Below are 55,689 nucleotides of genomic sequence, written 5' to 3'. Positions count from 1 at the left end.
TACAGCCAGTCGTCCCCGTCGAGCAGCAGGACCACCGGCCCGCCGCCGCCCGCCGGGTGGACCCGCACGGTGCGCCGCCCGCCGAGCCGTTCACTGCTCCAGCGGAAACGGGTGCTCGGGAGGGGCAGGACGTCTTCGGCGCCGACGGCCGGCCAGTGGGGCTGGGCGGGGGCGTCCGGGGTCGCGGCGATGGAGCGGTCACCGCCCGCGCCGGCCGGGTTCAGCGGGTCGGCGTACGCCGCGTCGTCCGTGACGAACTGGTACGTCACCCGCAGCCGCGCGGGCATGGCCACCTCGGCGTACCAGCAGTCCGTGTCGCCCCACCGGCGCAGGGGCACCGGCTCCGACCAGCTCTCGAAGCCGACGCTCGCCGGCGACCCGCGCCACAGGAACAGGGTCGCCCAGCCGTCTCCGGCGGGCACCGACGCGGGTGCCCGTGCCGCCGCCCAGAACTCGTCGGAACCCGGCTCACCGGGGAGCCCGAACTCGGCGAAGGTGTTCTCCATGCGCGGTCGTACCCCGTCCCTGTCGTCAGCCAGAAACTAAGGATATGCTTACCTAAGTTTCATGATCGAGACAGGCCCCGTGGATTGTAGGTCGATGAGTACGACTCTGGAGAAACGTCCCACGTCCGAGGCCAGAGGGGTCCACCGGCGGCGGGTAGTGGGCCTGGGCGCGCTCGCGGTGGTTCTCCTGGTCGCGGGGGCGGTGTCGCTGGCCGTCGGAGCGCGCGGGCTGAGCCTCGCGGAGGTGTGGCGGGGGTTGTTCCCGGAGCCGGGCTCCGACCAGCGGCTCACCGAGATCGCGCTCATCGTGCAGACCGTACGGGTGCCCAGGACCGTGCTTGCGATCGTGGCGGGCGTCGCGCTGGGGGTCAGCGGGGCGTTGATCCAGGGGTACACGCGCAACCCGATCGCCGACACGGGCCTGCTGGGGGTGAACTCCGGCGCCTCGTTCGCCGTGGTGTCGGTGATCCTCCTGTTCGGGCTCGCCAATCCGTACCAGTACGTCTGGTTCGCCTTCCTGGGGGCGGCGGCCGCCGGCGCCGTCGTGTTCGGGCTGGCGAGCATCGGCCGGGGGGCGGGCAGCCCGCTGACGCTCGCGCTGGCCGGGCAGGGGGTCGCGGTGTTCCTGGCGGCGATGACCACGGCGGTCGCGCTGTCGGACCAGGCGTCGCTGAACGCCCTGCGGTTCTGGAACGCGGGCACCGTGGCCGGTGTCGGATTCGACGTCATCTGGCCGGTGGTCGCGTTCATCGTGGCCGGGTTGCTGCTGGCGCTCACCACGCTGCCCGCCATCAACCTGCTCAACCTGGGTGACGACGTCGCGCGCGGGCTGGGCGTGAACATCACGCGGAGCCGGACGGTCGGCATCGTCGCCATCACCCTGCTGGCGGGCGCGACGACGGCGGCGTGCGGCCCCATCGCGTTCCTCGGGCTCATGGTGGCCCACGTGGCCCGGTATCTGACCGGGCCGGACTATCGCTGGCTGGTGCCGTGCGCGGGTCTGCTCGGCGCCGTCGTCCTGCTGGTCTGCGACATCGTGGGGCGTGTGGTGACGCGGCCGGGCGAGGTGCAGGTGGGCGTCGTCGTCGCCATCGTCGGCGCCCCGTTCTTCGCGACGCTGGTCTGGCGCGGAAAGTTCAAGACGGTATGAACGAGACAGCGGTGAAGCGGCCGGTGACACCGGGCGTGCGGTTCGGCCACGCGTCGTTCGTGTGGCGGCCCTGGATGGTGCTGGTCACGCTGCTGCTGGCGGCGGCGGCCTTTCTGGTGTTCTGCCTGTCCATCGGCACCGGGGACTTCCCCATCGGCCTGTCCCAGGTGATCGCCACGCTCTTCGGCCAGGGCGAGCGGGTCGACGAGTTCGTGATCATGGATCTCCGCATGCCGCGCGCCCTGGCCGGGCTCGTCGTGGGGGTCGCGCTGGGGGTGTCCGGGGCGATCACGCAGTCGATCGCGCGCAACCCGCTGGCCAGCCCGGACGTGCTGGGGATCACCGGGGGCGCGAGCGCGGTCGCGGTGTTCCTGGTGACGGTCTCGGGCGGGGCCGCCACGGCGATCGTCAACTCCGTGGGCCTGTCCGCGGCGGCGCTCGCGGGCGGTCTCGGCACCGGGCTGCTGGTGTACTTCCTGGCGTGGCGGCGCGGGATCGACGGCCTGCGGCTCATCCTCATCGGCATCTCGGTGAGCGCCGTGATGGAGGCGATCACGATCTGGCTGCTGGTCACGGCCGACATCCGGGACGTGGCCCGGGCCCAGGCGTGGCTGGTCGGCTCGCTGGACAACCGGTCGTGGGGCGAGGTCTGGGTGGCGTTGTGGTGCGCGCTCGCCCTCCTGGCCGTGGTGTCGTGCGTCGCGTTCCAGCTCAGGCCGCTGCACTTCGGCGACGAGGTCGCGGCGGGCCTGGGGGTGCGGTACTCGCTGGTGCGGGCGGTCCTGCTGCTGTGCGCGGTGCTGCTGGCCGGCGTGGCGGTGAGCGCGGCTGGCCCGGTCCCGTTCGTCGCACTGGTGGCGCCGCAGGCGGCGATGCGCCTGTCGCGGTGTCCGACGCCGCCGCTGGTGGTCTCCGGGCTGGTGGGCGCGCTGCTGCTGCTCGGCGCGGACCTGGTGGCGCGTACGGCGCTGCCGGTCAGCCTCCCGGTCGGCCTCGTCACCGCCGCGATCGGGGGCCCTTTCCTCGTCTACCTCCTGGTGCGGGCGAACCTAAGAAAGTAAGGTTAGGCTAACCTAATCTCCGCGTGTTACGGTTCCAGTGGATCGCACGAAAGCAAGGGATTCCGAATGCTCCTCCAGCGAACAACAGGTACGAAGACCTTGCGGCGGGTCGCAGCGGTGTTGTCCGCTGCGGCATTAGGCGCGGGCCTCCTCACGGGATGCGGTTCCGGCTCGGCGGACAAGCCGAGCGGTGACACCACCGCGGCCGCCACGGGCGGCGGCGGCGCGTTCCCGGTGACCGTGGAGCACGCGTTCGGGTCCACGCAGATCACCAAGGCTCCCCAGCGGGTCGTCTCCGTCGGCTACACCGACGACCAGGCCATCCTGGCCTTCGGCATCAAGCCGGTCGGCATGGTCGACCAGTATCCGAACCCGCCGGGCAAGACCCCCGACATCAACACCCAGTGGCCCTGGGTGAAGGACAAGTGGGGCGACACCCGCCCCGAGGTCATCATGAACAACGGGGACTCCGGCCCCAACTACGAGAAGATCGCCGCCCTGCGGCCCGACCTGATCATCGCGGTCTACTCCGAGATCGACCAGGCCGCCTACGACCGGCTCTCCAAGATCGCTCCGACGGTGGGCCGCACCAAGACCGAGAAGGAGCCGTTCAGCGCGCCGTGGCAGGACAACGCGCTGCACATCGCCAAGGCGCTCGGCAAGGCCGATGAGGGCGCCGAGCTGGTGCAGGGCATCCAGGACAAGCTCGACGCCGCCCGCAAGGAGCACCCGGAGTTCGCCGACCGCACCGCCGTCGCGGTGTCCTGGTACAAGAACTCGGTCGCGCCGTTCACCACCACCGACGTGCGCGGACGCCTGGTGTCGGGCATCGGCTTCAAGGGCGCGACCGAGATCGACAAGATCGCGGGCGGCAGCTTCTACACCGTGCTCTCCCCCGAGCGCATCGACCTGATCGACGTCGACCACATCTTCGTCATCGCCGACCAGGCGGACCAGACGGCGCTGAAGAACTTCAAGCTGTTCGCCAACCTGCCCGCGGTCAAGGGCGGCAAGGTGTCGTACCTGCTGGACAGCGAGGGCCCGGCGATCGGCGCGGCCATGTCGCAGGGCACGCTGCTGTCCCTGCCGTACGCGATCGACGAGCTCGTCAAGTCGGCGGTCTAGTGATGCCGGTGAACGTGTCCTGTCCCCGGCCTGCCGGGGACCGGGTGTGAGCACCGCGGACACGCGCGTCGCCCCGGCCATCCTGCGCACGGCGACCGGGCGCGAGGCCACCCGATGGGTCGCGGCGTACTGCCGCGAGGTGCCCTGGCTGACGGGCGCCACCGTGCTCACCGCGGTGGCCGCGGCGGCACTCCAGGTGCTGCCCCTGCTGCTGCTCGGCCGGGTGGTCGACGGGGTGGTCGCGGGCGAGCCGCGCTCGATCCTGGTCACGGTCGGGGTGCTGATGGTGACCGCCGCGCTGCTCGGCTCGGCGGCCACCACGGCCTCGACGTACCTGATCGGGCGGCTGGGCGCGGACCTGCTCGCGCGGCTGCGGGAAGGCGCCGTCCGGGCGGTGCTGGGCATGCCGAGCGCGCGGATCGAGCAGGTCGGCCGGGGCGACGTGCTGTCCAGGGTCGGCGACGACGTGGCCGTGGTGTCCAAGGGCATCCGTACGGCGGTCCCCACGGTGTTCTCGTCGGGCGTGCTGGTCGTCATCGCCACGGCCGGCATGTTCGGGCTGGACTGGCGGCTCGGCCTGGCGGGCGCCGGCGCGCTGCCCGCGTACGCGCTGGCCCTGCGCTGGTATCTCCCCCGGTCCGCGCCGCTCTACCAGAAGCAGCGGGAGGCGCAGGCCGATCGCGCGCAGGCGCTGATCAGCGGCCTGAACGGGATCGGCACCGTCCGCGCGTACCGCCTGGAGGAGGCCTTCCGCGAGCAGGTCACCCGCGAGTCGTGGCGGGTGCGCGATCTCGGCGTCGAGGTGTTCCGGTTCTTCGGCCGGTTCGTCGGCAGGGAGAACCGCGCCGAGTTCATCGGGCTGGTCCTGATTCTCGTGGTGGGCTACGTCCTGCTGGAGGCCGGCGCCGTCACCTTGGGCGAGGCGTCGGTGGCGCCGCTGCTGTTCCACCGGCTGTTCAATCCGCTGGGCGCCATCCTGTTCACCTTCGACGAGGCGCAGAAGTCGGGCGCGAGCCTGACCCGGCTCGTCGGGGTGCTGGGCGAGGCCACGGAGGAGCGGCTGGTGGGCCGGGTGGCGGCGGACGCCGGGCCGTACCCCGTGGTGGTCGAGGGGCTGACCTTCAGCTATCCCGGCTCCGGGCGGCCGGTCCTGCGGGAGGTCGATCTGACGATCCCGGCGGGCGGCTCGCTGGCGCTGGTGGGGGCGACGGGCGCGGGCAAGTCGACCCTGGCGGCGCTGATCGCGGGCATCGGCACCCCGCAGGCCGGGTCGGTGCGCATCGGCTCGACCGACCTCGCCGGGCTGGACGAGGCCGGCGCGCGGGCCCTGGTGAGCATCCTGACGCAGGAGACGCACGTGTTCTCCGGTCCGCTCGCCGGCGACCTGCGGCTGGCCGCGCCGGAGGCGAGCGACGACGAGCTGATGGACGCGTTGCGCAGGGTCGGCGCCGACGCGTGGGTCGCGGCGCTGCCCGACGGGCTGGACACCGTGGTCGGCGAGGGCGGTGAGCGGCTGGACGGCACCAAGGTCGCCCAGATCGCCCTGGCCCGGCTCGTACTGGGCCGATCGCCGGTGGTGGTGCTGGACGAGTCGACCGCGGAGGCGGGCAGCCAGGGCGCCGCCGAGCTGGAGCGGGCCGTGGCCGCCGCGTGCCTGGGCCGCACCACGCTGTTCGTGGCGCACCGGCTGACCCAGGCGACGGCGGCCGACCGCATCGCCGTGCTCGACGCGGGACGCGTCGTGGAGCAGGGCACCCACGAGGAACTGGTGGCTCTGGGCGGCAGGTACGCGCGGCTGTGGCGCGCGTGGCAAGAACCTTCATCCTTCGAAAGGGACGGCTGAGTCTTCGATGACGGAACCGAGCACTCGTCTCGCACTGCTCTCTCCCGCGCGCCTGGCCGACGTGCGCCGGCGGACCGGCGACTACTCCGACCGGACCATCGCCAAGGCGTGCGCCATCGGGCTGGCCTACTGGGCGAGCGGCCAGAGCCCCGACAGCCTCGACCTCACCTCCGGCACCCTGTTCGCCGACGTCCTCGGATGGGCCGACAACGGCGGGGACGGGGTCGCCGGCTGGGAGGTCGGCGCGGACGGCCGCAGCATCACCGTCCCCGAGGGCGTCGCGCCGGCCGACGCGCAGCTCGCCCTGGACGACCTGGCCGACTTCCCGGACCGGCCCATCGGCACCATCGGCCCGTCCAGCGTGGCTGCCCGGCTCGCGGCCCTGGCCGAGTGGAACGACAACGACGTCGACCGGGTCCGCCCGACCATCGTGGAGATGTTCCGCGAGCAGGCCAGGACCAGGCCGGACGCCGTCGCCATCGTCGACGGGAACCGGTCGCTGACCTACCGCGAGGCGGCCGAGCTGTCCAACCAGCTGGCCCACCACCTGATCGACGGCGGGCTCACCGCCGAGCAGATCGTCGGCATCTCGCTGGGCCGCTCCGCCGAGATGGTGATCGGCCTGCTGGGCGTGCTCCAGGCGGGGGGCGCGTTCGTGCCGCTCGACCCGCAGTGGCCCGCCGCGCGCCGGGCGGTCGTCATCGAGGACGCCGGGGTCGTGGCGCAGCTCAACGGCTCCGGCGAGCACGCCGCGGGCGAACCGGAGGCCGTGGCCGTCGACCTCGACGACTGGCGGTTCGGCTCGTATCCGACGGAGAACACCGAGATCGCCGTCCCCGGTCCCGCCCTGGCGTACGTGATCTTCACGTCCGGTTCGACCGGCCGGCCCAAGGGCGCGATGATCCGCCACGAGGCGATCAGCGAGCGCCTGCTGTGGCAGTCCCGCGAGATCCTGGGTTTCGGCCACGACGACGCCTCGCTGTTCAAGGCGCCGCTGTCGTTCGACATCTCCATCAACGAGATCTTCCTGCCGCTGGTGTGCGGCGGCCGGCTGGTCGTCCTTCGGCCCGGCGGCGAACGCGACCCGCACCACCTGCTGAGCGTGATCGCCGAGCAGCGCGTCACCTTCACCTACCTCGTGTCGTCCATGCTGGACGTGCTGCTGGAGATCGCGGGCGACTCCGGGCGGCTGGACAGCCTGCGGCACGTGTGGTGCGGCGGCGAGGTGCTGACCCCGGAGCTGTACGAGCGGTTCCGCACCCGGCTCGACATCCCCATGTACCACGGCTACGGCCCGGCCGAGACGACGATCGGCGTCTCGCACGTCATCTACCGGGGCGCGGCCGAACGCCTGTCGACGTCGATCGGCAAGGCCAACCCCAACACCGAGCTGTACGTGCTGGACGAGGAGCTGCGCCCGGTCCCGGTCGGCGTCGGCGGCGAGCTGTACGTGGGCGGCTTCCTCCTGGGCCGCGGGTACGTCAACGCGCCCGGCCTGACGGCGTCCCGGTTCGTGGCGAACCCCTTCGCCGGCGACGGGTCCCGGCTGTACCGGACCGGCGACCTCGCGCGGTTCGCCCCGGACGGGTCGCTGGACTTCCTCGGCCGGGCCGACAACCAGATCAAGATCCGCGGCATGCGGCTGGAGATCGAGGACGTCGAGATCGGCCTCGCGGAGCACCCCAAGGTGCGCCACACCTGCGTCGTCGCGAAGAAGAACGCGGCGGGCGGCACCTACCTGGTGGGGTACGTGATCCCGGCGGCCGGGAGCGGCGACCTGCGGGCGGACGAGGTCAAGGCGTGGGCCGCCGAGCACATGGTCGAGTACATGGTGCCCGCGCACGTCGTCGTGATGAAGGAGTTCCCGCTCACCGCCAACGGCAAGCTGGACCGGGGTGCCTTGCCGGAGCCGGCGGTCGAGACCGGCGCGATCGTCGCGCCGGCCACCGAGAACGAACGCCTGGTGTGCGCGGCGGTCGCGTCGGTGTTGCGGCTGGAGGAGGTCGGTGTCGACCAGAACTTCTTCCGGCTCGGCGGCGACAGCATCCTGGCGATCTCGCTGCTGAGCGCGCTGCGCGACGCGGGCCTCCACCTCACGGCGACGCAGATCTTCGCCGCCCGCAACGTGGGAGCGCTGGCGGCGGCGGCCACCCGCGACGACGTCTCCACGGTGGATCGCGGGGACGTCGCGACCGGCCCTGTCGCGGGGGCGCCCATCGTGCAGTGGCTCGGCGAGCGCACGGACGCGATCGACGGCTTCGTGCAGTCGGTGGTGCTGAACACCCCCGCCCACCTGTCCGCCGGCGCCCTCGGCGAGCTGCTCGCGGCCCTGGTCAGGCGGCACGACATGCTGCGCGCCAAGCTGGTGCGCGGCGACCGATGGGGCTTCGACATCCCGGCGGCGGACCAGGCGGTCGCCGGGTGGCAGGAGAGCGACCGGCCGCTCGACGAGTGCGTGGAGCTCGCCACCGGCGGGCTGGACCCGGACAACGGCGTGATGCTCCGTGCCGTCTGGCGGCGCGCGGCACGGCAGCTCGTCCTGGTCGCCCATCATGTGGTGATCGACGGCGTCTCCTGGCGGATCCTGATGGAGGACCTGGCCACGGCCTGGCGGCAGCTCACGTCCGGTGCGCCGATCGAGCTGCCGCCGGTGGGCACGTCGTTCCGGCGCTGGACGCAGCTGCTGGAGCGCGCGGCGTTCGACGCGGACCGCGACTACTTCCAGCGCCCCCTGCCGGGAGCGGACGGGCCGTTGGGCAGGCGTGCGCTGTCCGCGTCCGACACCGTCGCGCGTGAGAGGACCCGGGTCGTCCCGGTCGGCCCCGAGGTCACCGCCGCGCTGCTGGGCGAGATCCCGGCGAGGTTCCACGCGGGCGTCAACGACGTGCTGCTGACCGCGCTCGCCGTCGCCCTCGCCCGGTGGCGCCGCGACCTCGGACAGGACCAGACGTTCGCGCACATCGAGCTCGAGGGCCACGGCCGCGAGGGACGTTTCGTGGCGGACGCCGCCGGCTACGAGCCGGACCTGTCGCGGACCGTGGGCTGGTTCACCACGCTGTTCCCGGTGACCGTGGACCCCGGCGCGACGGCGGACTTCACCGCCCCCGCCTACCTGTCCGCGGCGCTCAAAATGGTCAAGGAGGACCTCGCCCGGGTGCCGAGCAACGGCGTCTCCTACGGCGCCCTGCGCTACCTGACCGGCACCCGGTTCGACGCGCCCGCCCCGCAGGTGCTGTTCAACTACCTGGGCCGTTACGACGCGGGCGCCTCCGGGGACTGGCGGCTCGCGGGCGCGACGGGGCAGCTGGGCGAGAAGCGCGACCCGGGGATGCGGCTGCCGCGCGCCCTGGAGTTCAACGCGATCGCCGAGCCCGGCGCGAGCGGCGAGTACGAGCTGCTCACCACCATCTCCTGGCCGGACGGGCTGTTCGCGGAGGAGGACGTCGCGACGATCGGCGCGTACTTCCGGGCGGCCCTGACCGGGCTGGCCGCGCTCGACCAGGGCGGCCACTCCCCCAGCGACTGCGCCGGGGTGTCGCTCACGCAGGCCGACGTCGACGCCCTGGACGGCCCGGCGCTGCGGGACATCCTGCCGCTGACCCCGTTGCAAGAGGGCCTGTACTTCCACTCGGTCTTCGACGACGACTCGGCGGGCAGCTACGTCGAGCAGCAGATCATGACGCTGGACGGTGACGTGGACGCCGGCCGGCTCGCGGCGGCGGCCACCCGGCTGTTCGAGCTGTTCCCGAACCTGGCCGCGCGGTTCGTGGCCCTCGCCGACGGCCGCGTGGTCTCGGTGCTGGACAGCGGGGTGGCGGCGCCGTTCACCACGCTGGAGCGCCCCGGCATCACCGAGGCCGAGATCCGCGACTACGCCGAACGGGATCGCCGCGCCGGGTTCGACCTGGCCGCCGGCCCGCTGATGCGATTCACCCTCATCCGCACGGGTTCCGGAGGGAACGTCCTGGTGCAGACCGTGCACCACATCATCGCCGACGGCTGGTCGGTGCCGCCGATGCTGCGCGCACTGCTGGCCGAGTATCACGCGCCGTGGACGGCGTACCCGCAGGGCGGCTTCGCCGACTACGTGCGCTCGCTGGCCGCGCGCGACGACGGCGAGAGCGACCGGGTATGGCGCGATCAGCTCGCCGGCCTGCCCGGCCCCTCGCTGGTCGCCGAGGGGCACACGCCGTCCGGCCGGTTCGCCGAGACCGCCGTGGAGCCGGACGACGACGTCGAAGCGGCCGCCCGGTCGGCGGGCGTGCCGCTGAGCGTGGCGGTGCACAGCGCGTGGGCGGTGACGCTGGGCGGCATCCTGCCCGGCCAGGACGTGGTGTTCGGCTCCACGGTGTCCGGGCGCGACGCGGACTTTCCCGGCGTCAAGGACATGGTGGGCCTGCTCATCAACACGATCCCCGTACGCGTGCGATGGGACGGCGCCACCACGGCGCGCGAGCTGCTCGCCTCGGTGCGGGACCACCAGAGCGCGGTGCTGCCGCACCAGCATGTCTCCCTGACCAGGATCGGCCGCCAGGCCGGCGGCGGCCCCCTGTTCGACACCCTGGTGGTGTTCGACGTCGCGACCGACGTGGACGCGCTGCGCGGGCCCGGCGACGAGTTCGCCATCACCGGCATCGCGAACGAGGGCGCCCCGCACTACCCGTTGACGCTGGTGGTGGAGCGCGCGCCCCACGGCCGGGCGCGCTTCAACCTGATCTACGACACCGAGCTGCTGCGGGAGAAGCGCGCCCGGGCGATCCTGCGTGCCTTCACCCAGATGCTGACCGGCCTGCTCACCCGGCCGGACGACCTGGTGCCGGACGGCGCCCGGCCGGACGGACCCGGGCAGCCCGCGCGGGCCACCTCGGCGACGCTGGGCGAGCTGTTCGACGCCGCCGCGGAGCGCGACCCGGCCGCCACCGCCGTCACCCAGTGCGGCCTCGACGGCGGCGCCCGGTCGCTGACCTACGGCGAGCTGGCGCGGGCGAAGAACGAGCTGGCCTCGGCACTGCGCGCGGCCGGGGTCGGGCCGGGCAAGCGGGTCGCGGTCGCCGTGCCGCGCTCCGTCGAGCAGGTCGTCGCCCTGGTCGCGATCGTCAGCGCGGGCGGCGCGTACGTGCCGCTGGATCTGGCGTACCCGGACGAACGGCTGGAGTACATCCTCGCCGACGCCGCCCCGCAGGTCGTGCTCGTGGACCGGGACCAGCGGGACCGGTTCGCGGAGCTGGCGGCCCGCGCGGGCGTGCCGGCCCGCGTGCTCGTGCAGGGGGACGAGCTGCCGGTGGACGCCACCGCGCCCGAGGTGAGCCCGCACGACCCGGCGTACGTGATCTACACCTCCGGATCGACCGGCAAGCCCAAAGGGGTCGTCGTCCCGCACTCCAGCGTGGTGTCGCTGCTCGCGAACACCCGGCCCGGCATGGACTTCGGCCCCGGCGACGTGTGGGTGCAGTTCCACTCCTACTCCTTCGACTTCGCGGTGTGGGAGCTGTGGGGCGCGCTGGCGCACGGCGGCGAGCTGCTGGTGCCGGAGTACGGGCTGACCCGCTCCCCGGCCGACTTCCACCGGCTGGTCCGCGAGCGCGCGGTGACCGTGCTCAACCAGACCCCGTCGGCGTTCTACCAGTTCATGGAGGCCGACCGGCACGCCGGCGAGCCGGTCACGGCGCTGCGCCGGATCATCTTCGGCGGCGAGGCGCTGGACCTCGGGCGGCTGCGCGGCTGGGTCGAGCGGCACGGCACGCGCTCGCCCGAGCTGGTCAACATGTACGGCATCACCGAGACCACCGTCCACGTCACGCACCGGGTGCTGACCGACGAGGACTTCGCCGCCGGCGACGACGTCAGCCCCATCGGCGGCCCGATCCCCGGCCTGGTCACCTACCTGCTCGACGACCGGCTCCGGCCGGTGCCGCCGGGCCGGGTGGGCGCCATCTACGTCGCCGGGGACCAGGTGTCGCTCGGCTACCTGGGCAGGCCGGGGCTCACCGCGAGCCGGTTCGTGGCCAACCCGTTCGCGGGCGACGGCTCCCGCATGTACCACACGGGCGACCTCGCCCGCCGCACGCTCGACGGCGAGCTGGAGTTCGCCGGCCGCGCCGACGACCAGGTGCAGCTCAAGGGGTTCCGCATCGAGCTCGGCGAGGTGGAGTCCGCGATCAGAGAGCTCGACGGCGTGGTCGACGCGGCCGTCACCGTGGCCGGAAGCGGTGATCACCTGGTCGCGCACGTCGTGGGCCGGGTACCCGGCGACGTCACCGGCCTGCTGTCGGCGAAGCTGCCCGCGCACATGGTGCCGCGCCGGGTGCTGCGGGTCGACGCCCTGCCGCTGACGGTCAACGGCAAGCTGGACCGCAAGGCCCTGAGCGAGCATGCCGAGCAGGACGACCGCGAGCACGCCGCGCCGCAGGACACCCCGGTGCCCGCGGGCGACTCCGCGCTCGCCGCGCTGGTCGGCATCTTCGCCGACGCGCTGCCCGGCTGCGAGGTGGACGGCGACACAGACTTCTTCAGGGCCGGAGGCGACAGCATCGTCGTCATCACCGTGGTCAACCGGGCCAGGGCGCTCGGACTGACGATCACTCCACGGGAGGTGTTCCTGCTCAGGACGCCGCGCGCACTCGCCGGGCACCGGGGAACGCCTCAGGCCACGCAGGCCACGCAGGCCATGTCCGCGGGTCCCGAGGACGGCCCGGTGACGCCGACGCCGATCATCCTGCGCCAGCGGGAGCTGGGCGGCTCTCTCGCCCGCTTCGCCCAGGCCAGGACGCTGGTTGCGCCCGAGGGGGCCGGGTTGGCGGACGCCGAGCGCGCCGCGAACGCCGTCGTGGCCGCGCACCCGGCGCTCCGGCTGCGGCTGCGCGTCGAGCACGGCGTGTGGGCGCTGCGCACCGAACCCGCCCGCGAGGTCACCGTCGCCCGCACGGACGCGACCGACGCGACGGCCGTCGCGAACGAGGCCGCCGGACGGCTCGATCCCGCGTCCGGGGAGATGATCGCGTTCTCGTGGCTGGCGGCGAGCCGGACGCTGGTGGTCACCGTGCACCACCTCGCCGTCGACTCGGTGTCCTGGCTGGTCCTGCTGGACGACCTGGCCGCCGCCATGCGCGGGTCGGCCCTGACCGCGCCGACCACGTCCTACGCCGAGTACGCCGACGCGCTGGCGACGGGGTCCGCCCAGGTGATCGACGACCTCGGGCACTGGGTCACCACGCTCGAAGCGCCCCCGCTGCTGCCCGTGGCCGAAGGGCTGCGCGAGATCATGGTCGAGGTCGCGCCCGAGGCGAGCGCCCTCGTGACGCGTACCGCGCCCGCGACACTCGGCGTCGGCGTCACCGAGCTGCTGTGCGGCGCGCTGCGGACGGCGCTGACGTATGTCCAGCCGTCACCCACGGACCTCGCGATCGAGCTGGAGCGGCACGGCCGGGTCCCGGTGCTCGAACACCACGACTACACCCGCACGGTCGGCTGGTTCACCTCCATCGCGCCCGTACGGCTCACCGCGCACACCGACCCCGTCGCGGCGGCGCGCGAGGTCGCGGCACGACAGCCGGACGAGCGCGGGCACGTCGCCTACGGCCAGCTCAGGTACCTCAACCCGCAGACGGCACCGCTGTTGAACGCGCGCCCGCAGGTGCTGTTCAACTACCTCGGCCGGGGCAGCGAGTCCCAGGCGCTCCAGATCGCCGGCGGCGACCCGGGCAGCCCGTACGCGGTCGAGGTCAACGCGTGGATCGACGCGGCCACCGGAAGCCTGCGCGCGGCCTTCACCCTCGCCGACGGCGTCCCCGACGAGCTCGCCGAGCACTGGCGGTGCGCCCTGGAGCGGATCGCGGAGGCCGCGGCGACGGCCGAGTGGACGGCACCGGTCACCCCGCTCCAGAAGGGCCTGTTCTTCCAGGCCCAGCTGGCGGGGCCGGCCGGGCACTACGTCGCCCAGAACTACTTCACCTTCGACCGGCGGCTGGACACCGGTGCCCTGGCAGAGGCGATGGCGTACGTGATCGCGCGGCACCCGGTCGTGGGCGCCGGTTTCACCACCGACGCCGGCGGTGACCCCGTCCAGGTCCTCGCGGCGGGCCGGCGGGTCGACGTCCGCACGGTCGAGCTGTCGACGGATGCGGAGGTGGAGGCCCTGAGCGCCCGGGACCGCGACACGGGCTTCGACCCGGGCGAGCCGCCGCTGATCCGGCTGACCGTGGTGCGCCTGCCCGGCGACCGCGACGGGCTGCTGCTGAGCTACCACCTGCTGCTGTGGGACGGCTGGTCACGCGAGATCGTGCTACGGGACCTGTTCGACGCCTATCAGGCCGTCGTCGCGGGACAGCCGCCGGCCCCGGCCCCGGCCACGCCGAGCTTCGAGGACTACGCCCGGGCGCTCGCCGCCAGGGACCTCGCCCCGTCGGAACGCTTCTGGGCGGAGCACCTGACCGGCCTCCCGGGCCCGACGCTGCTCGCCGGACCCTCGCCGTCGCTGCCGGACGAGCTGCCGCGCGCCCTCGTGCGCACGCTGCGGGCCGAGCAGTCGGACCTGCTGCGCGAAGCGGCCAGGACCCACGGCGTCACGCTGAACTCGGTGCTGACCGGCGCGTTCGGCCTGCTGCTGGGCGCGCACACGGGCCGGAGCGAGGCGGTGTTCGGCGTGACCGTCTCCGGCCGGGAGGGCGAGGGCCTGTCCGGCATCGTCGGGGTGCTGCTCAACACCGTGCCCATGTGGACGCGGGCCCGGCCGGACGACACGGTCAGGGAGTACCTGTCCGCCGTGCAGGCGGCCAGGGTCGCGGCGATGGAGCACGAGCACCTGGGGCTCGGCGAGATCCAGCGGGCCAGCGGGCACGACACGCTGTTCGACAACCTGTTCGTGCTCCAGAACTTCCTGGACCTGGACGCGCTCGCCACCATGAACGCCCGGCACGGCATCACCGAGGTGCGCGCCGAGGACTCCACGCACTACCCGTTCACCTGGGTCGTCACGCCCGGCGACCGGCTCACGATCAAGCTGGAGCATCGCGACGGCGACGCGGAGCGCGCCCGCCGCCTCCTGGACGACTACGTGCGCGTGCTCGAGGAGCTGGCCCGCTCGACCGGGCCGGTGGGCGCGCTGCGGGGTCTCGGGCCGGAGCCCGAGCCGGCCGTACGTACGCAGGTCGGCACGGACACCGTGGTCGACCGGTTCGACCGGGCGGCGGACAGCAGCCCGCAGCGGGTCGCGCTCGTCGCCCACGGCCGGACCATGACATTCGCCCAGCTCAGGGACCGCAGCCGCGCGGTGGCGGGGGTGCTCGCCCGGCGCGGCATCGGGCCCGAGACGACCGTGGGCCTGGCGATCCCGCGCTCTCTCGACTCGATCGTGGCGCTGTTCGCCGTGCTGCGCGCCGGGGCCGCGTACGTGCCGCTGGAGCTGGACCACCCGGACGAGCGGATCGCCGCGATCGTCGCGGACGCCCGCCCGGACGTGATCCTCACCGTGAGCGCGGTCGCCCCCCGGCTGACCGGCGACCTGATCGAGCTGGACCGCCCCCTGCCCGAGGCCGAGCCGTTCACGACGTTCGCGCCGGACGACCCGGACCGCCTGCGGCACCCGGCGTACACCATCTACACCTCCGGCTCGACCGGGAAGCCCAAGGGCGTGGTGACCGAGTACGCCGGGCTCACGAACATGCTGATCAACCACCAGCGCCGGATCTTCGAACCGGTGCTGGCGCGGCACGCGCACCGGCTCTTCCGGATCGCGCACACCGTGTCGTTCGCGTTCGACATGTCGTGGGAGGAGCTCCTGTGGCTCGCCGATGGCCACGAGGTGCACATCTGCGACGAGGAGCTGCGGCGCGACGCGCCCCGGCTGGTCGAGTACTGCCTGGAGCACGGGATCGACGTCATCAACGTCACCCCCACCTACGCGCAGCAACTGGTGGCCGAGGGCCTGCTCGACGACCCCGCGCGGCGGCCCGCGCTGGTGCTGCTGGGCGGCGAGGCGGTCACCCCGGCGCTGTGGCGCCGGCTGGCCGAGACCGAGGGGACGGTCGGCTACAACCTGTACGGCCCCACCGAGTACACCATCAACACCCTCGGCGTCGGCACCTTCGAGTGCCAGGACCCGGTGGTGGGCGTGGCGATCGACAACACCGGCGTGTACGTGCTGGACCCGTGGCTGCGGCCCGTGCCGGACGGCGTGCCCGGCGAGCTGTACGTGTCGGGCATCGGCATCGCGCGCGGCTACCTCGGGCAGCCCGCCCAGACCGCGCACCGGTTCGTCGCCTGCCCGTACGGCGAACCCGGCGAGCGCATGTACCGCACCGGCGACCTCGTGGTGCGCCGGCCCGACGGGAACCTGATGTACCTGGGCCGCACCGATCAGCAGGTCAAGATCCGGGGGCACCGGGTCGAGCCGGGCGAGGTCGAGGCCGCGTTCGAGGCGCACCCGGCGGTGCGGTTCGCCGCCGCGGTCGCCCAGCCGGACCCGCAGGTCGACGGCGCGTACCGGCTGGCCGCCTACCTCGTGCTGGGCGACTCCGACCTCGCGACGGTCGCCGCGGAGGTGGGCGCCGGGCTGCCGGACTTCCTGCGCCCGACGCATTACGCCCAGGTCGACGCCATCCCGCTGACCGTGAACGGGAAGGCCGACGCCAAGGCGCTGCCGGAGGCCAGGCCGCTGGGCGCGCTGACCACGGCGGGCGAGCGCGGCCCGGAGACCGAGACCGAGACCGTGGTGTGCGAGTTCTTCGCCGAGGCGCTGGACCTGGACGACGACGAGGTGAGCGCGGTGAGCGACTTCATGTCCCTCGGCGGGCACTCCATGCTGGCGGTGCGGCTGATCGGGCTGCTCCGCCGCGAGTACGGTCCCGTGATCACCATTCGTGACCTGTTCGCCCTGCGGACCCCCGAAGCGATCGCCCGGCACCTCGATGACAACTGCTGACCGTACGGGGTCCGGCATCCTGCGGACCGCACTGCGCCGCAACGCGGGCGCCATGGCCTGGGGCACCGTCCTCATGGGCATGTACCAGGCCGGCGAGACCGCCTTCCCCATCGCGCTCGGCCTGATCGTCGAGCACACGATGCGCGAGCGCAGCCTCGGCGCGCTCGCGTTGTCGATCGCCGCGCTGGCCGTGATCATCACGACGGTGTCGCTGTCGTGGCGGTTCGGGATGCGCATCCTGCAGAAGGCGAACACGACCGAGGCGCACCGCTGGCGGGTGCGGGTCGCGGCCTGCGGGCTCCAGCCGGTGGCCAGGGACGTCGACCTCAAGTCCGGGGAGGTCCTGACCATCGCCACCGAGGACGCCGACCAGACCGCCGACATCATCGAGGTGGTGCCGCTGCTGGTCAGCTCGCTGGTCGCGGTGCTGGTCACGGCGGTCGCGCTGGGCACGGCCAACGTGTGGCTCGGCGTGCTGGTGATCGTGGGAACCGTCGCGATCCTGTCGATCCTGAGCGTGCTGTCCAGGCGGATCGGCGCCGGCACCCGCGAGCAGCAGGCCCGGGTGGCCCGGGCGGGCGCGAAGGTCGCCGACCTGATCACCGGCCTGCGCCCGCTGCACGGCTTCGGCGGCACCCACGCGGCGTTCCTGTCCTACCGGAGGGTCAGCTCGGAGGCGAGGAGCCAGGCGATCATCGTCGCCAAGGTGAACGGCGCGTACGCCGGCGCCGCGCAGACGCTCAACGCGGTCCTCGCCACCGCGGTGACCCTGACGGCGGGGTGGCTGGCGTTCGACGGCCGGATCACCATCGGGCAGCTCGTCATGGCCGTGGGGCTGGCGCAGTTCATCATGGAACCGCTCAAGCTGTTCTCGGAGATGCCGAAGTACGTGATGATCGCGCGCGCGTCGGCCGAGCGGATGGCGCTGGTGCTGGCCGCGCCCGCGGTGATGACGCCGGGGGCGCAAAGCCCGTCCGCGGGCGGAGACCTGGAGGTCGACAGCGTCCGGTACGGGTCGCTGCGCGAGCTGAAGTTCCACGTGTCCGCCGGCGAGTTCGTGGCGATCGCCGCCTACCGGCCGCGCGCGGCGGCCGATCTCGCCTCGATCCTGGCGGTGAACGTCCCGCCCGGCGCGTACGAGGGGGTGGTGCGGGTCAGCGGGCGGGAGATGGAGGACCTGTCGGTCGAGGCGGTCCGCGAGCGCATGCTGGTGAACCCGTACGACGGGGAGATCTTCGCGGGCACCCTGCGCACGAACATCGACCCGGCGGGCACCGGCCGCCTGCTCCCCGAGGCCGTCGAGGCGTCCATGCTGATCGACGTCGTCGCCCTGCACCCCGAGGGGCTCGACTACGGCGTCCGCGACCGGGGCGCCAACCTCTCCGGCGGGCAGCGCCAGCGGCTGTCCCTGGCCCGCGCCCTCGCCGCCGACGCCGACATCCTCGTCCTGCACGACCCGACGACGGCCGTCGACGCGGTCACCGAACAGCTCATCGCGCGCAACCTCGCGCAGCTGCGCCGGGGCCGGACCACCGTCGTGATCACCAGCAGCCCGGCCCTCCTGGACGCCGCCGACCGGGTCCTGGTCCTGGACGACGGCGTCATCACCGCGGAGGACACCCATCGCAACCTGCTCACCACCGACGAGAACTACCGCCTGGCCGTGGCCCGGTGAACCCAGAAGGGACGAAGCATGACCACCAACCCGTTCGACGACGCCGACGGCCGCTTCCTGGTCCTGGTGAACGCCGAGAACCAGCACTCCCTGTGGCCCTCCTTCGCCGAGGTCCCCGCCGGCTGGACCGTCGTCCTCCCCGAGAGCGGCCGCGCCGCCTGCCTGGACTACATCGAGCGGCACTGGACCGACCTGCGCCCCCGTTCGCTGGCCGAGGGGCTCAGCTGAGCACGCAGCTCACCTGGGGCGGCGTGTTGGTCGCGTTGTTCCAGGTGGCGTTGAAGCCGTACGCGGTCGACGCGCCGACCGGCAGGCTGCCGTTGTAGGAGGCGTTGCGTGCCGTGACGGTGGCGCCGTTCTGCGTGAGTACGGCGTTCCACGATTCGCGGGCCTGCTGGCCGTCGGCGAAGGTGAGGGTCGTCGTCCAGGCGGAGGCCGCGCGCGTGGCGGTGTTCTTCACCGTGACCTCGGCCTGGAAGGCGCCGCCCCACTGGGAGATCACCCGGTAGGTGGCGGTGCACCGGCCGTCACCGGACGTGGGAGTCACGGTCGGGGTCGGGGTCGGAGTCGGGGTCGGGGTCGGGGTGGGGGTGGGCGTGGTCGGCGGGATCACGCCGTCGAGCACCCGCGCGAGGGCCGGGTACCAGCGGTCGGCCATCTTCTGGAAGCCGGCGTCGTTGGGATGCACCCCGTCGCCGGTGTCCGTGGCCGGGTTGAAGCCGGTCCACTGGTCCACGACGACGATGGGCGACTGCGCGGTCGTGAGACCGGCGGCCCAGCCCGGGATCGCGTTGTCGAGCGCCGTCACACTGGCCGCGCAGGTGGGGCAGCCGGACGGATTCATGGGGATGATCTGCGCCACGATGATCTTCATGTTGGGGTTGCTCGCCCGCATCTGACCGACCAGCTTCGTGTACGCGGCCAGAACGCTGCTGGTCGGGATGAAGCCGCCCCACATGTCGTTGGTGCCCAGGTGCATGAGGACGATGTCGGGCCTGGCCGCGGCCAGCCACGGCGGCAACTGGTTCTGGTCGGCGATGCCGGTGGCGGAGTAGCCGCCGTGGCCCTCGTGGTCGCCGTCGTAGGTGTAGCCGTAGTTGCAGCCGCCGTCGGGGTCGCTGCCGACGAAGTCGATGCCGGTGTACCCGGTCGTCTGCAGGCGGTGCCAGAGCATGGCGCGCCAGCAGCCGGGTCCGGCGGTGATGGAGTCGCCAAGCGGCATGATGCGCACAGGCGCCGCCGCCGACGTGGCGGGCAGGGCGGCCCCGAGGGTGACCGCCAGCAGAACGGCGGTGAGGAGGGCGTACAGGTGGGATCGGCGAAGCATCGGGACTCCCCATGTGAAGGAGGCCGGGCCCGCCTGGCGGCAGGCCCGGCCGGGGTGCTACGAGTAGGGGTTCTGGGTGAGCAGGTGTGCCTTGAAGCCCTCGCCGTACGTGCTGGTGGGGGTGCCGTTGTAGTCGGTGATGAGGACGTTGCCCTGGCTGCAGCCCCACGGGTTCCAGGTCCAGGCCGTGTATCCGACGCCGTGCGCGTCGGCCCAGGCCATCACCTGGTCGATGTAGTCGTGGGCGCAGGAGTTCTGCCCGATCTCACCGGCGTGCACGGGCACCTGCGCGGCCACGGCGCCGACCTGGCTGTTCCAGCAGGAGACGTTGGAGCAGGTGTTGAAGTTGTAGGTGTGCCAGGCGGCCATCAGGTTTCCGGCCGGGTCGGTCGGCTTGTAGGTCAGCCACTGGCTCAGGTCGTTCGACCAGGCCAGGCCGCCGAGCATGATCACGTTGGTGGCGCCGGTGGCGCGCACGGCGTTGACCAGCGACTGCATGCCGGCCACCTGGTAGCCGATGCCGGTGCAGGTGCCGCCGTCGCGCCAGCAGGTCCAGCCGGCGGTCGCGTTCCAGTTCGCGGCGGCGTCCGGGTAGGGCTCGTTGAACAGGTCGAAGATGACCGCGTTGTTGCCCTTGAACGCGTTCGCCACGCCGGTCCAGAAGGTGGGCGCGTACTGGGCGTCGGGCATCGGCTTCTGGCAGGTCGCCGCGGTGTCGGAACAGCCGGCGCCCTGACCGGTGTACTGGCCGTAGTTCCAGTGCATCTCCACGATCGGCGTGACGCCGTTGTTCACGAGCAGGTTCACGTAGTCCTTGACGTTCTGCTGGTACGTGGCGCCGCTGGGCGAGCCGTTGGTGCCGATCCAGCACTCCTCGTTCAGCGGGATCCGGACCGCGTGGATGTTCCACGCCTTCATCGCGTCGATCGAGGCCTTGTCCACCGGGCCGCTGTCCCACATGCCCTTGCCCTGCACGCAGGCGAACTCGCCGCTGGCCCGGTTGACGCCCAGCAGCCGGTAGGTGTTGCCGTTGCTGGCGACCAGCTTGTTCCCGGAGACGCGCAGAGCCGGCGCCGGGAGATTGGTGCCGTCGTCGTCATCGGTCTCGGTGGCGTTGACCGTGACGCTGGTCAGGCCGGAGGAGGCGACGCTGATGGGCCGGGTGCCGTTCATCCTGTCGGTGTCCTGCGCGGCGCGGAGCGTCACGCTCTGCGCGGTGTTCCAGTTGGCCGTGGTGAAGGTCAGGGAGGCGCCGGCGCTCACGGTGATGTCGCTGTCGCCGGTGCCCGCGGTGCTGGTGACCGTCACGTTGCCGGACGGCTGGGACTGCAGGCGGACCGTGTAGCCGGCGGTCCCGCCCTCGGGCACGTTCAGGCTGGTCGGGGTGACCACCAGAGCCTGCTGCTGCGGGCCTCCGGTGCCGTTGCCGGCGCACGAGACGCTGGGCGGCGGGTTGTTGACGCCGCCGGTGTACGTGCCGTTGAAGCCGACGGTCCACGTCGCCCCGGTGCCCTTGGCGGCGTTGTAGGAGGTCGGGTTGACGGTGACGGCCGCACCCGCCGGGGTGGGGGTGGCCGGGGTCGGCACGCCCTCCCACATCTGAGTGATCACCTGGTTGCCGGGGAAGTCGAAGCTCAACGACCACGTGGTCAGCGGGTCACCGGTGTTGGTGACCGTGATGTTGGCGCCGAAGGCGCTGCCGTTGTCCCAGACCTTGGAGTAGGTGGCCGAGCACGAAACGGCGGCGTCAGCGGCGGTCTGCGCGGTGGCGAGACCGAATCCGGCGAGCAGCACGGCGGCCGCGGCCGCCGCGGCTCTGCGCCATGAGTTCCGGGGGATGGACATGGGGTTCTCCGTGACCTTTATGAATGGGAGCGCTCCCAAACGTTCTTCCCGACCGGTCCCCTTCGCAAGAACGCGCCCGGCCCTGGGCAGGGAGCAGCCACGCCGACCTTGAACAAGGCGGCGAACGCTGCTGAAACTTTCATCATGCGATTTCGTGGGGAGGGGCGGTGAGCGGCGAGCGCCGGCTTCGCGTGCCGGTCGGGGACGAGGCTTCCCGGTGGCGCACGGTCGGCTCCAGCCGCACGGTCCTCGCGGTGGCGCGCACGGTGACCTCGGCCGGCCGGCTGCTCGAGATCCTGCCGTTGTTCCGGTCCGATCCTCGCGTGCAGGTGCTGTTCACCGTCGCGGCCGGCTCGGCGTTCGACGACGGCCTCGGAGATTACCTGCGCAGCGTCCAGGCGCGGACCTTGCCCTGGTCGCAGGCCGTGGAGACGCCGTTCCACCTGGCTGTCTCGGCCAGCGCCAACGGCGCGTTGCATCAGCTGAAGGCCCCGCTGCTGGTAGTGCCGCACGGCGCCGGGTACAACCGGCTCCTCAGCCCGGCGGACGGCCCCGAGGGCGGGGTCTCCGGCCTGGCGCGGCGCCAGCTCGTCCACGAGGGCCGGATCGTGCCGGCGGCCATCGCCCTGTCGCATCACGAGCAGCTCGCGCGGCTGAAGCGCGACTGTCCCGAGGCGGTCCCGCGGGCCGTGGTGGTCGGCGACCCGGTGTTCGACCGGATCCGGGCCAACCTCTCCCGGCGTGACCGCTATCGGCGAGCCCTGAAAGCGGGCCCGCACCGCAGGCTCGTACTGGTCAGCTCCACGTGGGGTGCGCATTCCCTGCTCGGCGCGAACGGCGACCTGGTGGCCCGGCTGGTGGCCGAGCTGCCCGTCGACGAGTACCAGGTCGTGCTGGCCGCGCATCCCAACGCCTGGTACGGCCACGGCGGCCTGCAGGTACGCCTGTGGCTGGCCGACGCCCGTGACGGCGGGCTGCTGCTGCTCCCGCCGCAGCAGGGCTGGCAGGCCGCCCTCGTGGCCTCGGACGTCATCGTCGGCGATCACGGCTCCGTCACCTTCTACGGCGCCGCCCTGGGCCGTCCGGTGCTCCTGGCCTCCTCCGGCCGGGAGGTGGCCGAACTCGACCCGGACTCCCCCACCGCCCTGCTGTCCCGGACCCTGCCCCGGCTGAACCCGGCGGGCGCCGTGCTGCCGCAGCTCGAACAGGTCATGGCGGCCCACGGGCCGCACGACGACGTCACGGGACGCACCCTCGGCATGCCCGGTCAGGCGGACGTTCTGCTGCGGCGCCTGGCGTACCGGCTGATGGAGCTGCCCGAGCCCGCCGCGCCCGCGGCCGCCCGGCCACTCGACGAGCCGCGGCCCGAGTGCGGCGAGGTGCTCTCCTTCGAGGTGGAAGCGGTGGTCGGCCGCGACTGCGTGACCGTACGCCGATACCCCGCCGTCCTGGAGCGCCGATCCGGCGGCCAGGTGGGTGACCCGCATCTGGTCGTGGACGCCGAGGAGGTGAACCCGCGGCTGCTGGAGAACGCCGCGATCGTGGTCGGCCGGGACACGCGGCCGGGCTGGGCGGAGGAGACACTGCGACGGTACCCCGGCTGCTTCATGACGGCCGAGCTCGCCGGCGACCGGTCGATCGGCTTGACGTTGAGGGAAGGGGAACGCCTGCGGGTCAGCGCCCCCGGCGATGTCGATCCCCGATGCCTGCCGTCCGCGGTGTACGGCTGGCTCGTGCGGGGCCGGAGCCTGGAGGATCTTCGTTCCGGGATCACCGTCCGGGTGGGCGATCGGCAGGTGGTCGTCACCGGTGACGCCTGAGATCAGGGTTGGTCCACGGCGGCCAGGCGGGCACGCAACGTCTCGGCCCTGGGCAGGTTGCCCGAGGCGAGGCAGACCGTCAGGGCCCGCCGCAGGCAGTCGGCCGCCTCCTCGCGGTCACCGCCGTCCTCGGCCAGCTCCGCCAGGAGCTCCCACGCCTGGGTCTCCTTCACCGGCACCCGGCACTCGCGCGTGATCTCCGCGGCGGCCCGCGCCGACCGGATCGCGTCGGCGCGACGTCCGAGCCCGCGCTGGGCCCTGGCCAGCTCCAGGTGGATCCGCCCCTGGCTGAGCGCGTCTCCGGCGGCGGCCATGAGCGGCAGGGCGCGGCCGAGGACGGCCGCCGCCTCCCCGTGCCGGCCGGCGTCCAGATGGGCGAGGCCGAGGTGGTACAGCTGCATGCCGGCCCCGCGGCCGTTGCCCGCCCGCTCGTGAATGGCCAGGGCCGCGGCGAAGCTCTCGGCGGCGGCGTCGGGCTCCGCCTGGGCGAGGGCGGCCCGGCCCAGCGATTCCAGGATCACCGCCTCCATCCTCGGGTCGCCGGACGCGCGTGCCGCTTGCCGGGCCCGTACGAGCTGATCGTGAGCCTGGTCGAGCTCGCCGAGCATCAGCCGGGCGCGCGCCACCTGGTTGCGCATCCTCGCCTCCACGGCGGGAGCTTGCAGGCGGAGCGCGGCTTGCACCCCCAGAGCGTTGGCCTCGGCGCAGTCGGCGTGATAGCCGCGATCGTGGTGCAGCGGCCAGAGGGCTTCGGCCAGCTGCCAGACGGTCTCGTCCCACTCGCGCGCGGCGGCGGCGCGCAGCACCGCCAGCAGGCCGGCGCGTTCGGCGTCCAGCCAGTCGAGGGCTTCGCCGCGCGAGGCGAACGACCAGCCGGCGCCGGAAAGCCGCTCACCGTGGTCGGCCAGCCGCAACCTCTTGCCCATCGCGGCGTCGGCGGCGGCCGCCCCGGTCAGATACCACTCCGCCGCCCGCCGCAGCGCCGACTCCCGCGCCTCAGGCGGGTCCACGCTTCGGGCGCGACGGGCCGCGTGCAGGCGTACGAGGTCATGCATGCGGTAGCGGTCCTGCGCGAACTCCTCGACCAGATGCGCGTCGAGCAGCAGGTCCAGCGCCTGATCCGGCTCGTCGTCCAGCACGGCGGCGGCCAGCCCCGGGCTGAACGCGCTGCCGGGCAGCACGCCGAGCAGCCGGTAGAGCCGGGCGGCGCTCTCCGGCAATCCCTCGTAGACAGCCTCGAAGAACGCGTCCACGAACACCCCGCCCTCCGAAGCCGCCCGGTCGAGCCGCCGTCCGGCTTCGGCCAGGTCCCGGAGCAGCCGCTCGACCGACCACACCGGGTGCCGCAGCAGCTGCGCACCGGCCATCCGCAGGGCGATCGGCAGGCCGCCGCACAGCCGCACCAGCTCGATGGCGTGCGCCCGCTGGCCGTCGACGCGTTCCTCCCCGAGCATCCCGGTCAGCAGCCGCAGCCCCTGCTCGACGTCCAGCGGGCCCACCGTGATGGGCACCGCGCCCTCGGCGAGCAGCCCGCGCAACTGCCGATGGCTGGTCACCACCACGGCGCTGCCGGGCGAGGCCGGGCACAGCGGCGTCACCTCCGCGGCGTGCTCCGCGTCGTCCACCAGCACGAGCAGCCGCGACCCCGCCGTCATCGACCGGAACATCGCCGCCCGCTCCGGCAGCTCCTCCGGGATCCAGCTCTCGTGGACGCCGAGCGCCCGCAGGAAGGCGGCGAGCACGTCGCTCACCCCGGTCGCTCCGCCGTGCCGCAACGCCCCGAGATCCACGTAGAGCTGGCCGTCGCTGAAGCGCTCCCGCGCCTGGTGTGCCCAGCGGCGCCCGACCGCGCTCGTACCGACCCCCTTCAGGCCGCTGACGACCGCCACGGCGGGGCCGTCGGCGAGGTGCCGGTCGAGCAACGACAGCTCAAGGGTCCTGTTGACGAAACCGGGCGGCTCCGCGGGCACCTGCCGGGGGACCCGGACGGGGGCGGCGGGCACGGTGCCGATGTTGATGACGCCGACGTCCGCGGCCTGCACCACCGCGCCGGTCACCTGCCCGGAGAGCTCATTGCGGACGCTTCCGCCCCCGCCGGCGCTCACCATGCCCCATGAACGCTTTTCGCCGGTCACGATTCAGGAGTGTTCCCCCAGCCGGGACGTCGGCGAGGGAAGCCATAACCGATCGGCATGAGTGCCCGTCCCGCGCCCGCTCGCCCCGGTGCGGCCCTACGCTCGAAGGACACCTCTCACACGTGAAAGAGGAGCGATGGATCCGAGCGTCATCGCCACCTTGGCGGCGGTGGTCTCCGCCATCGCCGGCGGCGCCGCGGGCGAGGCCGGCAAGAGCGCATGGGGCTCGCTGACGGCTCTGGTGCGGCGGCGGTTCGGCACGGATGCCGCCGTCACGGCCGCCCTGGAGCAAGCCGGCACGAGGTCACCGGAGGAGACGACGCGCGTCCTGGTGGACCACGCGGACGCGGACGCCGAGTTCCAGCGGTCGCTGGCCGATTGGGCCGGCGAAACGGCCCGGCTCCTCCAGTACAAGCACGACGTGAGCAACACCATCAGCGGCAACGCGCGCGTCACCGGCACGGTCATCCAGGCCGGCGACATCTCCGGCTCCATCAACCTCGGCACGCCAGGTTCATCCGAACGCCGATGAGGAGCCGTGACTACGGTGGCGGATGCGACGGACGATGAGGCATACTGATCCGGCCTGACCATGATCATTAGCCCGGTTCAGGGCCGCCGGTGGCATTGCCTCACTTCTCATCGTGCGTAAGGAAGAAATGTCCGATCAGGAAATCAATCGGCGTACATTCTTGGCCTCGGCGGCGGCAGCCGGCGGCATGGGCCTGGGGCTTTCCTTCATGCCTTCCGGAGCCCAGGCCGAATCCTCAGCCCCCGACCGCGCCCGCCGCAGCTCGGCCACCTGGCAGAACCTCGTCGAGAAATCCTCCTTCGACAGCCAGACCGCCTTCAACGCGTCGTGGAACCAGCTGTACCCCTGGGACGGCGACGAGGACACCCACAACGGCGCCGCGCAGATGGACGCCGGCCAGGTCTCCCTCAGTCAAGGCGTGCTGACCCTGAAGGCGACCCGGCTGTCCGCCTCGCCCGGGACGAGCCCGCATGAGCCGCACGCCCCGCTGTGGTACCGCTCCGGAGCCATCCACGCCAAGCCGCAGATCATCGTCAACGACGATTACCCCGAGTACGACATCGAAGGCGAGTTCCAGACCCAGACCGGGCCGGGCATCTGGCCGGCTTTCTGGACCACCGGCATCTGGCCGGCGTGGCCGCCGGAGAGCGACATCCTGGAATACGTCGGCGTCAACGAGCAGGGCGAGGCCGTCAACTTCTTCAACACCTACTACAAGACAGCCGGCGGAGCGGCGACCTACCAGCGTTCCGAGGTCCCCGTAGCCGATCCGAACGACGGGTTTCACAAATATCGGGTCTGGATGTACAAGAGCGGCGACGACGTCAAGCTCGACTACTATTTCGACGGCGATTACGTGGACACCCACATCGGGTACGGCTGGGCCGGCGTCCCGCAGCGGCTCATCATCAACCTGCAGATGGGCTCCTGGGCCGCCAACATCGAGCAGGGCGACGACGGCTGGGCCGACCAGCGCCCCGGTCCTGACGGCGACACCTATTTCCGCGCTCGCAACGTGTGGTTCGGCCGTACGGTCGCCTGACGGAGCTCGGGGCCAAGGTGCAGCGGGCCAAGGTGCAGCGGGCCAAGAAGCCGGCTCCCACCAGGCCGCACCCGTCGGCGCCCGACACCCCGCCGGCCAGCAAGCTGCCGGCGCCGGGGGCGGGGCTGGTGGATCGCATCCGCGATGCCCTCACCGGCCGGGGGGGCGCTCCTGACGCCAGGGGCAGGCAGGGCGCTGATCGCGATGCCCCTCGGCGCCCTGCTTGATGCCGCGTCATCATCCGTGACTGTTCGTCGCCGGCTCGGGCAGTTGATGTTCGTGATGGATGAGGGTCTCGTCTTACTGGTGGCGTGGGGGCAGTATCTCGTCTTGCTGGGCACGCTCGCGTACCTGCTGTTGCGGCGGCGCGCATGAGGCGATCGTGGGCGGTCGTGCTGGTTGGCCTGCTGGTGACGGGCTGTTCCAGTCCGGCGTGGAACGACCGCGACTACGAGCTGAAGGCGGCCTCGTCGGCTGAGGCGGTCGGCTCGACGGTCGAGGTGGTGCGGCTGGCCGTCGGCGGGAACGGCAAGTTGACCCGGCCGTACCTGAAGGTGGTGCTGACGACGGCGGCCGAGCAGGTGCAGGGCGTCAACGACCAGTTCGGGGCGGTGCAGCCGCCGTCCGATCAGGCCGAGGTGCTGGGCGAGCACCTGCTGCAGGTCACCGAGCGGGCCGAGAAGGTCGTCTCGGGCCTGCTGGTGGAGGTCAGGCGCGATCGCGTCGAAGATCCGGCCCGGGCGGCGCGGGAGCTGGCGGAGCTGGGCGAGAGTCTGCGGCGTTTCCAGGACGAACACGAATGAAGCGGCTTCTGGGTATCACCCTGGGCATCCTCACCGCGATCGGCGGCTTCGTGGACATCGGCGATCTGGTCGCCAACGCCCTGGTGGGCTCGCGTTTCGGCATGTCGCTGGCGTGGGTGGTACTGCTGGGGGTGCTGGGCATCTGCGTGTTCGCCGAAATGTCGGGCCGGATCGCGGCGGTCTCGGGGCGGGCGGTGTTCGACCTGGTACGTGAGCGGCTCGGCCCGAAGGCGGGGCTGGCGAACCTGGGCGCGTCGTTCTTCATCCTGGCGATGACGGTGGCGGCCGAGATCGGCGGCGCGGCGCTGGCCCTGGAGCTGGCCACCGGCGTCAACTACCTGCTGTGGGTGCCGGTCGTGGCGTTCGCGGCGTGGCTGGTGATGTGGCGGGTGAAATTCGAGACGCTGGAGCGTGTCTTCGGGCTGGCCGGGCTCGCGCTGGTGATCTTCGTCGTCGCGCTGTGGCAGCTCGGGCCCGACTGGGGGGAGCTGTGGCGGCAGGCCAGTCAGCCCGCTCCGCCGCCGGACGAGGGGCTGCCCACCTACTTCTATTACGCGATCGCGCTGCTGGGCGGGGCGATGACACCGTACGAGGTGTTCTTCTTCTCCTCCGGCGGGGTGGAGGAGAAGTGGACCCGCCGCGACCTGTCGATCTCCCGGGCCAACGTGCTGATCGGCTTCCCGCTCGGCGGGCTGCTGTCGCTGGCCATCGCGGCGTGCGCGGCCACGGTGTTCCTGCCGGTCCACGTGCAGGTGGACTCCCTGGACCAGATGGTGCTGCCGGTCGCGCTCGGGGCCGGCCAGATCGGACTGGCGCTGGTGATCCTCGGCGTGTTCGCGGCCACGTTCGGCGCGACGCTGGAGGTGGCGCTGTCGTCCGGCTACTGCCTGAGCCAGTACTTCGGCTGGCAGTGGGGCAAGCGGGTGCGCCCGCGCGAGGCGGCCCGCTTCCACTCCACGGTGCTCATCGTGATGATCGTGTCGACCGCGCTGATCCTGACGACGATCGACCCGATCATGGTGACCGAGTACTCGCTGGTGTTCTCGGCGGCGGCGCTGCCTCTGACGTATCTGCCGGTGCTGATGATCGCCAACGATCGGGACTACATGGGGGACAAGGTGAACGGCGTCTTCTCCAACACCCTGGGCACGGTCTTCATGATCCTCCTCGTCGCGGTGTCGGTCGCCGCCATCCCCCTCTTGCTGGCCACGAAGGCGGGCCAATGACGAGCGCACGCGTCCTGCACGCCCAGTTGCACCTGCTCGACCGGCAGGTCGTGCACGACCGGGACGGCCGCCTGGTGTGCAAGGTCGACGATCTGGAGCTGGCCTTCGACGAGCAGGGCCGGCCGTACGTCACCGCGATCCTGATGGGGCCGCTCGCGCTCGGGCCGCGCATCGGCGGGGTGCTCGGCAGGCTCATGACCGGCCTCGCCCGCCTGCTCGGCGCCCAGGCTCCGCCCCGCATTCCGATGGCGGACGTCAGCCGCATCGCCAGTGCCGTACACGTCGGCGGTGACCTGGAACGGCCCGCGCTCGAACGCTGGGTCCGCACCCACCTCATCGAACCCATCCCCGGAGCCTCGCATGAGACTGAGTGACCTGCTCGCCCGCCCGGTCCGCGACAGCGCGGGGCGCACCGTCGGCCAGGTCGCCGACGTGCGCCTGGTGCAGGACGGGCCGCTGCTCCTGCAGGTCCACAACGCCTTCCGGGTGGCCGGACTGATCGTCGTGACCCGGCACACCGGGCGGCTGTTCGGCTACGAACGAGGCCCGGCCATCAAGGGGCCCTGGCTGGTCAGGGCCCTGCTCAGGGTGCTGCACCGCAACACCCGCTACGTCCCGTGGGAGCACGTCGGCGACATCGACGACCGCGGCATCCTGCTGCGCGTCCCGCAGCACGAGCTGGCCTCGGTCCATGACCTCTACCAGGAGAACGGGCCCTGAGCCGGGTCAGCGGTCCTCGGGGAGGAGCGTGCCGAGCGGCCCGAGATCGAGGTTGAGGTCCGACGGCGACAGGTCGAAGCGCTCGCACAGCTCGGTCATGGCCTCCTCGAGCCGCATCAACGTCACGCCCAGCACCTCTACCTGCTCGTCCGACAGGTCGCCCTGCTCCATCCGCCGCACGCACTGCCGCTCCACCAGCTGGCGCACGAGCTCGACCAGGGTGAGGACGAGGCGCGACAGGTCACGTTCCACCGCTTCCCGGTCGGCCTCGATGCGCAGGCGGCTGGATCGCGCCTCGCGCACCCGGGTGGCCGGCTCACCTGCAGGTCTCACCATCGATGCCCCCGAAAGTGTCGGATTCGCGAACCGACATGATCAGCGCGCGGACGGAGATGCGTACCAGGTCGATGTCCGCGATGGAAAGGACGAGGTCCCCGCTCACCACCACGCCTCCGGCCAGGAGCCGGTCCAGCAGGTCGACCAGCGCGACCCGCTCCGCCGGCAGGCGTTCCTCCGCGGCCAGGACGGCGCCGCGCGGGGGCGCGTCGTGGGTCACCGCGGGCCTCCTTCCTCCAGAACCGTGAACGAGTAGGGCGCCCAGGGGCCGGTGAGCTCCAGCTCGATCCCCTGCCCGCGCAGCCCGTCCAGAGTCCGCGCGAACTCCTCCGCGCGCTCCTCGTCGACCAGGTAGGCGCCGTTGAGGACCATCCACTCGTCCCTGCCGGAGAGCTGCGGGTCCTGCGCCCGATGCCGCCGGCTCGCGACCGCGACGTACCTGAGCGCGTCGTGGATGCGCTCGGCGCGCTCCCCCGCGTCGCGCCACGACTCCTCGCGGGTACGCAGGCTCGCCTGGCGGCGCTTGAGGTAGGCGGTGCCGGGGCTGGCCGGCTCCTGGCCGCTCGGCTCGGGCGCCACCGGGGCGGCCTCGGTCTTGACCACGTACGCCTTCACGCCCCACTCCTGCCGGCCCGCGACGCGGGCGAGCGTGTCGGCGAAGTCGTCGTGCCGTTCCTCCAGCAGGCGGCGGACCTGCTCCTCGCCGCTGTAGACCGTGACGAGGCGCACCGGGGCGACCGGCCCCAGCCGCGCCACCGCCTCCACCACGTGGTGGTGGGCGTGGGCGGTCGCGCCCAGCCAGTCGAGGTCCTCCATGGATCGCCGCAGCGGCTCCTCGCCGAACTGGTCCAGCGGGACGGTGCTCACGTACGCGACGAGACCGGACTGGGCGATGGCCCGCACGTCCCGGCCGGCCACCCCCTTCAGGCCCTGCGGGCAGGGGACGGCCACGTCGCTCGCCACGGCGTAGAGGTACGTGCCCGCGTCATCCACCGCGCTCGTCCCTTCTCGCCTCCGTCCTTCTGACCGGCCGGTCCTCCACGGACTCGACCTCGCCCTCGATCGGCTCGATGGCGCGGCGCCGCGGCCGCCCCTCCTCCAGGGCCGCGATCCGGTCGCGCAGCCGGCGGTTCTCCTCGACGAGGGCCTGGTCCTTGCCGGTGAGCCAGGGATCGTGCTCCCACCAGTCGATGCCCATCTCCCTGGCGGTGTCGACCGAGGCGATGATCAGCCGCAGCTTGATCGTGAGCAGCTCGATGTCCAGCAGGTTCACGCGGATGTCCCCGGCGATCACCACGCCCCGGTCGAGGACCCGCTCGAGAATGTCGCCCAGGTTGGCCGGTTCGCGACCCGAGGACACCGAAGAAGGATACGACTGGCGTCCCACGACCCCCGGCCGGTACTGCTCGGTCATCGCGGCTCCTCCTGGTAGTCGCCGCTGCCACGCCGGTAACGCCGCAGCCTCCGGTAGGAGAGCAGATCGCCCTCCGGGTCCAGTTCGGCCTCGTAGAGTGCGAGGATGTCGCCGGAGGAGGGGACGCGCCGGTCCTCGACGACCTCGACGTTGACCAGCCACCCGTCGTCCTCGGGCTTCACCCGGGTCACGCCCTCCGTCTCCCTGCGGGTCAGGTCCGCGATGTGCTCCAGCCCGATCTCGCCCGCGGTCGCGGCGCTCAGGCCACGAGGGCGACGTTTCGGCCGCTCCGTGGTCTCGGCGGCGGGGTCTCTCGAACGCCCCGGAGGCGGAACCCCCTCTTCGCGAGACCTTCGCCTCTCAGGCACAGGATCACCTCCCCTGGTCCCGCCGTATCGGCTCGACCGGACGGGGGCCGCCCATCATCCCCTGCAGGACCTCCCGCATCTCCAGGGCCTGCTCCTCCTCGGAGATCAGGCCGGCGGCCCGGGCGGCCTCTATCTCCTCCAGCCGGTGCCTGACCACCGTCGGATCGCGCATCTCATGCTCGACCTGTTCCTGGATCAGCTCACCGAGCCGGATCACGCCGCGCACCGGCGCCAGCGGCCAGCCGAAGAGGAGGCTGATCAGGCCCATCAGCCGCCCTCCCCGCCGCTCACCACGAAGTCGTACGGCGCCAGCGGGCCGTGCAGCTCCAGCTCGATCCGTCCCTCCCACAGCCGGGAGTACTCCTCCACGGCCTCCTCAAGCTCGCCCTGGCGGTCGTTCTCGACCAGGAGCGCCAGGTGGACGGCGTCCCGCTCGTGGGACGGGTCACGTACGACGGTGAAGACGCTGATCGGGGCGAGCCGGTCGAGGACGGCCTGGGTGTCGGCCTCCCGTTTGGCGCTGACCGCCTGGTTGACGAGCTCACCGAGCCGGATGCGCGCCTCCCTGGTCGCGGCCTCCGGCTTGCCCCGGATCTCGTCGCGCAGCTGCGCCGCCTCGACGTTCTCGGTCAGCACCTCCATGAGCACCGCCCGCTCGTCGTAGCGTCCTTTGACGACGAACTCGGCCCGTCCCTCCAGCTCGTCGAGGGCGGCGACGAACTCGTCGTGATGCGGGGCCAGCAGTTCGTCCACCACCGCTTCCCGGTTCGTCAGCACCGCGCCGAAACGCAGGGGAAGCACGGGAACCTCGGCCGCGGTGGCGTCCAGCAGTTGCTGGTGCGCCACGAGGTCGTCGGGCGTGCCCAGCGGGCGGTCGATCGCCACCTCGCTCACCAGGGCCCCGAGCTTGCCGTGCCGCACCAGACGCACGGGGGCCGGCGGGCTGCCCACGCCGCGCGCCTCGTCGGAGACCTGGACGTCCTCCGGCACGATTCCGTAGACGTAGGCGCTGAGGCCCCGGTCCAGGGGTGTGCGCTCCTCCTCGGCCGCGGAGGGGGCGGTGTCGACGGACTCGGCCATGGTCAGCTTTCCTCCCTCTGGCGACGCCGGGCGGGCCTGCGTTCGGAGCTCTCGGTGAAATCGCCGACGAGTTCGTGCAGCTTGTCCCCGGCGGCTTCCAGGACCCCTTGCGTGATGTCCTTGGTCCTGTCGCCGATCTGGCCGCCCTTCATCTCCTGCATGATCTCCGGCAGGCCCTGGCTCTGTTCGGCGAGATCCAGCCGGTTCACGGCCTCGGCGAAGCGCAGGTACGTGTCGACGCTGGCGATCACGATGCGCGTGTCGATGGTCAGAATTTCGATGCCGACCAGTGAGACCCGGACGTAGGCGTCGATCACCAGTCCCTTGTCGAGGATCGTGTCGATCACGTCCGCGAGACCCGACGGGCTGGGCCCTTGTGCCATTCCGCCGCCCGTCGCGGGTTGTATAGTCATTTCCTCGCTCCTCGAACCTCACCCCGCCTGACGGCGGCGTCACCCACGTCGGGTCGCCACCCTGCGGCGCACCGGCCGCCGGGGCTCTTCCTCCTCTTCCGCGGGACGCCGTCGCACCGGGCGCCGGGCCTCCTCACTCCTGCCGGTTTCGGCGCGGCGACGGGTTCTCTCTTCTTCCTCTTCCTCTTCTTCTTCCGGCTCCTCTTCGTACTCGGCCTCAGGCTCCTCTTCCTCTTCCTCCTCTTCCTCTTCGCGTTCGGCTTCGGGCTCCTCTTCCTTCTCTTCCGCTTCCGGCTCCTCGGGCCTTTCCTCTTCCTCGGGCCTTTCCTCTTCCCTGGGCCTTTCCTCTGCTTCGGCCTTCTCCTCCTCGACGGCCTGCTCGTGCGTCTTGACGACCTTGCTGTCGTGGATCACGCCCCGCCAGCCGTCTTCCTCGGCCTCCTCCGGGTGCAGCATGGTCTGCGTCATCACGTGCCGCCGGAAGTGCTTGAACTCCAGACGCGCCCGCCTGCCCTGCGCCCGCCAGATGTTGCCGACGCGCTCGAACATGCCCTGCGGGTGATATTCGAGGACGAGCAGGATGCGGGTGAGGTCGGGGGTGATGGCGTGGAAGGTCACCGCGCCGTCGACGTAGCCCTTGGCCCCCTTCGACCGCCAGATGATCCGCTGGTCGGGCACCTGCTCGACGATGTGCGACTCCCAGGACCGGTGGGACCAGAAGATCTGCGCCTTCCAGTTGACCTTCTCATCGGATGCCTGGTCGACGTTCTCCACCTTTTTCATGTAGCCCGGGAAGGTCTCGAACTGGGTCCACGCGTTATAGACGATCCGGATCGGGGCCCCCACATCGATCCATTCGACGATGTTGACGATCCGCGCCTTTCCGGCCCTCTTCCCTTTCTTCCCCAGTCCTTTGAGCGTCTCCTTGACGGCCGTCCCCGCTCCGGACAGAAGCGATTTCCCGAGGATTTTCCCGGGACCCACGCCCTCCGATCCGGTTATGGCGCTCAACAGTCCGCCGGTTCCGCCACCCTCCGCGAAATCGGTGAGCCGGCCCGTCATGCCCTCAAGCCGATCGGTGAGAGACGACAGCGCCCGCTCCACCAGAGCCTGGACCAGCTTCTGCGCCCCCTCCATGAGGAGGTCCTTCGGCAGCACCTCCTGCGCGGCCTTCTGGACCGGCCCGGCCTTGCTCTCCTGCGCCATGGGTCTCACCTCCGCCCTCTGCGCACCGGCGGGACGGAAGGCACCCGCCCGGTTCTGGGCCGCCGCACGCGGGGCCTCTCCTCCGGAGGCTCCTCGTCGTACGCTTCCTCGCCGTACTCTTCTTCTTCCTCCTCTTCCGGCTCCTCCGCGGCACGTGGCCGGCCTCCCTGCCGGATCGACTCGGCTCGCCCGTGCAGCTTCTCGCTCAGGGAGTCGATCTGCCTGCTCGTCGCGGCGACGGCGGCCGCCTTGCCGACCTCAAGCAGTTCTCCGCGCAGCCGGCCGGTGAGTTGCTCGATCTCCGGGGACGAGCCGAGGATCTTCAGCCCTTGCCCCAGGAGGCCCCCGCCTCCATTGCTCTTCCGCAACGCACCGGCCACCCCGGCCGCCGCCAGGGCGGTGGCCCAGCGCAGCTTGCGGCGCCGGCCCAGGTAATAACCTGCGGCGAGAGCCAGCGCCACTCGGCACCTGTCCTTCATGACCAGCCCTCCTCACTTGGCTGACCCGGTCGGTGCCACCCTGCCCGCGAAGCAGACACAGAAACACATAAACCCCAAAAATGGACAGAGCTTCGTTCGGTCGGCAACGATTGCTCTCCGTGAAATTTGCATCACGCAGGCAGATCACCCGGTGGGGTTCGTACGATCTCGATCCGGGTAGGGGGCGGCCTTCGAGGAAGGAGAGGCGTGCCGCTCGAACCGCTCACCCATACCGTCATGGACCTGACCATGGCGAGCTGGCGCAGCCACGGTCCCGGCCCCGCGGTGGTGTGCGTCCACGGCGCCGGGGTCTCCAGCCGGGAGATGCTGCCGTTCGTCGAAGTCCTGGGACGGACGCACGACGCCTGGAGCGTCGACCTGCCCGGCTTCGGGCGTAGCGACAAGCCCGATGATCCTCCGACCGTGGCGGGGCTCGCGGACGTGCTGGCCGCCTGGCTGAAGGCGGCGGAGCCGGCGCAGCCCTGCCTGCTGGGCGGCTCCTTCGGCTGCCAGGTGGCGGTCGAGCTGGCGACCCGCTTCCCTGGCCTGATCAGCGCGCTGGTGCTGGTCGGCCCGACGGTGGATCCGCACGCCAGGTCCGCCGCCCGCCTGGCCGGCCAGTGGCTGCGCAACTCGGTCCGGGAGAGCCCGCGCATGATGCCGCTGAACGTCGCCGACTACCGGGACGCCGGGTTGCGGAGGGTGCTGGCCAGCTTCGGCGCCTCCATGCGGGACCGGATCGAGGACAAGCTCCCGTACGTGGACGTGCCCGTTCTGGTGGTGCGCGGCGGCAAGGACAGGATGGTGAGCCAGGCGTGGGCCGAGGAGGTCACCAGGCTCCTGCCGTACGGGCGGCTGTCGGTCATGGAAGGGCTGCCCCACATGGTGCCCTACCGCGATCCGCACGGCCTGGCCCGCGAGGTCGCCGCCTTCCTCCGGGAGGCCGGCTCATGAGGCCCGCCAAGGCGGTGGCGTCGTTCGACTCGGCCTCCGGCATGCTGCGGGCGCTGTCGCGCTTCCTGCACGGCAAGGACGTGCCCCTGATCGGCCAGGGCCCGGCGGCGATGGAGGGCGTGGCGTCCGCGGTGCTCGGCGGGGCGGCGAAGCTGCCGCGAGCGCTCCAGGAGAAGGCGTACGCGCTGAGCGGATGGGCCGAGGCCGTGCCCATGCGCCGGGTGCCCGAGCTCCGCTCCGCCGACCTGGCACGCTGGGTGACCGGGCACTATCCGCGCCGCCCTTATCCGGTGGCCTTCATCGGGTCCTCCAACGGCGCCATGATCCACCTGGCCGCGGCCCTGTCCGCGCCGTGGCTGCCGCAGACGCTGCTGATCCCGGTACGCCGCCACGGCGTCCGGCCGGACGACCCGCAGGGGGACCTGGCGAAGACGCGCGCCGCGGGCCGGGCGCTGCTCGACGCCAACCCCGACCTGGCGCTGCACCACATGCACGACGCCAACCAGGACCGGCTGATGATCGCCGGCATGACGTACTTCCGGATCAAATGGCGCCGCCTGGCGGCGGCCTACCGCGCATTCCTGGAGTCGTCGCTGCCGCCCGGCGCGACGCTGGTCGTCGTGGACTGCGCGCTGCGCTGGCCCACCACGACGGTGAGCGAGCACCACGTGTTCCAGCACGGCGCGCTCGGCGGCGCCACCCGGCAGGAGTACGAGCGCGGCGGGCCGCGCGTGGCCGACTACCTCGCCCGCTACCGAGCCGGACGGTCGCGCTGGGAGTACCCGCCGGCCGACGGCGACAGCCCGGAAGCGGAGTGGGGATTCCAGCCCGAACTGCTCGCCGACCTGGAAGAGCTCGCGGAACGCAACCGGTGGCGGCTGGTCCGCATGCGCTTCGGCGAGCCGGAGGACCTGAGCCCGGTGGTCGCCGACCTGTACCGGGCCTGGTACCGGGAGCGCGGCCTGCCCGGCGACCGGCTGCTCATCGAGTCCTTCCTGCTGATGGAGCCCTGGTGGGCGCTGCGCAGCGGGTCGGTCCCGTACTGGATGGTGTTCAACACCGAGCAGTCGCTCGCGCACGTGCAGGACTACCTCGACCGGGCGGAGGCGTTCGACGAGATCAGGCTCATCCTGTTCTCCCACGGCGTGGATTCCATCGGTCTGGCCTCGGCCGAGGACTGGCGGAAGATGCTGGCGCGGGCCCGCAAGCTGGGCGTCTTCACCGGTGTCGACACCCGCGCCTACCCGCGCGACTTCGCCGGCCTCGCCCGCGCCCACCGGGAGCTGGCCCGCATCCGCACGACCTACCCGATGCCGCGGCCCCTGGAATGGCCGGTGGCCGAGGAGTTCCTCACCGGACGCGACGAGCTGGACTGGAGCGGTTGACACCCTGCCGGAACGCTGTGGGGCGTGCCCAGAGCTCCCCGGCAGGGAATCCGTTCTAACCGAGGGCTTTCTCCAGCTGCGCCTTGCTCATCTTCGAGCGGCCCTTGATGTTGCGGCGCTTGGCCTCCTCGTAGAGCTGATCCCGCGTACGGCCGCCCGCTCCGGAGTGCGAGCGCAGCCCTCCGCGCCGGCTCGAGGAAATGTCCTGAGTCGAGGTACGGCTGGCGGTCCGCGACTCACCGGCCCTGGCGCGTTCCTTGTTCACGGTGCGCGCGGCGATCTCCTTGGCCCGCTTGTCGCTCTGGCCTCGCTTCTTGGCGCTGTCCTTGATGTGTTCGTACTGTCGTTCCCGTTTCCTGCTCGATCCGCGAGGCATGTTTCCCCCTTTGCCCACTGTTCGCGGTTGGCTTGTTTGCCATCTACCCAGCTGAAAGCCACGAAACGAACCGGCCGCGCCTCCCGGGCGGGAGGCACGGCCGCGTGGACTACAGGCCGGGCTGGGTGGGCGGGGGGTAGCCGGGGCCGGGGCGCGGCGACGGGGTGCCGGTCCCCGGCAGCGGGGCGTCGGGCCGCGGGACCGCGTCGCCGGCGTGCTGGGGCGGCACGCTGCCGCGCCACGCGCCGGTCTCGGTGCCGCGGGTCTCGATGTAGTCCTTGAAGCGGCGCAGGTCGCCCTGAACACGCATGCGGACGATCTGGAGCCAGTCACCGGCGGTCTCGACGAAGCCCTCGGGGTCGTACTCCATCTGGAGGGTGACGCGGGTGGTGGTGTCGTCGATGCGGTGGAAGGTGACGACGCCGGCGTGGTGGGGCTTGTCGAGCGTGTGCCAGGCGACGCGCTCGTCGGGGTGCTGCTCGGTGATCTCGGTCTCGAACTCGCGCTTCACGCCGGCGATCTCGGCCAGCCAGGTGGCGCGGGTGTCGGTGTGCTGCTTGACCGACTCCACCCCTTCCATGAATTCGGGGAACGTCTCGAACTGCGTCCACTGGTTGTAGGCGACGCGGATCGGGACCTTGACATCTAGGGAGTACTCGATCGTGCTCATGGTGTCGCCCTCTGCCCGTTCTGGCCCGCGGTTAACGTCAAACCGTTTGACAGGCCCTGTTGGGTATGCGGGCCTTCAACGTCTCACGGGAAGGCCCCAAGCATGCGAGCCGTGGTCGTCAACCGCACCCTGAAGCCCTCGCCCGAGCCCTCCAACACCGGGGCCCTCGCCGAGGTCGTCAGCGCCGAACTGCGCGAACGCGATGTCGACGTGGAGACGGTCAGGGCCGTGGACCTGAACCTCCGTCCCGGCGTCCAGACCGACATGGGGCCGGGCGACGACTGGCCGCCGCACCCATGACCGCGCCACCGGAGTGAGAGTCACCGACGTGAGCGGAGGCCGGTCAGGTGGCGGGGACGGGGCTGTCCAGCCTGGAGAACCATTCGATGGTTCTGCGCAGGCCCTCCTCCGCCCCCACGACAGGCCGCCAGCCCAGCTCGCTCTCGGCCAGGCCGGTGTCGGGCCGGCGCACGCTCGGGTCGTCGACGGGCCTGTCGATGAACTCGATCGGTGACGACGAGCCCGCCAGCTCCCGGATGAGGCCGGCCAGCTCCACCATCGTCAGCTCGTCGGGATTGCCGATGTTCACGGGTCCGGCGAAGTCGCTGGCGGCCATGCGCAGGATGCCGTCCACGGTGTCGTCGACGTAGCAGATGGAGCGGGTCTGGCTGCCGTCGCCGGTCACCGTGATCGGCTCGCCCGCCAGGGCCTGCCTGATGAAGGTCGGGATCGCCCGGCCGTCGAAGGGCCGCATCCGTGGCCCGTAGGTGTTGAAGATGCGCACGATGCCGGTGTCGACGTCATGGGAGTTGCGGTAGGCGGTGGTCAACGACTCGGCGAAGCGTTTGGCCTCGTCGTAGACACTGCGCGGCCCGACGGGGTTCACGTTGCCCCAGTACGTCTCGCGCTGCGGGTGTTCGAGCGGGTCGCCGTAGACCTCACTGGTGGAGGCGAGCACGAAGCGGGCCTGCTTCTCCTTGGCCAGGCCGAGCGCGTGCAGCGTGCCCAGGCTGCCCACCTTGAGCGTCTCGATCGGGTGCTTCAGGTAGTCGGCGGGCGAGGCGGCCGAGGCGAAGTGCAGCACCAGCTCCACCTCGCCGGGCACGTGCACGAAGCCCGTCAGGTCGCACTCGACGATCCGCAGCCCCGTACGGTCCAGCAGGTGTTCGAGATTGCGCGGGGAGCCGGTGAGGAAGCTGTCCATGCAGACGACCTCCGCTCCCCCGTCCAGCAGCTTCTCGCACAGGTGGGAGCCGAGAAACCCGGCTCCTCCGGTCACCACGACTCGCATCGCGTCATCACCTCGATCACCTCGTCGACTCCGAGCTCCAGCAGGCCGGCATCGGGCTCGCGCCCGTGCGGGTCACCGGTGCCGCCTTTCCACAGCACGACGTGCGGCCCGGTGGCGGGCGGCCCCCACAGCGCGGGCGGGACCGGCCCGAACAGCAGCACCGAAGGAGTGCGGTAGGCGCTGGCCAGATGCCCGACCCCGGTGTCGCCGCACACCACCAGCCGGGCGTCGCGGACCAGCCGGGCCAGCTGCCGCACGTCCGTGCGGCCGGCGGCGACCGTGGCCCCCGTGTCGCCGGCGACTCGCTCGGCCAGGCTCCGCTCGGCCGGGCTTCCCGTGACGACCACCTCCCTGCCGCGTGCCCGCAGCGCGCTCACCACTGCCGCGAACCGGTCCGCGGGCCACATCCTGGACGGGGCACCCGCGCCGGGATGGACCACCACGGGTCCGCTCCTGTCGCCGCGACCCAGGTACAGGTCGGCCGGGTCGGCCGCGATGCCGTACCACTCCAGCAGGTCGCACCAGCGGCGCACCTCGTGCACGTCCGCGCGCCACGGCGGGCCGTCCCCGCCGTGGGTGAGCAGCCGTCGCGGACGGGTCGCGCGCAGCGCTCGCGTGCTCTGCGGGCCGCGGCCGTGCAGGTTCACCGCCACCTCGGCCCCGCCGTACGGGACGGGGCCGGGACCCCGCACCTCGACCACCTCGTCGACGGGCAGCAGCGGCGCGAGCGCCGGCGGCCCGGCCAGCACGAGGCGGCGGGTGGGGAAGGCGCGGCGCAGCGCCCGCAGCGCCGGGACCGCCGTCAGCAGGTCACCGAGCCCGAGCCCGCGCAGCGCCAGCACGTCTAGGGCCACGAGGTCTCCGTGGACGGGCAGACGACCAGCTCGCGCACCTCGCAGCCGGGCGGCTGCGAGAGCGCGAAGACGACGGTCTGCGCCACGTCCTCCGGCCGGTTGAGCCTGGCGTCGGGGCCCGGCCTGTACTGCTCCGGCCGCTCGTCGAAGAAGTGCGTCGCCATCCCGCCGGGGACCAGCATCGTGACCCCGACCTGGCCGGCCAGTTCGGCGGCCAGGGCCCTGGTGAAGCCCACCACGCCGAACTTGGCCGCGCAGTAGGCCGTCGCGTCGCTCACCGCGCGCAGGCCCAGCGTCGAGGCGCAGGTCACCACCCGTCCGGAGGACTCCCGCAGGTACGGCAGCGCGGCCCGGACGGTCGCGGCCGTCCCCATCAGGTTGACCTTGATCACCCGTTCCCAGTCGTCGGCGGTCACGTCCTCCAGCCGGCCGCAGGCGTCGATGCCCGCCGCGGTGACGACGCCGTCGAGGCCGCCGGCCCGGTCGGCCAGCTCCCGCACCGCGCGTTCGGCCTCGTTCCGGTCGGCCAGGTCGGCGACCGTGTGGTCGAACCCGTCGGCGGCGCGCAGGTCCACCACCAGCGGCCTGCCTCCCGCCTTGGCGACCGCTTCGGCCACGGCGTGGCCGAGGCCCGACGCGCCGCCGGTGATCAGGATGTCTCCAAGCATTCGTTTCCCTCCTCACGCCGCGTGCATCGCGGCGATGATCCCGGTCGTGGATCTGCCGGGCACGCTGGCCAGGACGACCGTCTCCGCGCCCACTTTCCGCAGTGACGCCGCCTCCGGCAGCTCTCTGCCGGAGTAGTCACCGCCCTTCACCCACACGTGCGGCCTGAGCCGTTCGATGGCCTGGGCCGGGGTGTCCTCGTCGAAGATCATGACGGCGTCGACGCATCCCAGTGCGCCGAGCACCTCGGCTCTGTCCTGCTGCCCGACCACGGGCCTGTTCGGGCCCTTGAGCCGCCTGGCCGAGGCGTCGGAGTTGAGGCACACGATCAGCGCGTCGCCGAGCGCCCTGGCCCTGCGCAGAAGACTCACGTGCCCGGCGTGCAGCAGGTCGAAACAGCCGCCGGTGGCGATCAGCCGTCCGCCGTTGGCCCTGACCAGGTCGGCGACCTCGGCGGGCGTGCGCGGCCTGTCACCCATCTGCGCGCAGGACGGCCTGATGGCCGCGGCTCCGCCGGCTTCGACGAAGGCGGCGGCCTCCCCGACCCCGAGGGCGACCGCGTCCTCCACCGGCCGCCGGTCGCGCAGCGCCAGCGCCGCCGCCGCCGCGAACCTGTCCCCCGCCCCGCACACGTCGTGGCCGCTGCAGAGCATGGGCGGCGGGATCCTGGTGTGGTGACCGCCTTCGCGCGCCAACACGGCGCCGTCGGCGCCCAGCGTCACCGCGACCGCCCGCGCGTTCAGGGTCCTCACCAGGCGCCGAGCCATCTCGTCCGGCCCGGCGTACGGCGGCGGGCACAGGAGCCGGGCCTCGCTCTCGCTGGGGGTGATGAGCGCGCACCCGGGCAGGGGGCTCGGGCCCTTCGGATGCGGATCCCACACGATGGGCGCGTCCGCCTCGCCGAGCAGGCCGAGCAGCGAGCCCGCCATGCCTCTGCCGTAGTCGGAGACCAGCACGGCGCCCGCCGTCCGGAGAAGGGAGCGGACCGTGCGGGTCACCGGGCCGGCCAGGCCGCCCACGGCGTACCCGTCCCCCGTGTCCAGGCGGACCAGCGTCTGCCCGGCCGCCCTGACCCGGGTCTTGCAGACGGTGGAGCCGCGCAGCGGCACCCGCACCACCCGCAGCCGGCCGTTCAGCAGCCCCCGCAGCGTGCGCCCGCTCTCGTCGTCGGCCAGCGCGGTGACCAGCACCACCTCCGCGCCGTCCCTGGCGGCCAGCAGCGCCGCCAGGCCCGCGCCGCCAGGCCGTGGATGTCTCGCCTCGACGTCGACCACGGGTACGGGCGCGTCGGGTGCGAGCCGTTCGGCGCTTCCCTCGATGTCGACGTCCAGCAGCGTGTCACCGATGACGACCAGCGGCCCGTTCACGCGCCCGCCTCCTCGATCGCGTAGCAGAGGAGGTGGATCATGGTCAGATGCACCTCCTGGACGGTCGCCGTGTCCGTGGCGGGCACCGCGACCACCTCGTCGCTGATCTCCGCCAGCGGGTTCGGCGCCCTGCCCGTCATGGCCCAGGTGATCAGCCCGCACTCGCGCGCCGCCCGGGCCGCGGCCAGCACGTTGCCGCTGGCACCGCTGGTGGACAGGCACAACAGCACGTCGCCTTGGCGGCCGTGCGCGCAGACCTGCCGGGCGTAGACGACGTCCGCGCCGAAGTCGTTGGAGATCGCCGTCACCGACGAGGTGTCGGCGTGCAGCGCGATGGCGGCGTAGGGGCGCCGCTCACCCCTGAACCTGCCGACCAGCTCGGCCGTCAGGTGCTGGGCCTCGGCGGCCGAGCCCCCGTTGCCGCACACCAGCAGCCGTCCGCCGCCGCCGAGGACGGCCGCGAGCTTGCGCCCCCATGCCTCCACGGTCGGCGCCTGGTCGGCGCTCATCGACAACGCCTCGCGCAGCATGGTCAGGTGCCTGTGCATGTCATCCCCCTCAGCTCGGCGCCCAGCACGGCGCCCAGCACGGCGCGGTACACGGCCTCGGTCTGCTCGGCCACGCGCGGCCAGCCGTAGCGCTGCCTGGCTCGGCGCGCCCCTGCGGCGCCGAGCTCCGCGGCCCGTTGCGGGGCTTCGAGAAGGTCTCGCAGCGCGCGTGCCAGCGCCTGCGGCCGGCGCGGCGGAATCAGCACGCCGCAGCCGTCGACCGTGTCGAGATGGCCGCCGACGGCCGAGGCGATCACCGGCACGCCGCAGGCCATCGCCTCCAGCGGCACCATGCCGAACGGCTCGTACCAGGGCACCGTGACCACGACGTCGGCCGAGCGCATCAGCGCGGGAACCTCGTCGTGCGGGACGCTGCCGAGCACCTTCACCCGGTCGGCCAGGCCGTAGGCGCCGGCCAGGGCCGCCAGCCTGGCCGCTTCGGGGTCGCCGGCGGAGCCGCCCGCGATCAGCAGCTCGGCCTCCGGCACCTCGCGCAGCGCCCGCAGCACGGTGTCGACGCCTTTGCGCGGCACCAGCCGGCCGATGCTCAGCACCCGCGGGCGCGTGCCCCTGTCCGCGCGCGGACCTTCGGGGGTGAAGTGATCCAGGTCCACTCCGCAGGGCACGATCGAGATGACGTGGCCGGGCACCCCCATGGCGTGCAGCTCGCCGACCTCGTCCGAGCAGGTGGCCAGCACCGCCGCCGCCGCTCGGCCGATCCGCCGCTCGGCGTCGATCCGGCCCGGCGGGCTGGTGTCCGCGCTCCCCTGCCAGCGCCGCTTCACGGTGCCCAGCGCGTGGAAGGTCTGCACGACGGGACGGTGGCCCGCCGCCAGCAGCGCGGCCTTGCCGCTCATCCAGAAGTGCGCGTGCACGATGTCCGGGGCCCGCCGCGTCCAGCGCCGTGCCAGCTGCTCGGCGAAGGCGGGCATGTAGGGGGGCAGTTCGTCCTTCGGGATCGGCACGGCGGGCCCCGCCCGGACGTACTCGACCCGCACCCTGTCCCCCAGTGGCACGCTCCGCGGCTGCTCGGGCGAGCTGCGCCGGGTGTGGACCGCCACGTCGTGGCCGCGCCGGGCCAGGGCGAACGCGAGCGCGGCGACATGGACGTTCTGCCCGCCCGCGTCGACCCCGCCGATCGCGGCCAGGGGATCGGCGTGTTCGGAGACGAGATCGATCTTCATGGGATCAGTTCCCTCACTGCCTTGACGACCTGCGCGGCTGCGACTCCTGTCAGGCACGGATGACCATTGACCGGACATGTCTGCGCCCGTGTGTCCTTGCACGGCCCCTCCTGGTCGCCCAGCAGCACGTACGGCACTCCGTACGGGGCCCAGCGCCCGGCCGGCCAGGAAGACCACCCGGTCGGCGTGCACGCTGACCGCGCGGACGGCGGGACCGGCGAGCAGCACATCACCGGCGCTGTCCGGGCGAGCCACCAGGACGGTGCGGCTCACCAGCGCTCCCTCAGCTCCCCGCGAAGCCGGTGCAGGCAGGCGACGGGCGGGATGGCCACGCTGGTGACCAGCATCCTGACGATCTCGGCGGGCGTTCGCGGTCCCGGCGCGATCCGCTCCCACGCGAACCGCGCGGTGAGCGCCGCCCACCCCGTCCCCGCGAGGAGCGCGGCACCTGCCGCCCGGTTCCTGGCGCTGCCGCCTTTCCTGGCCGCCCCGCGCGTGGCGCCACCACCGCCCTTCCCCGCCGCGGCCACGGCGAGGGCGACGGCGGACAGCCCCAGTACGGCCGTGACGGCGTGCCTGGGCAGCAGCCCGCCCGCCCCGATCAGCGACCGCCAGCCGGGCCCGTGGATCCGGCGCATCAGCGCGTCGTCGGCGTTGCCCCGCTGGAATCGAACGCTGGCCCAGAAGCCGTCGTCCCGCACCGGATGCCGGGTCACCCGCTCCCCCTTGACCAGCCGGAAACCGGCCGCCATCACTCTCAGCGCGAGATCGGCGTCCTCCCGGTAGGCGCGGGGGAAGCGCTCGTCGAACCCGCCGACCTTCTCCAGCGCGCTCCGCCGGTACGCCATGTCCGCGGTGATCCAGTCCGCGTCCGCCAGGCCGGCCGTGTTGCGCTCCGCGTCCGTCGGCCGGCGGCCCTCCGGCAGCGGCACCTCGATCCTGCCCTGGCTGCCGCCCACGTCCTCCGGCAGGTCCGCCAGGTCCTTGACGACCGCTTCCAGCCACCCTTCGGCGGGCACCACGTCGTCGTCGAGGAAGACCACCCATGGCGTTCGCGCCTGCCGCCAGCCCTTGTTACGGGCCGCGGCGGGTCCTCTGCGTTCGGTGTCCTCCACCACGATCACCGGCACGCCCGCCGGAACGGCGTCGGCCAGGGAGGCCCGCCCGATCGTGGGGATCACCACCGTGATCATGCGGGCCTCCGCACCACGAACGGCCCGATCACGAGCAGGTCGACCGGCGCGGAGCCGAAGCACTCCAGCGCGTCCCTCGGCGAGTCGACCATCGGCCGCCCCGCCGTGTTCAGGCTGGTGTTCACCACGACGGGCAGCCCCGACAGCGCCTCGAACCGCTCCAGCACCCCGGCCATCAGCGGGTCGCTCTCCGGCGAGACGGTCTGGATGCGGGCCGTCCCGTCCACGTGCACGACGGCGGGGATCCGTTCCCGCCACTCCGGCCGCACGTCATGGACGAACAGCATGTACGGCGAGGGCACCGGCCCCCGGCCGAAGATCTCCCGCGCCCTGGACTCCAGCACCATCGGCGCGACCGGCCGGAACTGCTCCCGGCCCTTGACGTCGTTCAGCCGCTCGGTGTTGCGGACGTGGCCGGGATGGGCCAGCAGGGAGCGCCGGCCCAGCGCGCGCGGCCCGTACTCGCTGCGCCCCTGGAACCAGGCCACGATCTTGTCGTCGGCCAGCGCCGCGGCCACCTCACCGGCCAGGTTCGCCGGCCGCGCGTACGGCACGCGCGCCACGTCCAGCCACGCGGCCACCTCCTCGTCGCTCCAGCGGCGCCCCAGGTCCGCGCCGCGCATGGGCGCGGCCGGCTCGCCCTGCTCCTGGGCCAGGTGCAGGGCGCCGCCGAGCGCCGTGCCCGAGTCGCCGGCGGCCGGCTGCACCCAGACGTCCTCGAACGGCCCCTCGGCCAGCAGGCGCGTGTTGGCCACGCAGTTGAGCGCCACCCCTCCGGCCATCGCCAGGTGCCGCGCGCCCGTCCTGGCGTGCAGCCAGAAGGCCAGGTCGAGCAGCACCTCCTCCAGCCGCGTCTGGACGCTGGCGGCCAGGTCGGCGTGGTCGGCGGTCCACCGCTCGCCGCTGCCGAGCTTCTTGGCGAAGCCGCCCCAGTCGATCGGCTCGACCCTGAAGCCGCCTTCCGGCGTGGCCGTGATCAGTTCGCGCAGCACGTCGAGGTGCCGGGGCGTGCCGTAGGAGGCCATGGCCATGACCTTGTACTCGTCGCTGGAGCGCATGAATCCCAGGTGCTCGGTGACGTCCTCGTACATCAGGCCGAGCGAGTGCGGCAGTTCCTGGGTGGCGAGCGTGGTCAGCTCGCCGTCGCGATAGTGGCCGGCCAGGTGCGAGACGGACTCGCCGCGGCCGTCGCACACCAGGACCGCGCAGTCCTCGAACGGCGCCGCGAGCCCCGCCGAGGCGGCGTGCGCCACGTGGTGCGGCACGAACCGCACCTGCGCCGGGTCGAGCCCGGGCAGCGCCGTGGCCAGGAAGCTCGGCGCCCTCATCGCGTACGTGGTGCGCAGGTCCTCCCACGGGGCGCCCGTCTCCTGCCGGACCAGTGAAGGATCGTAGGAATAGGCGACCGCGTCGAGATCCTCGGGCCGAAGCCCGGCCTCGGCGAGACACCAGGCGGCGGCCTGCTCGGGCAACTCCCACGCCGAGAACGGCACGGGCCGCTTGCCATGCTTGCGCCGGCTGAACCGCTCCTCTTCCGCGGCGGCGACGACCTCGCCGTCCACCACCAGGGCGGCGGCGGGGTCGTGGAAGACCGCGTTGATCCCAAGGAACCTCATGGGAGAAGCGCTACCGAGCGCAGCGGTCGTTAAACGCAAGGTAGGAGGGGCAGCCGTCTCTCAAGTTGACGCGGCAGCCAGGCGCGGCCGGGCTTTTCGGACGCGAAGAAATCTTGAAAGGGGGCGCGGATGAAAATCCTGGTCTGGCATGTGCACGGCTCCTGGACCACCTCATTCGTCCAGGGCCGTCACACCTACCTCGTCCCTCTCACCCCCGGCCGCGACGCCGACGGCAGAGGGCGGGCGCAGAACTTCGACTGGCCCTCCTCGGTACGTGAGGTGCCGTGGGACCGGCTCGCGCACGAGCAGGTCGACCTCGTCGTCTACCAGCGCCCGCACGAGATCGAGCTGGCCCGCGACTGGCTCGGCGGCGCGGTGCCCGGCGTCTACGTCGAGCACAACACCCCCAAGGGCGACGTACCCGCCACCCGGCATCCGCTCGCCGGCCAGTCGGCCATCCCGCTCGTGCACGTCACCCACTTCAACGCGCTGTACTGGGACAACGGCCTCGCCCCGGTCCGCGTCATCGAGCACGGCGTGGTCGATCCCGGCCACCGCTACACCGGGGAGCTGCCCAGGGCCGCCGTGGTGATCAACGAGCCGGTCCGGCGCGCGCGGGTGGCCGGCACCGACCTGCTCGCCGCCTTCGACGTGCCGCTCGACGTGTACGGCATGAAGACCACGGGCCTGCCGTACCCGGCCTACGACCTGCCACAGGCCGAGTTGCACGCGGCCCTCGCCATGCGGCGCGCCTACCTGCACCCCTACCGGTGGACCTCGCTCGGCCTCGCCCTCATCGAGGCCATGATGCTCGGCCTGCCCGTCGTCGCCCTGGCCGCCACCGAGGCGATCGAGGCCGTGCCGCAGGAGGCCGGTGTCCTGTCCACCAAGCTGCCCGTTCTGGTCGAGGCGCTGTCGGAGTTCGTCCGGGATCCCGCCCTGGCCGGCCAGTACGGCAAGGGCGCCCGCACGGCGGCGCTTTCCCGCTACGGAATCGCCAGATTCCTCGACGACTGGGACCGCGTGCTCGGCGAGGCGCCGTGAACGTTTACCACGTACACCTCGGGTAGCCGTGGTTTCGACAAAATCAACGTATCAGGATCGGTGAAAACATGATCATCATCGGCATAATCCTGCTGCTCCTGGGGTGGCTGCTCGGCATCTCGCTGCTCTACACGATCGGTGCCATCCTCCTGGTCATCGGCGTGATCCTGCTCGTCCTGGGCTCCATCGGCCGTCCGGTCGGAGGCCGGCGATATTGGTTCTGACCTGGCCCCTCAGCCCGCGACGAGAAGGATTCAGCCATGTCCCGCATCGGATATTTCCTGAGCAGCGAGGAGCACGGACCCAAAGAACTCGTCCGGCAGTCGAAGCTGGCCGAGCAGGCGGGCTTCGAAGGGCTCTGGATCTCCGATCATTACCATCCCTGGCTCGACGAACAGGGCCAGAGCCCCTTCGTCTGGTCCACCATAGGAGCGATCGCCGAGGCGGTGACGCTGCCGATCACGACGGCGGTCACCTGCCCTCTGGTGCGCATCCATCCGGCCGTCATCGCCCAGGCCGCCGCGACCAGCGCCGTACTGACGGGCGGCCGCTTCCAGCTCGGCGTCGGCACGGGTGAGGCGCTGAACGAGCACATCACCGACTCCCGCTGGCCGCCGGCCGCCGAACGGCTGGAGATGCTGGAGGAGGCGATCGAGGTGATGCGCCGGCTGTGGAGCGGCGAGCTGACCACCCACCGCGGTACGCACTACTCCGTCGACAACGCGCGCCTCTACACGCTTCCCGAGCAGCCGCCGCCGGTGTACATCTCCGGCTTCGGCGAGAAGTCGGTCCGGCTGGCGGGGCGGATCGGCGACGGCTACATCTGCACGGGGCCGGCCGCCGACCTGGTCAAGCTGTTCCGCGAGTCCGGCGGGGCGGGCAAACCCACCCAGGGCGGGCTGAAGGTCTGCTACGCCGACGACGAGGCGTCCGCCCGCAAGACCGTGCACCGGCTGTGGCCGACCCAGGGCATCAAGGGCGAGGCCTCCCAGCTGCTCCCCCTGCCGCGCCATTTCGCGCAGCTGGCGGAGATGGTCACCGAGGAGGAGGCCACCGCTTCGACACCGTGCGGCCCCGACCCCGAGGTGCACGTCCAGGCGATCCAGAAGTACGTGGACGCCGGGTTCGACGAGATCTACATCAGCCAGATCGGTACCGAGCAGGACGCCTTCTTCGAGTTCTACTCCCGCGAGGTCCTGCCCCGGCTGCGATAGCCGAATGGTCCGGCCGGCGTCAGCGCTGACGCCGGCCGGACGTCTCAGCCCTTGCTGCGGGTGAACAGTTCCTGGGCCTTGGTCTTGAGCCCTTTCTTCACCACGCCGATCGCGTCGGGGTCGCCCTTGATGATGGCCTCGGCGGCGTCCTTGAGCTGCTCGAAATCCGTGTGCGGCGGGATCGGCGGGATGTCGGGGTCGCAGTGGACGTCGAGGACGACGGGCCGGTCGGCGGCCAGGGCGCGGTCCCAGGCCGGGCCGATCGCCTCGGGCTTCTCGACCTCGATGCCCTCCAGGTCCAGCGAGCGGGCGAAGCCGGCGTAGGACACGTCCGGCAGCGTCTGCGACTCCTCGAACTTCGGCGCGCCGCCCATGGCCCGCAGCTCCCAGGTGACCTGGTTCAGGTCGTTGTTGTGCAGGACCGCCACGATCAGCCGCGGATCGGCCCACTGCGAGCAGTACCGCTTGATCGTGATGAGCTCGGCCAGCCCGTTCATCTGCATGGCGCCGTCGCCGACGAAGGCGATGACGGGCCGGTCCGGGTGGCCGAACTTCGCGCCGATCGCGTACGGCACCCCCGACCCCATCGTCGCCAGGGTCCCCGACAGCGAGCCGCGCACGCCGGCGCGGATCTTCAGGTCGCGGGCGTACCAGTTCGCGGCGGAGCCGGAGTCGGCGGTCACGATGGCGTTGTGCGGGAGCCGCGGGTTCAGCTCCCAGAACAGCAGCATCGGGTTGATCGGGTCGGCCTCCACCTTGGCCTGGCGTTCGACCGTGCTCCACCAGCGCGCGAGGTTCTGCTCGACGGTGTCGCGCCAGGACCGGTCCGGCTGGCGGTTCAGGCGCGGGATCAGTGCCCGCAGCGTCTCGGCGGCGTCGCCGACGAGGTTGACCTCGGTCGGGTAACGCATGCCGATCATGCGGCCGTCGACGTCGATCTGCACGCCGCGCGCCTCCCCGAAGGGCGGCAGGAACTGCGTGTACGGGAAGTTCGATCCGACGATCAGCAGCGTGTCGCAGTCACGCATGAGCTCGTAGGAGGGCCGGGTGCCGAGCAGCCCGATGGCCCCGGTGACGTACGGCAGGTCGTCGGGCAGGACGTCCTTGCCGAGCAGCGCCTTGGCCACCCCGGCCCCGGTGAGCTCGGCGACCTCGATGACCTCGGCGGCGGCCGAGCGGGCGCCCTGACCGACCAGGATCGCCACCTTCGACCCGGCGTTGAGGACCTCGGCGGCGCGAGCGATCTCCTCGTCCGGCGCGCGGGTCACCGGCGGCGTGTAGCCGGGCGCCGACGACGGCACGTTCTTGAACGCGTGGGCGGGCGGCTCGTAGGGCTCCTCCTGCAGGTCGGAGGGGATGATCACGGCGGTCGGGGCGCGCTCGGCGACGGCGATGCGCATGGCGCGGTCGATGAGGTTGGGCAGCTGGGCCGGGACGGTCGCCATCTGCACGTACGCGCTCGCGACGTCCTTGAACAGGCTCAGCAGGTCCACCTCCTGCTGGTAGTTGCCGCCCATGGCGCTGCGGGCCGTCTGGCCGACGATCGCCACGACCGGGACGTGGTCGAGTTTGGCGTCGTACAGGCCGTTCAGCAGGTGGATCGCGCCCGGCCCGCTGGTCGCCAGGCACACCCCGGGTTTGCCGGTGAACTTGGCGTATCCGACGGCCTCGAACGCGGACATCTCCTCGTGCCGGGACTGGACGAAGCGCGGGCGGTCGTCGGCGCGTCCCAGCGCCGCGATGATCCCGTTGATGCCGTCGCCCGGATAGCCGAACAGGTGGTCCACGTCCCACTGACGCAGTCGTAGGAGCAGGTAGTCGGCAACGGTAGGCGCCATGACCGGATCCTCTCGAGGTGGTAGTGGGTCTTTTGGGGCCCTTCCCGAGCCACACGATTGAAACCGGGGAGCCGGGGCAGCCGAAGCGCGAACGGGGGGCCGCCGATGAGCGAGGTGTGGTGGATCGTAGGACGCGGACTGCTCGGAGGCCTGCTGGTCATGGTCTTCGCGGTGATCGGCGAGATGGTGACGCCCAAGCGGTTCGCCGGCATCTTCGCCGCCGCTCCCGCCGTGGCCCTGGCCGGGATGACCATCACCGTGCTGCACGAGGGCGAACGCCAGCTCGCGCAGTCCGCGCTCGGCATGATCGCCGGATCGTTCGCGCTGGTGGCGTACTGCGCGGTGGCCGTGCCGCTCATACGTCGCCTGGGCGCCTTCGCGGGCTCGCTGACGGCACTCGCGGTGTGGACGGCCGTCGCCGGCGCGGGCTGGGCACTGATCACATGAAGGCGATCCGGCTGGAGCCGTCCAGGCTCCGGGACACGCCGATCCGCGGGATGGTGACGCGTTTCGCCTTCGGGGCGATCGTCTCGGTGGCCGCCGGTCTGGTCGGGCTGCGCTGGGGACCCGTGGCGGGAGGAGTGTTCCTGGCCTTCCCCGCCATCCTGGCCGCCACGCTGACCCTCATCGAGGAGGAGGAGCATCGGCGCGACCCGGCCGCCCAGGACGCCCGCGGCGCGGTGCTGGGCGCGACCGGCATGATCGCGTTCGCCGCGTGCGTGTGGGCGCGGGCGACCTTGCTGCCCCCTGCGCTCGTCCTGGCGGTGGCCACCGTGGCCTGGGCGGTGATCGCGGGTCTGCTCTACCTGGAGTTCGGCGCCCGCCGCGGCCGATGAGCCATCAGGTGGACGCCGAGGGCGGCGGGATCGGGGCCCGGGCCTGGGGTGAGGAGAGTACGAAGGACGTCGCGGGCTTGCCGAGCTAGTCGAGCTGGTCGATGAGCGGTTCGAGCGCGCACCTCACGGCCCCGGCGCTGCTCGCGGTCGCCGGTCTGGGTCCTGGCCGGAGCGGCACTGGCCCTCAGGAGGCCAGGCCGCCCCGTGTCGAGCAGGGTGTTCAGCAGGGTGTCCAGGTGACTTTCAGCTGGCCCTCCAGCGTCCCCCACTGGCCCGGCTGGCTGCAGCCGAACCAGCGCTGTCCGACGAGCGTCTCCCCGGCGTAGTAACTCAAGACCGTGAGGTTGTCGCCACCCGGTGGAGGTGGCGGAATAGCATGGGCTGGGGCAGAGCCGACGGCGAGCAGACCGGCGATCATCGTCGCCGCGATAATCCCCTGCTTAATTCTCACGAAGGTCCCTCCAGGAGCACGTGAACTTCAAGCAACGCGACCGAACTTTATTCTCTCCGGATCATGAGCCCTGTCAATATCATTGCGCCGGCTGCCGTACACGCTGACTGCGGTGGAACGTGGCATCACCCGCGCCCGAACCCTCTGACCCGCCGGCCCCGGAGACGGTGACCGCTGACGCGGGCTCCTGATCGTCCCGCCGACCAGCCCCGCGACTTCCGTGGACGAGCGGTCCGCTCCGCTGCCGGCCGGTGTCGCGGGGCGAGCGCGAGGCAGAGTCACGCGACGAGGCGCAGCCAGGCCCTCGCGAGTGCGGCGTGACCGGCCGGCGTCGGGTGCACGCCGTCCTCGGCCCAGTACTCCGGCCCGGTCGTCGCGGCGAGCTCGGCGAACATGCCGTCGGCGGCGAGCAGGTGCGCGCCGTACTCGCGGGCGAGCTCCCGCACGACCTGGATCTTCGGGTCCAGGTCGGCGCGCCACTCCTTGCGCCCCTGCTCGCCGACGTGCACGTCGCCGACCTCGACGAGGCCGCTGATCGGCAGGAGGAACGGCTCTATGAGGATCAGCTCCGTGCCCGCCTCAGCGAGGGGGGCGAGCAGGCGGTCGTAACCTGCCGCGAAGTCCTTCGCGGGGATCACGTAGCCGTCGGGGTCGTAGGTGTGCCAGGCCACGTCATTGCCGCCGACGAGGATCGACACCACGTCCGGGCGCGCGTCGAGCACGTCCGCCTGCCAGCGGGCTTCGAGGTCCATCACCTTGTGGCCGCCGATCCCGGTGTTCAGCCAGGTCACGGGGCGGTCCGGATGCCGCAGGCCCCACTCGCCCGCGATGTGCAGCGGGTAGCCGAACCCGAGGCCCTGTTCGCTCTCCAGCCGCCCGCAGTCGGTGATCGAATCGCCGGTGAACATCACGGTGCTTCCCGGTCGGATGGTGATCGTCATGTGCTCTCCTGTAAAACTCGGTCAAGTGGTGTGAACGTGGGTATTCAGGCGGCCGGGGATGCCGGCCTGCCGAACCATCGGCCGGCGGCCCGCTCGAAAGCCGCACGATCAGGGTCGCGATCGCCTGCCCAGGCGACCACGCCGTCAGGCCGGACAAGCACGGCGCCCGATCCGAGGTCGTTTCTCGCCGGCCCGGCCGCATACCGCATCCGGCTCTCCCAGCCCATCGCCGAACCGTGCAGGCGCCGGTCGATGCTGAAGTCGAGCGCGACGCCTCGTCCGTCCCGCATCAGGTCGCCGAGGCGAGTGCCGTCCTCGAGACGGAAATCGGGGGCGTTGCGGCCGACCAGCGGGTGCTCGCCGCCGAGGTCGTAGCGGATCGACGATCCCGATGTCTTCTCGAACACGTAGGTCGTCCCGTCACGGGTCCCGAGCAGGTCGCGGATCACTCCTTGGACGGCCTGCGCATGCGGGTCCGGCTTCATGGCCGCCGCCTGGGCGCGCGTCCAGTCGAGCACCCATGCGCCGATCGGATGCCGCTCGCGGGTGTAGGTGTCGAGCAGCCCGTCCGGCGCGTGCCCGCGCACGGTCGCCGCGAGCTTCCATCCCAGGTTCATGGCGTCGCCGATGCCGAGGTTGAGTCCCTGCGCCCCGAGGGGAGAGTGGATGTGGGCGGCGTCGCCCGCGAGCAGGACGCGCCCTCGCCGGTAGGTCGTCGCCTGCATCGCCCGATCGGTGAAGCTCGAGGCGAGATGGACGTCGCTCAACGTCACGTCGGTGCCGGACACACGGCGCAGAACCGCCTGGAGATGTTCGCGGGTCGGCCGCTGCGAGCGATCGAACGCGCCGCCGTCGAACTCCAGCATGCCGACGTACCCCTTCGCGGGCGTCCGGAGGTACATGCCGGTCGGCGTCAGATTGAACCCGGGGCGCAGCTTCTCGGGATCGGCGATGGTCGCGAGCACGACGTAGCCGGTGAACTGCGGCTCGGTGCCGGCGAAGCCGAAGCCCGCGAGCCCGCGCACCGCGCTGCGGCCGCCGTCGCAGCCGACGAGCAGGCGCGCCGCGTACTCGTGCTCGCCGGCCCGCGCGACCACGATCTCATCGCGCTGCGCGATGCCCGAGACCGTGACGCCGCGCCTGACCTCCACGCCGAGCATGGACGCCCGCTCCGACAGCACCGCCTCGACCGCTTCGAGGTTCGTCATCACCCCCTCCGCCGCCGGACTGGGGAGCCGGTACGGCAGGGCGGCGACGTCGACCTTGGCCGGATCGAGCATCATGCCGGCGAAGTGGCCCGCGCCACGAGGGGGCGACGGCTCGTCCGCGCCGGGATAGTCGTCGACGCCCGACGCCTTCAGCAGCGGGTCCAGCATGCCGCGGCGGTAGAACGCCTCGACCGACGCGGCGGACAGGCCCCGCATCCCGAGCGGGTCCGCCTTCCACGGGGAGCGGGGCTCCGGCTCCCGCTCGAGCACCAGGACGGAACAGCCGGCGAGGCCGAGCTCGCAGGCAAGGAACAGGCCAACGGGGCCGGCGCCCACGATCACTACGTCATGCACGAAAACTCCCTTCAGTTCTCTTCGGACATGCAAAGACTGAAGCGGGCCGCTCACACGGGGCACACACGGCGCTGACATGGGCGCACATGGCGCTGACACTCCCGTCCTGCGCTGGGTTCGAGCGCCCGGCAGGCCGGAAAAGGCGATTTGGGAACAGGAGGGTGCGTGCGCGAAGATCGGGGGATGGACGGGGGTACGCGGCTTCGCGTCTCGCTGCTCGGCGCCTTCCAGGCGTCTCGCGGTGACGCTGCCCTGCCCGTCCGGGGCGCGCGGTTGCAGGGTCTGGTCGCACGCCTGGCGCTCGCCGGCGGGCGCGCGGTCGAGCAGGGCGTCCTCGTCGACGCGCTCTGGCCCGAGGACCCGCCGGCCGGCCCCGCCCACGCCCTGCAGGCCCTCGCCTCACGGCTGCGCCGGGCCCTCGGCTCGGCCGGCGACGTCACGCAGGTCGCGGGCGGCTACCGGCTGGAGGTGGATGCGGCCGACGTGGACGCGCTGCGGTTCGAGCAACTCGCCGCAGCCGGCCGTGACCGCCTGCGCGCCGGCGACCCGAATGCCGCGGCGGCCGTGCTCGGCGAGGCCGTGGCGCTGTGGGGCGAGCGTCCCGGCGCCGAGCCCACGGTCGTCGCCGCGGTGGCGCCCGCCGCCGCGACCCGGCTGGCGCACGCCTCGGTCGAG

At 72.2% G+C, this 55,689-nt stretch carries 52 protein-coding genes (1 of these 52 only partly in view); 24 read left to right on the top strand and 28 right to left on the bottom strand.

The features are described from left to right. Window positions 1-506 carry the 5' portion of an alpha/beta hydrolase-fold protein gene (locus tag ACFKCF_RS40660; protein WP_394500670.1) on the bottom strand. Its footprint begins 571 nt before the window's first position, so 506 of the gene's 1,077 nt are visible here — the first part of the coding sequence; the start codon lies at window positions 504-506; its stop codon lies beyond the left edge, outside the window. Window positions 507-600: 94 nt separating this feature from the next. Between ACFKCF_RS40660 and ACFKCF_RS40655 the strand changes: the two genes are divergently transcribed. From ACFKCF_RS40655 to ACFKCF_RS40625, 7 genes are all read left to right on the top strand, one after another. After that, window positions 601-1,656 carry a FecCD family ABC transporter permease gene (locus ACFKCF_RS40655; protein ID WP_394500669.1) on the top strand — a complete coding sequence of 352 codons (1,056 nt, stop codon included), beginning with the start codon at window positions 601-603 and terminating at the stop codon, window positions 1,654-1,656. Continuing rightward, window positions 1,653-2,717 (top strand): FecCD family ABC transporter permease, encoded by a 1,065-nt coding sequence (locus ACFKCF_RS40650; RefSeq protein WP_394500668.1) that lies wholly within the window; start codon window positions 1,653-1,655, stop codon window positions 2,715-2,717. The genes ACFKCF_RS40655 and ACFKCF_RS40650 overlap by 4 nt, the downstream gene beginning before the upstream one ends. A 66-nt stretch (window positions 2,718-2,783) precedes the next feature. Beyond that, on the top strand, window positions 2,784-3,842 hold the full coding sequence (locus ACFKCF_RS40645; RefSeq protein ID WP_394500667.1) for an iron-siderophore ABC transporter substrate-binding protein: 1,059 nt from the start codon (window positions 2,784-2,786) through the stop codon (window positions 3,840-3,842). A 46-nt stretch (window positions 3,843-3,888) separates the two neighbouring features. Continuing rightward, window positions 3,889-5,685 (top strand): ABC transporter ATP-binding protein, encoded by a 1,797-nt coding sequence (locus tag ACFKCF_RS40640; RefSeq protein WP_394500666.1) that lies wholly within the window; start codon window positions 3,889-3,891, stop codon window positions 5,683-5,685. Between the two features lie 7 nt (window positions 5,686-5,692). After that, on the top strand, window positions 5,693-16,603 hold the full coding sequence (locus tag ACFKCF_RS40635; protein ID WP_394500665.1) for an amino acid adenylation domain-containing protein: 10,911 nt from the start codon (window positions 5,693-5,695) through the stop codon (window positions 16,601-16,603). Continuing rightward, window positions 16,590-18,278: an ABC transporter transmembrane domain-containing protein gene (locus ACFKCF_RS40630; protein ID WP_394500664.1), complete on the top strand. Its 1,689-nt coding sequence runs from the start codon at window positions 16,590-16,592 to the stop codon at window positions 18,276-18,278. Before ACFKCF_RS40635 ends, ACFKCF_RS40630 begins: the two co-directional genes overlap by 14 nt. Window positions 18,279-18,296: 18 nt before the next feature. Beyond that, a complete protein-coding gene (locus ACFKCF_RS40625; RefSeq protein ID WP_394500663.1) occupies window positions 18,297-18,506 on the top strand; it encodes an MbtH family protein in 210 nt (69 codons plus the stop codon). Here the strand turns inward: ACFKCF_RS40625 and ACFKCF_RS40620 are convergent. Continuing rightward, window positions 18,499-19,605, bottom strand: coding sequence for a cellulose binding domain-containing protein (locus tag ACFKCF_RS40620; protein ID WP_394500662.1), 1,107 nt, complete (start codon window positions 19,603-19,605; stop codon window positions 18,499-18,501). The two genes, ACFKCF_RS40625 and ACFKCF_RS40620, sit on opposite strands and share 8 nt — an antisense overlap. Before the next feature lie 57 nt (window positions 19,606-19,662). Further along, entirely contained in the window at window positions 19,663-21,450 is a 1,788-nt protein-coding gene (locus tag ACFKCF_RS40615; protein ID WP_394500661.1) for a cellulase family glycosylhydrolase, read from the bottom strand. Window positions 21,451-21,617: 167 nt separating this feature from the next. On the opposite strand from ACFKCF_RS40615, the gene ACFKCF_RS40610 reads away from it, so the two are divergent. Further along, entirely contained in the window at window positions 21,618-23,270 is a 1,653-nt protein-coding gene (locus tag ACFKCF_RS40610; RefSeq protein ID WP_394500660.1) for a hypothetical protein, read from the top strand. A gap of 2 nt (window positions 23,271-23,272) precedes the next feature. On the opposite strand, the gene ACFKCF_RS40605 is transcribed toward ACFKCF_RS40610, so the two are convergent. Beyond that, window positions 23,273-25,405 carry a hypothetical protein gene (locus tag ACFKCF_RS40605; RefSeq protein ID WP_394500659.1) on the bottom strand — a complete coding sequence of 711 codons (2,133 nt, stop codon included), beginning with the start codon at window positions 25,403-25,405 and terminating at the stop codon, window positions 23,273-23,275. A gap of 136 nt (window positions 25,406-25,541) precedes the next feature. Between ACFKCF_RS40605 and ACFKCF_RS40600 the strand changes: the two genes are divergently transcribed. The 7 genes from ACFKCF_RS40600 (at window position 25,542) to ACFKCF_RS40570 (ending at window position 29,728) form a co-directional block, all read left to right on the top strand. Continuing rightward, window positions 25,542-25,937 (top strand): hypothetical protein, encoded by a 396-nt coding sequence (locus ACFKCF_RS40600; protein ID WP_394500658.1) that lies wholly within the window; start codon window positions 25,542-25,544, stop codon window positions 25,935-25,937. Window positions 25,938-26,145: 208 nt separating this feature from the next. Next, window positions 26,146-26,979, top strand: a complete 834-nt coding sequence (locus tag ACFKCF_RS40595; protein WP_394500656.1) for a family 16 glycosylhydrolase — start codon at window positions 26,146-26,148, stop codon at window positions 26,977-26,979. A gap of 204 nt (window positions 26,980-27,183) precedes the next feature. Further along, on the top strand, window positions 27,184-27,354 hold the full coding sequence (locus ACFKCF_RS40590; RefSeq protein WP_394500655.1) for a hypothetical protein: 171 nt from the start codon (window positions 27,184-27,186) through the stop codon (window positions 27,352-27,354). After that, window positions 27,351-27,782, top strand: a complete 432-nt coding sequence (locus tag ACFKCF_RS40585) for a hypothetical protein (RefSeq protein WP_394500654.1) — start codon at window positions 27,351-27,353, stop codon at window positions 27,780-27,782. Before ACFKCF_RS40590 ends, ACFKCF_RS40585 begins: the two co-directional genes overlap by 4 nt. Then, window positions 27,779-29,008: an NRAMP family divalent metal transporter gene (locus ACFKCF_RS40580; RefSeq protein WP_394500653.1), complete on the top strand. Its 1,230-nt coding sequence runs from the start codon at window positions 27,779-27,781 to the stop codon at window positions 29,006-29,008. The genes ACFKCF_RS40585 and ACFKCF_RS40580 overlap by 4 nt, the downstream gene beginning before the upstream one ends. After that, entirely contained in the window at window positions 29,005-29,382 is a 378-nt protein-coding gene (locus ACFKCF_RS40575) for a hypothetical protein (protein ID WP_394500652.1), read from the top strand. Before ACFKCF_RS40580 ends, ACFKCF_RS40575 begins: the two co-directional genes overlap by 4 nt. Then, the gene (locus ACFKCF_RS40570) at window positions 29,369-29,728 is read left to right on the top strand and encodes a hypothetical protein (RefSeq protein WP_394500651.1); all 360 of its coding nucleotides are present in this window, start codon (window positions 29,369-29,371) and stop codon (window positions 29,726-29,728) included. The genes ACFKCF_RS40575 and ACFKCF_RS40570 overlap by 14 nt, the downstream gene beginning before the upstream one ends. A 6-nt stretch (window positions 29,729-29,734) precedes the next feature. On the opposite strand, the gene ACFKCF_RS40565 is transcribed toward ACFKCF_RS40570, so the two are convergent. The 10 genes from ACFKCF_RS40565 to ACFKCF_RS40520 form a co-directional block, all read right to left on the bottom strand. Continuing rightward, window positions 29,735-30,064, bottom strand: coding sequence for a gas vesicle protein K (locus ACFKCF_RS40565; RefSeq protein WP_394500650.1), 330 nt, complete (start codon window positions 30,062-30,064; stop codon window positions 29,735-29,737). Then, on the bottom strand, window positions 30,045-30,284 hold the full coding sequence (locus ACFKCF_RS40560; RefSeq protein WP_394500649.1) for a gas vesicle protein: 240 nt from the start codon (window positions 30,282-30,284) through the stop codon (window positions 30,045-30,047). The genes ACFKCF_RS40565 and ACFKCF_RS40560 overlap by 20 nt, the downstream gene beginning before the upstream one ends. Next, window positions 30,281-31,057: a GvpL/GvpF family gas vesicle protein gene (locus ACFKCF_RS40555; RefSeq protein ID WP_394500648.1), complete on the bottom strand. Its 777-nt coding sequence runs from the start codon at window positions 31,055-31,057 to the stop codon at window positions 30,281-30,283. The genes ACFKCF_RS40560 and ACFKCF_RS40555 overlap by 4 nt, the downstream gene beginning before the upstream one ends. Next, entirely contained in the window at window positions 31,050-31,478 is a 429-nt protein-coding gene (locus ACFKCF_RS40550; protein ID WP_192784588.1) for a gas vesicle protein, read from the bottom strand. Before ACFKCF_RS40550 ends, ACFKCF_RS40555 begins: the two co-directional genes overlap by 8 nt. After that, window positions 31,475-31,846: a gas vesicle protein GvpO gene (gene gvpO, locus ACFKCF_RS40545; RefSeq protein ID WP_394500647.1), complete on the bottom strand. Its 372-nt coding sequence runs from the start codon at window positions 31,844-31,846 to the stop codon at window positions 31,475-31,477. The genes ACFKCF_RS40550 and gvpO overlap by 4 nt, the downstream gene beginning before the upstream one ends. Window positions 31,847-31,850: 4 nt before the next feature. Next, entirely contained in the window at window positions 31,851-32,114 is a 264-nt protein-coding gene (locus ACFKCF_RS40540; protein ID WP_394500646.1) for a gas vesicle protein GvpG, read from the bottom strand. Then, entirely contained in the window at window positions 32,114-32,926 is an 813-nt protein-coding gene (locus ACFKCF_RS40535; RefSeq protein ID WP_394500645.1) for a GvpL/GvpF family gas vesicle protein, read from the bottom strand. The genes ACFKCF_RS40540 and ACFKCF_RS40535 overlap by 1 nt, the downstream gene beginning before the upstream one ends. A 2-nt stretch (window positions 32,927-32,928) precedes the next feature. Beyond that, window positions 32,929-33,309: a gas vesicle protein GvpJ gene (gene gvpJ, locus ACFKCF_RS40530; RefSeq protein ID WP_394500758.1), complete on the bottom strand. Its 381-nt coding sequence runs from the start codon at window positions 33,307-33,309 to the stop codon at window positions 32,929-32,931. Window positions 33,310-33,378: 69 nt separating this feature from the next. Next, on the bottom strand, window positions 33,379-34,545 hold the full coding sequence (locus ACFKCF_RS40525; RefSeq protein WP_394500644.1) for an SRPBCC family protein: 1,167 nt from the start codon (window positions 34,543-34,545) through the stop codon (window positions 33,379-33,381). A gap of 5 nt (window positions 34,546-34,550) precedes the next feature. Beyond that, window positions 34,551-35,024, bottom strand: a complete 474-nt coding sequence (locus ACFKCF_RS40520) for a hypothetical protein (protein WP_394500643.1) — start codon at window positions 35,022-35,024, stop codon at window positions 34,551-34,553. A 207-nt stretch (window positions 35,025-35,231) separates the two neighbouring features. On the opposite strand from ACFKCF_RS40520, the gene ACFKCF_RS40515 reads away from it, so the two are divergent. Next, window positions 35,232-35,978: an alpha/beta fold hydrolase gene (locus ACFKCF_RS40515; protein ID WP_394500642.1), complete on the top strand. Its 747-nt coding sequence runs from the start codon at window positions 35,232-35,234 to the stop codon at window positions 35,976-35,978. After that, window positions 35,975-37,363 (top strand): hypothetical protein, encoded by a 1,389-nt coding sequence (locus ACFKCF_RS40510; RefSeq protein ID WP_394500641.1) that lies wholly within the window; start codon window positions 35,975-35,977, stop codon window positions 37,361-37,363. The genes ACFKCF_RS40515 and ACFKCF_RS40510 overlap by 4 nt, the downstream gene beginning before the upstream one ends. A 55-nt stretch (window positions 37,364-37,418) precedes the next feature. Here ACFKCF_RS40510 and ACFKCF_RS40505 read toward each other — a convergent pair whose 3' ends face one another. Beyond that, entirely contained in the window at window positions 37,419-37,739 is a 321-nt protein-coding gene (locus tag ACFKCF_RS40505; protein ID WP_394500640.1) for a plasmid stabilization protein, read from the bottom strand. 109 nt (window positions 37,740-37,848) lie between these two features. Next, entirely contained in the window at window positions 37,849-38,409 is a 561-nt protein-coding gene (locus ACFKCF_RS40500; protein WP_394500639.1) for an SRPBCC family protein, read from the bottom strand. A 102-nt stretch (window positions 38,410-38,511) separates the two neighbouring features. Between ACFKCF_RS40500 and ACFKCF_RS40495 the strand changes: the two genes are divergently transcribed. Continuing rightward, window positions 38,512-38,709 carry a hypothetical protein gene (locus ACFKCF_RS40495; RefSeq protein WP_394500638.1) on the top strand — a complete coding sequence of 66 codons (198 nt, stop codon included), beginning with the start codon at window positions 38,512-38,514 and terminating at the stop codon, window positions 38,707-38,709. Between the two features lie 43 nt (window positions 38,710-38,752). On the opposite strand, the gene ACFKCF_RS40490 is transcribed toward ACFKCF_RS40495, so the two are convergent. From ACFKCF_RS40490 to ACFKCF_RS40455, 8 genes are all read right to left on the bottom strand, one after another. Further along, window positions 38,753-39,700 (bottom strand): UDP-glucuronic acid decarboxylase family protein, encoded by a 948-nt coding sequence (locus tag ACFKCF_RS40490; protein WP_394500637.1) that lies wholly within the window; start codon window positions 39,698-39,700, stop codon window positions 38,753-38,755. Further along, the gene (locus ACFKCF_RS40485) at window positions 39,685-40,554 is read right to left on the bottom strand and encodes a glycosyltransferase family 9 protein (RefSeq protein WP_394500636.1); all 870 of its coding nucleotides are present in this window, start codon (window positions 40,552-40,554) and stop codon (window positions 39,685-39,687) included. The genes ACFKCF_RS40490 and ACFKCF_RS40485 overlap by 16 nt, the downstream gene beginning before the upstream one ends. Beyond that, a complete protein-coding gene (locus tag ACFKCF_RS40480; RefSeq protein ID WP_394500635.1) occupies window positions 40,545-41,222 on the bottom strand; it encodes an SDR family oxidoreductase in 678 nt (225 codons plus the stop codon). The genes ACFKCF_RS40485 and ACFKCF_RS40480 overlap by 10 nt, the downstream gene beginning before the upstream one ends. 12 nt (window positions 41,223-41,234) lie before the next feature. Further along, window positions 41,235-42,587 carry a PfkB family carbohydrate kinase gene (locus tag ACFKCF_RS40475; protein ID WP_394500634.1) on the bottom strand — a complete coding sequence of 451 codons (1,353 nt, stop codon included), beginning with the start codon at window positions 42,585-42,587 and terminating at the stop codon, window positions 41,235-41,237. Next, complete coding sequence (locus ACFKCF_RS40470) at window positions 42,584-43,135, bottom strand: SIS domain-containing protein (RefSeq protein WP_394500632.1); 552 nt, start codon at window positions 43,133-43,135, stop codon at window positions 42,584-42,586. The genes ACFKCF_RS40475 and ACFKCF_RS40470 overlap by 4 nt, the downstream gene beginning before the upstream one ends. Beyond that, window positions 43,120-44,319, bottom strand: coding sequence for a glycosyltransferase (locus ACFKCF_RS40465; protein ID WP_394500631.1), 1,200 nt, complete (start codon window positions 44,317-44,319; stop codon window positions 43,120-43,122). Before ACFKCF_RS40465 ends, ACFKCF_RS40470 begins: the two co-directional genes overlap by 16 nt. 269 nt (window positions 44,320-44,588) lie before the next feature. Continuing rightward, a complete protein-coding gene (locus tag ACFKCF_RS40460) occupies window positions 44,589-45,512 on the bottom strand; it encodes a glycosyltransferase family 2 protein (RefSeq protein ID WP_394500629.1) in 924 nt (307 codons plus the stop codon). Beyond that, window positions 45,509-47,128: a carbamoyltransferase gene (locus ACFKCF_RS40455; protein WP_394500628.1), complete on the bottom strand. Its 1,620-nt coding sequence runs from the start codon at window positions 47,126-47,128 to the stop codon at window positions 45,509-45,511. Before ACFKCF_RS40455 ends, ACFKCF_RS40460 begins: the two co-directional genes overlap by 4 nt. A 129-nt stretch (window positions 47,129-47,257) precedes the next feature. Between ACFKCF_RS40455 and ACFKCF_RS40450 the strand changes: the two genes are divergently transcribed. The 3 genes from ACFKCF_RS40450 to ACFKCF_RS40440 all read left to right on the top strand — a co-directional run bounded on the left by ACFKCF_RS40450 (window position 47,258) and on the right by ACFKCF_RS40440 (window position 49,386). After that, window positions 47,258-48,172 carry a glycosyltransferase gene (locus ACFKCF_RS40450; protein ID WP_394500627.1) on the top strand — a complete coding sequence of 305 codons (915 nt, stop codon included), beginning with the start codon at window positions 47,258-47,260 and terminating at the stop codon, window positions 48,170-48,172. A 68-nt stretch (window positions 48,173-48,240) separates the two neighbouring features. Beyond that, the gene (locus tag ACFKCF_RS40445) at window positions 48,241-48,396 is read left to right on the top strand and encodes a hypothetical protein (RefSeq protein WP_350735736.1); all 156 of its coding nucleotides are present in this window, start codon (window positions 48,241-48,243) and stop codon (window positions 48,394-48,396) included. Window positions 48,397-48,432: 36 nt separating this feature from the next. After that, complete coding sequence (locus ACFKCF_RS40440; protein WP_394500625.1) at window positions 48,433-49,386, top strand: LLM class F420-dependent oxidoreductase; 954 nt, start codon at window positions 48,433-48,435, stop codon at window positions 49,384-49,386. A 44-nt stretch (window positions 49,387-49,430) separates the two neighbouring features. Here the strand turns inward: ACFKCF_RS40440 and ACFKCF_RS40435 are convergent, their stop codons facing one another. Continuing rightward, window positions 49,431-51,224: a thiamine pyrophosphate-requiring protein gene (locus tag ACFKCF_RS40435; protein ID WP_394500624.1), complete on the bottom strand. Its 1,794-nt coding sequence runs from the start codon at window positions 51,222-51,224 to the stop codon at window positions 49,431-49,433. Between the two features lie 105 nt (window positions 51,225-51,329). Between ACFKCF_RS40435 and ACFKCF_RS40430 the strand changes: the two genes are divergently transcribed. Together ACFKCF_RS40430 and ACFKCF_RS40425 are read left to right on the top strand one after the other, a co-directional pair. Continuing rightward, the gene (locus tag ACFKCF_RS40430) at window positions 51,330-51,671 is read left to right on the top strand and encodes a DUF3147 family protein (RefSeq protein ID WP_394500622.1); all 342 of its coding nucleotides are present in this window, start codon (window positions 51,330-51,332) and stop codon (window positions 51,669-51,671) included. Next, window positions 51,668-52,060 carry a DUF3147 family protein gene (locus ACFKCF_RS40425; protein WP_394500620.1) on the top strand — a complete coding sequence of 131 codons (393 nt, stop codon included), beginning with the start codon at window positions 51,668-51,670 and terminating at the stop codon, window positions 52,058-52,060. The genes ACFKCF_RS40430 and ACFKCF_RS40425 overlap by 4 nt, the downstream gene beginning before the upstream one ends. A 220-nt stretch (window positions 52,061-52,280) precedes the next feature. On the opposite strand, the gene ACFKCF_RS40420 is transcribed toward ACFKCF_RS40425, so the two are convergent. The 3 genes from ACFKCF_RS40420 to ACFKCF_RS40410 form a co-directional block, all read right to left on the bottom strand. Beyond that, window positions 52,281-52,511 (bottom strand): hypothetical protein, encoded by a 231-nt coding sequence (locus tag ACFKCF_RS40420; protein ID WP_394500619.1) that lies wholly within the window; start codon window positions 52,509-52,511, stop codon window positions 52,281-52,283. Window positions 52,512-52,789: 278 nt separating this feature from the next. Beyond that, window positions 52,790-53,452, bottom strand: a complete 663-nt coding sequence (locus tag ACFKCF_RS40415; protein ID WP_394500618.1) for an SGNH/GDSL hydrolase family protein — start codon at window positions 53,450-53,452, stop codon at window positions 52,790-52,792. Window positions 53,453-53,496: 44 nt separating this feature from the next. Continuing rightward, complete coding sequence (locus ACFKCF_RS40410; RefSeq protein WP_394500615.1) at window positions 53,497-55,014, bottom strand: FAD-dependent monooxygenase; 1,518 nt, start codon at window positions 55,012-55,014, stop codon at window positions 53,497-53,499. A 165-nt stretch (window positions 55,015-55,179) separates the two neighbouring features. On the opposite strand from ACFKCF_RS40410, the gene ACFKCF_RS40405 reads away from it, so the two are divergent. Then, window positions 55,180-55,689, top strand: a 510-nt coding sequence (locus tag ACFKCF_RS40405) for a BTAD domain-containing putative transcriptional regulator (RefSeq protein WP_394500613.1), incomplete at its 3' end; no start/stop codon positions are given.

This window comes from Nonomuraea sp. JJY05 (assembly GCF_043496855.1).
Lineage (GTDB): Bacteria > Actinomycetota > Actinomycetes > Streptosporangiales > Streptosporangiaceae > Nonomuraea.
This window is presented reverse-complemented; position numbering and strand designations above follow the sequence as displayed.

Excerpts from the sequence above, each read along its gene's own strand:
- ACFKCF_RS40655 (WP_394500669.1), top strand. The coding sequence starts at position 601 with ATGAGTACGACTCTGGAGAAACGTCCCACGTCCGAGGCCAGAGGGGTC.
- ACFKCF_RS40650 (WP_394500668.1), top strand. The coding sequence starts at position 1,653 with ATGAACGAGACAGCGGTGAAGCGGCCGGTGACACCGGGCGTGCGGTTC.
- ACFKCF_RS40645 (WP_394500667.1), top strand. The coding sequence starts at position 2,784 with ATGCTCCTCCAGCGAACAACAGGTACGAAGACCTTGCGGCGGGTCGCA.
- ACFKCF_RS40635 (WP_394500665.1), top strand. The coding sequence starts at position 5,693 with ATGACGGAACCGAGCACTCGTCTCGCACTGCTCTCTCCCGCGCGCCTG.
- ACFKCF_RS40630 (WP_394500664.1), top strand. The coding sequence starts at position 16,590 with ATGACAACTGCTGACCGTACGGGGTCCGGCATCCTGCGGACCGCACTG.
- ACFKCF_RS40625 (WP_394500663.1), top strand. The coding sequence starts at position 18,297 with ATGACCACCAACCCGTTCGACGACGCCGACGGCCGCTTCCTGGTCCTG.
- ACFKCF_RS40620 (WP_394500662.1), bottom strand. The coding sequence starts at position 19,605 with ATGCTTCGCCGATCCCACCTGTACGCCCTCCTCACCGCCGTTCTGCTG.
- ACFKCF_RS40615 (WP_394500661.1), bottom strand. The coding sequence starts at position 21,450 with ATGTCCATCCCCCGGAACTCATGGCGCAGAGCCGCGGCGGCCGCGGCC.
- ACFKCF_RS40600 (WP_394500658.1), top strand. The coding sequence starts at position 25,542 with ATGGATCCGAGCGTCATCGCCACCTTGGCGGCGGTGGTCTCCGCCATC.
- ACFKCF_RS40595 (WP_394500656.1), top strand. The coding sequence starts at position 26,146 with ATGCCTTCCGGAGCCCAGGCCGAATCCTCAGCCCCCGACCGCGCCCGC.
- ACFKCF_RS40590 (WP_394500655.1), top strand. The coding sequence starts at position 27,184 with ATGCCCCTCGGCGCCCTGCTTGATGCCGCGTCATCATCCGTGACTGTT.
- ACFKCF_RS40585 (WP_394500654.1), top strand. The coding sequence starts at position 27,351 with ATGAGGCGATCGTGGGCGGTCGTGCTGGTTGGCCTGCTGGTGACGGGC.
- ACFKCF_RS40580 (WP_394500653.1), top strand. The coding sequence starts at position 27,779 with ATGAAGCGGCTTCTGGGTATCACCCTGGGCATCCTCACCGCGATCGGC.
- ACFKCF_RS40575 (WP_394500652.1), top strand. The coding sequence starts at position 29,005 with ATGACGAGCGCACGCGTCCTGCACGCCCAGTTGCACCTGCTCGACCGG.
- ACFKCF_RS40570 (WP_394500651.1), top strand. The coding sequence starts at position 29,369 with ATGAGACTGAGTGACCTGCTCGCCCGCCCGGTCCGCGACAGCGCGGGG.
- ACFKCF_RS40565 (WP_394500650.1), bottom strand. The coding sequence starts at position 30,064 with ATGGTGAGACCTGCAGGTGAGCCGGCCACCCGGGTGCGCGAGGCGCGA.
- ACFKCF_RS40550 (WP_192784588.1), bottom strand. The coding sequence starts at position 31,478 with ATGACCGAGCAGTACCGGCCGGGGGTCGTGGGACGCCAGTCGTATCCT.
- ACFKCF_RS40540 (WP_394500646.1), bottom strand. The coding sequence starts at position 32,114 with ATGGGCCTGATCAGCCTCCTCTTCGGCTGGCCGCTGGCGCCGGTGCGC.
- ACFKCF_RS40535 (WP_394500645.1), bottom strand. The coding sequence starts at position 32,926 with ATGGCCGAGTCCGTCGACACCGCCCCCTCCGCGGCCGAGGAGGAGCGC.
- gvpJ (WP_394500758.1), bottom strand. The coding sequence starts at position 33,309 with ATGGCACAAGGGCCCAGCCCGTCGGGTCTCGCGGACGTGATCGACACG.
- ACFKCF_RS40525 (WP_394500644.1), bottom strand. The coding sequence starts at position 34,545 with ATGGCGCAGGAGAGCAAGGCCGGGCCGGTCCAGAAGGCCGCGCAGGAG.
- ACFKCF_RS40520 (WP_394500643.1), bottom strand. The coding sequence starts at position 35,024 with ATGAAGGACAGGTGCCGAGTGGCGCTGGCTCTCGCCGCAGGTTATTAC.
- ACFKCF_RS40510 (WP_394500641.1), top strand. The coding sequence starts at position 35,975 with ATGAGGCCCGCCAAGGCGGTGGCGTCGTTCGACTCGGCCTCCGGCATG.
- ACFKCF_RS40505 (WP_394500640.1), bottom strand. The coding sequence starts at position 37,739 with ATGCCTCGCGGATCGAGCAGGAAACGGGAACGACAGTACGAACACATC.
- ACFKCF_RS40500 (WP_394500639.1), bottom strand. The coding sequence starts at position 38,409 with ATGAGCACGATCGAGTACTCCCTAGATGTCAAGGTCCCGATCCGCGTC.
- ACFKCF_RS40495 (WP_394500638.1), top strand. The coding sequence starts at position 38,512 with ATGCGAGCCGTGGTCGTCAACCGCACCCTGAAGCCCTCGCCCGAGCCC.
- ACFKCF_RS40490 (WP_394500637.1), bottom strand. The coding sequence starts at position 39,700 with ATGCGAGTCGTGGTGACCGGAGGAGCCGGGTTTCTCGGCTCCCACCTG.
- ACFKCF_RS40480 (WP_394500635.1), bottom strand. The coding sequence starts at position 41,222 with ATGCTTGGAGACATCCTGATCACCGGCGGCGCGTCGGGCCTCGGCCAC.
- ACFKCF_RS40470 (WP_394500632.1), bottom strand. The coding sequence starts at position 43,135 with ATGCACAGGCACCTGACCATGCTGCGCGAGGCGTTGTCGATGAGCGCC.
- ACFKCF_RS40465 (WP_394500631.1), bottom strand. The coding sequence starts at position 44,319 with ATGAAGATCGATCTCGTCTCCGAACACGCCGATCCCCTGGCCGCGATC.
- ACFKCF_RS40460 (WP_394500629.1), bottom strand. The coding sequence starts at position 45,512 with ATGATCACGGTGGTGATCCCCACGATCGGGCGGGCCTCCCTGGCCGAC.
- ACFKCF_RS40455 (WP_394500628.1), bottom strand. The coding sequence starts at position 47,128 with ATGAGGTTCCTTGGGATCAACGCGGTCTTCCACGACCCCGCCGCCGCC.
- ACFKCF_RS40450 (WP_394500627.1), top strand. The coding sequence starts at position 47,258 with ATGAAAATCCTGGTCTGGCATGTGCACGGCTCCTGGACCACCTCATTC.
- ACFKCF_RS40445 (WP_350735736.1), top strand. The coding sequence starts at position 48,241 with ATGATCATCATCGGCATAATCCTGCTGCTCCTGGGGTGGCTGCTCGGC.
- ACFKCF_RS40440 (WP_394500625.1), top strand. The coding sequence starts at position 48,433 with ATGTCCCGCATCGGATATTTCCTGAGCAGCGAGGAGCACGGACCCAAA.
- ACFKCF_RS40435 (WP_394500624.1), bottom strand. The coding sequence starts at position 51,224 with ATGGCGCCTACCGTTGCCGACTACCTGCTCCTACGACTGCGTCAGTGG.
- ACFKCF_RS40430 (WP_394500622.1), top strand. The coding sequence starts at position 51,330 with ATGAGCGAGGTGTGGTGGATCGTAGGACGCGGACTGCTCGGAGGCCTG.
- ACFKCF_RS40425 (WP_394500620.1), top strand. The coding sequence starts at position 51,668 with ATGAAGGCGATCCGGCTGGAGCCGTCCAGGCTCCGGGACACGCCGATC.
- ACFKCF_RS40415 (WP_394500618.1), bottom strand. The coding sequence starts at position 53,452 with ATGACGATCACCATCCGACCGGGAAGCACCGTGATGTTCACCGGCGAT.